The organism is Simplicispira piscis (assembly GCF_054783455.1).
This window is the reverse complement of sequence record NZ_BAAGQN010000007.1, coordinates 58,258-111,361: the sequence shown is the minus strand read 5'-3', so window position 1 is coordinate 111,361 and position 53,104 is coordinate 58,258. Positions and strand designations below refer to the sequence as shown.

Below are 53,104 nucleotides of genomic sequence, written 5' to 3'. Positions count from 1 at the left end.
CACTTACTCGACCCACACGAAATATTCGCGCTTGGGGTCACTTCGTTTGAGCCGCCAGCCAGGCGAATCAAACACCGATTGTTTTTGCTGAAAAGCGCAGGGCTTATTTGGCCTTGGGCTTCTTGGCGCCGTACTTGGAGCGCGACTGCTTGCGGTCTTTCACGCCTTGCAGGTCGAGCGAACCACGCACGATGTGGTAACGCACACCAGGCAAGTCCTTGACACGACCGCCGCGCACCAGCACAACGCTGTGCTCTTGCAGGTTGTGGCCTTCACCGCCGATGTAGGAGATGACCTCAAAACCGTTGGTCAGGCGCACCTTGGCAACCTTGCGCAGAGCGGAGTTGGGCTTCTTGGGCGTCGTGGTGTACACACGGGTGCACACACCACGGCGCTGCGGCGAGTTTTCCATCGCCGGACTCTTGGATTTGGTCTTCTCGACCTCACGCCCGTGACGCACGAGCTGGTTAATGGTTGGCATGAACTATCGTCCCTAAACGTAAAATACGAAAACGTGAATCCCTTCGGAAATTCCGAAAAGCCTTCAAATGTAGCAGATAGGCCAGCGCTCAGCAAGCCCCGACGAGCCGCTTCGCGGGCTCGCGCTTACTTGATCCAAAGGCGAATACCGTCCCAGGCCCGCCCCAGAAGACCCGCCTGCTCCACCGCCTCCAGCGCCACCAAGGGCACTTCGCGCAGTGTCTGCTCACCCAGCACCACCTTGAGGGTGCCGATTTCCTGCCCCTGGGTGAAGGGCGCGACCAGCGGATCAGGGCGAACGATCTGCGTGGTCAGCTTGCCAGCGCTCCCGGAGGGCACGGCCACCACGATGGCCTCGGGGCGGCCCAGCTTGAGCTGCGAGGCCTTGCCTTTCCATACTGCAGGGGTGTCCACGCTCTGGCCTACATCAAACAATTTGACGGCATCAAAGGCGGTGTAGCCCCAGTTCAGCAGCTTTTGGCTTTCGTTGGCCCGCGCGTTTTCGCTCGAAGCCCCCAGGACGATGGAGACCAGCCGGCGCGCGCCCACCTGGGGAAAATCGCGCTTGGCCGTGGACACCAGGCAGTAGCCTGCGGCTTCGGTGTGTCCCGTCTTGAGGCCGTCCACACTGGGGTCGCGGTAGAGCAGCAGGTTGCGGTTGTTGCTGTTGGATGCCGGGGTGCCCTCGTAGCGGTACTGCTTGGTGGCGTAGTAGTGCATGTACTCCGGGAAGTCGTGTATCAGCCGCGACGACAGCGTGGCGAGATCACGCGCCGTAGTGGTGTGCCCGGCCTCCGTCAGGCCTTCGGGGTTCTTGTAGGCCGTGTTCTTCATGCCCAGGGCGCGCGCCTGGTCGTTCATCAGCTTGACGAAGTTCTCCGCCGTACCACCCACGCCTTCGGCCAGGGCCATGGTGGCGTCGTTGCCGGACTGCACGATCATGCCCTTGAGCAAGTCGTCCACCGGCACCTGCATCTTGGGGTCGATGAACATGCGCGATCCAGGCATCTTCCAGGCGCGCACGCTCACAGGCAGTTTTTGCTGCAGGCTGATCTTCTTGGCCCGCAGCGCGTCAAAGACCAGATAACCGGTCATCAACTTGGTCAGGGACGCCTGCTCGACGGGCGCATCAATGTCTTTGCCCGCCAGGATCTGGCCTGCCGTCACATCCACCAGCATGTAGGCCCGGGCGGCGATTTCAGGGGGCTGAGGAGCCTGCGCCTGCGCCACCAGGGCGCAGGACAGCACACCGACGGACACAACCAAGGATCGCAACGTAGAGAAAATTCTGTTCATTCAAAAAACCATAGAGAAGAGTAAATAGGCGCACGCAAAAAAGCGCAGAGGGCGCAACGCGCCAAAGAAGGACGCTTCAGGCGCCCGATTGCAGGTGGCGAACCACCAGTTCTTTGAGGAGATTTAATTGTCCGTGAAAGAAATGCCCGCCTCCGGGGAGGACGGTGACAGGCAGTGTCTGGGGCCGCGCCCAGTCCATCACCGAAGACAGCGGCACGGTATCGTCCTGCTCGCCATGCAGCACCAAGGTGCGCAGATGCGCCGCAGGCGGCACCGGGGCTACCGTGAAGCGACTGGCCGCAGTGCCCACCAGCACGGCATGCGCCACCTGCCGCTTGTCCCACAGATCGGCCAGCACATGACTGGTGACAAAAGCGCCAAAAGAAAACCCGGCGAGGGCAATCGGACCCTCGGGTGCCACCTGGCGCACCACCGCCAGCATGTCTTGCTGTTCAGCACGCCCTTCGTCATGCACACCGGCACTGGCGCCCACGCCACGGAAATTGAAACGCACAGCGCTCCAACCGCACTGCACAAAGGCCCGCGCCAGCGTTTGCACCACTTTGTTATCCATGGTGCCGCCAAACAGCGGGTGCGGGTGGGCAATGACGACCACGCCACGGGGCGCTGCGCCTGCAGGGATATCGCGCTGCACCTCAATGGCACCCGCTTCGCCCTGGAGCCGCAATTTCTCGGTTTGTGCGTTCACTGAATACTATCTATTTGATAGCTTCCAGCGCTTGTAAATAGGGCGCTAGATGCCAAAAAGTTATATATTTAAAAACAGATAGAGGCCGGATCAGCGCCCAAGTTCCGGTGGCGTGCGCAAACGTTCCACCACGCGCCCGTTCTTGAGGTGCGATTCGACGATCTCATCAATGTCGGCCGTATCCACGTAGCTGTACCACACGCCCTCGGGATAAACCACGGCCACGGGCCCGGCCGCGCAGCGGTCCAGGCAGCCGGCCTTGTTCACACGCACCTGGCCCGGCCCGGCCAGGCCCGCTTGTTTGACCAGGGCCTTGCAACGATCGAACGCCGCTTGCGCGCCATGCTGGGCACAGCAGTTTTCACCATTGGCGCGCTCGTTCAGACAAAAGAAAATATGGCGCGCGAAGTAGGCGGGCGCGGGGGATGTGGAATCGCTCATACCTGCATTTTAGGAAGCACTGCTGCGCCGCGAGGCCCGCAGTAACACATACACCAGTGTGGCAAAAGGCCACAGCCATCCCAGCCACTGGCCCAGCCCATAAAAACGGATGAAACGCCCCTGCTCCCAGACCAGCAGGGTCTGGGCGAAATAGGCGCTGGTGGGCGCATCGTTGAGCAGCGCCAGGTGGATGGTGAGCACCACCAGCAGCAGCACCGCGCTGACCCGCTGCGGCAGCACGAGCGACAAGGCGGCCAGCACCAGCCCCAGCCAGAGACCGGCACGTACCGGCATACCCAACCAGGCCCAGGCATGGGATGGACCATAACTCAGTGCGGCCGACAAAGCCGTCGCGGCGACGCCCACCAGCGCAATGCCCAACACCAGCACCACACGGCGCCCCCGGTGGCGCACCATGCTGAAGGCCAGCAGACAGGGCACCAGCAAACCCAGCGCCACGCACAGCAGCTCAGCCGCAGGCGAGAGCGGCTGCAACTGCGCCTCGCGCACCGGCAACCAGGCCAAAAACGGGGTATCAGCCAGCAGCTCAGCCAAGGCAAGCTCCAGGCGCTCAAGCACCTGACCCAGGCCAAAAGGTTCAGCCGCCGGGAACAGCAGCGCCCACGGCCACAGTGCCAGCAGCACCAGGGCGCCCCGCGCATCATGGGCGAACCAGCGCGCACGAAAACGGCTCCAGCGGTCGATGGCCCCCAGGCGCTCCAGCAACGCGGCGCTCAGCGCTCCCAGCAGCGCACCGCCCGTGTTGAGGGCCAGATCCAGGTTGGAGGGCACGCGCTGGGGCAGGTAAATCTGCAGAAATTCCATCAGCAGCGACAGCGTGCCGCCCGCCAGCAGCGCCAGCGGCACCGCCACCCAACCCCGGCCTGTGCGCAGCATGGCCAGCGCCAGCAAAAAACCCAGCGGCGCATAGCCGGCCAGGTTGGTGACCACGTCAAACCCCGTCCAGTACGGCGGGGGCAACGGTGCCAGCAAAAAAACCCCGGGCGGAATGCCCTGGGCACGCCAACCCATGAACGGGAACAGGCTGGCAAAGACGATCAGTGCGACATAGACCAACGCCAGCGGCCAGGCAGAGGTTTTATGCACCGATCGCTCCCTTCGGCATGCCTCAGAACGGCTTCACCACCACCAGCACCACCGCCGCCAGCAGCATCAGCACCGGGGCCTCGTTAAACCAGCGAAACCAGCGATGGCTGCGGTGGTTCGTGCCGGCCACAAACTGGCGCAGTTGCACCCCGCAGGCATGGTGGTAGGCCAGCACCAGCGCCACGATGGCCAGCTTGGCGTGCATCCAGCCGTTGCCCGGCCCCCATCCGATGCCGTAGCCCAGCCAGAGCCACAAGCCCAGGCCCACGGCAGGCACCATCAGCAAGGTGGTAAAGCGCATGAGCTTGCGCGCCATCAGCAGCAAGCGGTCGCGCTCAGCGGCCGAACCGGGCGCCACCATGGCCAGGTTCACAAAGATGCGTGGCAGATAGAACAGCCCCGCAAACCAGCTGGCCACGAAGACGATATGGAAAGATTTGACCCAAAGCATGCCGCAAGTTTAGTGGGGCACAGGGCAGGCCGCCCAAAAAAAGCCCGGCAGGCTATGCCGGGCCAGGAAAGCCTGGGGGCGGTTTGCGCCTCCAGGCCCCGCTCAGGGAGGAAAAAGCGGGGGGTAGAAGTTCTACCCGGCGCTAATCTAGCACTGCAGGCGCCTGCGTTCAAGCAGCCGCAATCTTTGTGCAGCCAGATCAGGCACAATTTTCCCCATGCATCTCTCCAGCCCCACCCCCTTCCCCGCCAACCGCCCGCGCCGCCTGCGCCGCGATGCCTTCACCCGCAACCTGGTGCGCGAGCACGCCGTGACACCCCACGACCTGATCTACCCGGTGTTCGTGCACGAAGGCCAGAACCGGCGCGAAGCCGTCACGTCCATGCCCGGCGTGGATCGCCTGAGCCTGGATCTGCTGCTGCCCGTGGCCGAGGAATGCGTGCAGCTGGGCATCCCGGTGCTGGCACTGTTTCCATCGATCGATGCCGCACTCAAAACGCCCGACGGCATGGAAGCACTCAATCCCGAAGGACTGATCCCGCGCGTGGTGCGGGCGCTGAAAAAAGAATTCCCCGGCCTGGGCGTGATGACCGACGTGGCGCTCGACCCCTACACCAGCCACGGCCAGGACGGCCTGCTCGACGAGACCGGCTACATCCTCAACGACGACACCGTCGAAGTGCTGGTGGGCCAGGCGCTCACGCATGCGCAAGCGGGCGTGGACATCGTCGCGCCCAGCGACATGATGGACGGGCGCATTGGCGCCATTCGCGACGCGCTGGAAGCGCATGGCCACATCCACACGCGCATCATGGCCTACAGCGCCAAGTACGCCAGCGCGTTCTACGGCCCGTTCCGCGACGCCGTGGGCACGCGCGGCGCCTTGGGCAAGGCCGACAAGAACTGCTACCAGATGGACCCCGGCAACACCGACGAAGCCCTGCGCGAAGTGGCGCTCGATATCGCCGAGGGCGCTGACATGGTGATGGTCAAACCCGGCATGCCCTACCTGGACGTGGTGCGCCGCGTGAAGGACGAGTTCAAGGTGCCCACCTTCGCCTACCAAGTGTCCGGCGAATACGCCATGCTCAAGGCCGCAGCACAAAACGGCTGGCTCGATCACGACGCCGTGATGATGGAAAGCCTGCTGGCCTTCAAGCGCGCAGGCGCCGACGGCGTGCTCACCTACTTCGCCCGTGATGCCGCACGTTTGCTTCGAAAAACATAGCTTACAGCGCTTTATAGATAAGCGCTGGATGCCAATTTGACTACTATTTTCGTGCCGTGACCGAGCCCCGCACATCCCAGCAGCCATCGCTGCTGGCCTTGGCAGGCACGGTGCTGCTCTACATGGCGCTGGCCGATACCACGGCCATGCCGCTGCCCGGCCAGGGGCTGACACAACTGTTTCAGCCCACCTGTGGGCTCGCCTTGGCGCTGCTGATCGTTGGCGGGCTGCGCTGGGCGCCCACTCTGTTTATCGCCAGCCTGCTCAGCCGTTTGCTGACGGGCGATGCGCCACTTGCTGCACTGGCCCAAGCGCTGGGTACCACCACGGCAGCCTGGGTCTCGTGCGTGCTCCTGCTGCGGCAAGCCCACTTTGACAGGGATCACCCCACATTCAAGGTCGTTCAGCATGTGCTGCTGTGGGTGTGTGGCGTCGGGGCCGGGATTGGTGCGCTGACAACCAGCACGGGGCTGCTGCTGGCGGGCCAAATCGCCCCAGCCGCCTGGTCCGGGCACCTGCTGCAAGGGTGGCTGGGCTACGCGCTGGGCAGTCTGCTGATCGCGCCACTGGTCCTGTCATACCGTCGCACCCTGCGTTTTCCCGAATCCCTGCGCCGTGTGAATGAAGGTCTCCTGGTCTGGCTTCTGGCCACGGTGAGTGCTGCAGCCATTTTTGGCAGTGCGCAAAGCCCGCTGCTGGCGCCACTGGCCAATGCCTACTGGATGTTCCTCTTCGTGAGCTGGTCAGGCGCACGCTTGGGCCTGCTCTCCACCACCAGCTTGCTGTGCATGATCTCCTTGCAGGCCCTGTGGGGCACCTACCAGCGCACCGGTTTCTTTGCCCACGACATCGCCACCAGCCACGGCTTCGGGTACTGGTCGTACATGATGATTCTGTCCGTAGTGGGCCTATCGCTGGCGTCCCACATGGCCGAGCGCAGGCGCCAGAAGGCAGCACTTCGCGTAGCTGCCATCGCCTTCGAATGCCAGGAGGGCATGCTGATCACCGATGCCCAAGGCGCCATCCTGCAGGCCAACCAGTCCTTCCTCCACATGTCGGGCTATGAGGCGCGAGAGGTACTGGGGAAAACCCCGGATTTCCTGTGGGCGCCGACAGACGCGATTCCCGACGCACCCTCACAAAGGAGGACTCTGGAATTTTCCCCCCGCACATCCCTGCAGTGCCGTGACTGGCTGCGCCGCAAATCAGGCGAGGTCTACCCGGTCTGGCTCACACTCAGCCCGGTTCAGGATCCGCAGGCGCGCACCACGCACTACGTGGTGACCATGATCGACATCACCAGCCTGCACGAACAAGAGGCGCAGCGCCGCCAGAGGGAGCAAGCGCAGCGCGATGCGCTCGTGCAAGAGGTGCACCACCGCATCAAGAACAATCTGCAGGGCATCATGGGCATGCTGCGCACGCTGGATCACCAGCATCCGCAATTGCACCAGCCCATCAACCAGGTCATTGGGCAAATCCACAGCATTTCCGTCATCCACGGACTGCAGGGCCGTGCCGACGCCGACCGTGTGCGACTGTGTGAACTGACGTGCGCCGTGGCAGCGGGTATTGAATCGCTCTGGGACACCCCCATCCACGTGGATATTCCGACACCCTGGCAGGCATGCCGCATCAGTCCCACAGAGGCCGTGCCCGTGGCGCTGGTGCTCAACGAGCTGATACTCAACGCGGTCAAACATGGCGGGCAAGCACACCAGGATGTCCAGGTTGCACTGCGCAAGGGGATGCAGGCCGACCACATCCACATCACCATCGCCAACCCCGGACAATGGCCCGTGGCGCCCATACCACCGCGGGGCGGGCAAAGCCTGGTCTCTGCCCTCATGCCCCGCAGCGGCGCCACACTGATCCGCACCCAAGATGCTGATCGGGCGGTGCTGCGTCTGGAATTTACCCCGCCGGTCATCCACCTTGAATCACCGCCCTCGCCATGAACCTTGCCAGCACTGCCCCCACGCGCCCTCCAGCCCACCTGCTGCTGGTGGACGACGACCGCCTCATCCTTGCCACCCTGTCCAGCGGGCTGCAAGACATGGGCTACCAGGTCAGCACCGCCGAATCCGTGGACGACGCCGAAGCACTGCTGACCGGTGGCCTGCGGCCAGACCTGGCCATCGTGGATGTACGCATGCCCGGGCGCGATGGCCTGCAGCTGGCCGATCGCCTGCGCAATCTGGACCATATTCCTTTCCTCATGTTCAGCGCCTTCAGCGACACGCAGACCGTTGAACGCGCTTCGGGATTTGGCGCCTTGGGCTACCTGGTCAAACCCCTGGATGTGGTGCAAATGCGCCCCTCTATTGAGGCGGCACTGCAGCGCGCCCAGGAAATCGACAGCCTGCGCCAGGAGCGCGCCCACCTCCAAACAGCACTGAATGGTGACCGCAGCATCAATGTCGCCACGGGCATCACGATGATGCAATACCGGCTGCCGCGCGATGCGGCTTTTGAGTTGCTGCGCTCGGCCGCCCGCTCGCAACGGCGCAAGCTGGCCGAACTGGCGCAGGAAGCTATCGACACCTGCGACCGCCTGCACACACCGCCATTTCCTGACCCCGATCACAGGGTTTGACCTCATTGTCAGTAACAATCCCTCACTAAAAAATCAACCTCCCCGGTTCACGCCTGCCCCCACCCCGCAGCCAGAACCTCTGAGGCCCCGAACACGCCTCGCTCCACGCCACGGCCTTGTGCCCGCGGACAGATGCCAATGTTCGGTTCCAACACAAGTTTTTCAGCCCCCGCTGTGCTGTTGTCGGCGGCACCCACACCATGGTCCATGCCATGAGTGACTCCACGCTTGCACTGGAGGCGGCGCCTTGGCCGCCAACGGCGGGCACGCCACAAGGTATGGCGCACAGCCTGTTTTCGCGCTTTCGCATTGGCACGCGCCTGGCCGCCATGATGGTTTTGGCGGCCACAGTCAGCGCACTGCTGGCCGCCATGGGCATTCAGGGGCTGGCTGCATCCAACGAAAGCCTGCGCACGGTGTACGAGAAGCGCATGACCCCGGTGCGCAGCCTGGCGCAGATTGCGCAACTGATGCAGGGCAACCAGCTCCAACTGCAAAGGGCACTCGCCGAATCCACATGGGCAGGGGCCACCACAGGTGCGGCCCTGCAGCCCGAGGGGGCACGCCGTGCGGCGCAGGCCATAGAAGAAAACATGCGCGGCATCGACCAGCTGTGGACTTCCTATGCCGCTGCCGCCAAAGGGCCGCAGGAGACGCCACTGGCCGAGCGTTTTACGCAGCGGCGCACCGGCTACCGCGAAGACGCCGTGAAACCCGCCATCACGGCGCTGCGCGACCTGGACTACGCGGGCACCCAGCGACACGCGAACACCGCACGCCTGCTGTACGAGCGCGACAGCCCGCTCATCCAGGCCCTCATCGACCTGCAGTTCGAGCAGGCCCGCACTGCCTACGAAGCCGGTGTGCAGCGCCACGCACAGACACGCCAGTGGGCCGTGGGCGCGTTGCTGGCATCGATGGCCACGCTGGGATTTCTGGGCGCCATGCTGATCCGCTCTATCGTTCGCCCCTTGCGGCAAGCCAGCGCAGTGTTTCGCAACATAGCCGCGGGGCAACTGGATTCACCCATTGCCGTGCACGGCAAGGATGAAATCAGCACCCTGCTGTTCGACCTGCGCTCCATGCAGTCGCGGCTGGCCGCGAATAAGCATGCCATCCACCAGCTCGCCTATTTCGACCCTTTGACCCGTTTGCCCAACCGCCGCCTGCTGCGCGACAGCATCCAGAAGGCCCTGGACGCCAGTGGCCAGGATGCACAGCACCGGGCCTTGCTGCTGCTGGACCTGGACAACTTCAAGAACATCAACGACACACTGGGGCACGAGGTAGGCGACTTGTACCTGGTAGAGATCGCCCGGCGCCTGCGCCAGAACGTGCTGGCGCCCCACTCGGTCGCCCGCATTGGCGGCGATGAATTCGTCGTGCTGATGGACCACCTGAGCAACGCTGAAGGAGAGGCCCAGGCCCAGGCCGAAGCCTTGGCACGGCAGTTGCTGCTTACCGCCGCCAAACCCTGCGCCTTGCCGGGACAGATGCACCACGGCAGCGCAAGCATCGGCATCTGCCTGTTCCGGCGCGGTAACGCCAGCATCCATGAACTGCTCAAACGCGCCGACACGGCCATGTACCAGGCCAAGAACGCCGGGCGCAACAACTACCGCCTGTTCGACCCCGCCCTGCAGGCGGCGCTGGAAAACCGGGCCGCACTGGAAGCTGCGCTGCGTGATGCCATCCTCGCAGGCCAGCTCGCACTGCATTTCCAGGCGCAGGTGAACCAGGCCGGGCAAGTGCTGGGCGCCGAGGTGCTGCTGCGCTGGCAGCACCCGCTGCACGGCAACGTGACCCCCGCACAGTTCATTCCCATTGCCGAGACGTCCGGCCTCATCCTGCCCATCGGTGAGTGGGTACTGCAACAAGCCTGCGCACAACTGAGCGCCTGGGCCGAGCACCCCCGCACCCAGCACCTGGAGCTGGCGGTGAACGTCAGTGCGCGGCAGTTTCGGCATCCTGATTTCGTGCGCCAGGTCTGCGATGCACTGGCACGGTCGGGCGCATCGCCGACCCACCTGGTGCTGGAACTGACCGAAAGCCTGGTGCTCGACGATGTGGCCGATACCGTGGCCAAGATGCAGGCCCTGCGCCACCACGGGGTGCGTTTTGCGTTGGACGACTTTGGCACGGGCTACTCGTCCCTCGCGCAGCTCAAGCGCTTGCCGCTGCACCAGCTCAAGATCGACCGCAGCTTTGTGCAGGACATCGACAGTGAACCGGGCGATGCCGCCATCGTCCAGACCATTATTGGCATGGCCCGCAATCTGGGGCTGAGTGTCATTGCCGAGGGCGTGGAAACCCCCGCCCAACGCGATGCCCTGCAGCGCCTCGACTGCTCGATTTTCCAGGGTTTCCTGTTCGACCGGCCCCAGCCGATCGCCGCCTTTGAAGCCTGCCTCGCCCAGATCCCTGCCCCAGTTCCTCTTTCAACAACGGCCATTGCGGTGGCCCCCAACCCACGGGAGTTTTCATGAACCGCTTCAAAATCTCAACCCGCGTCGCGGCCCTGGCCGGACTGATGTCCTTGATGCTGCTGAGCATTGGAGGGCTGGGTCTATGGGGCATCGTTCAGTCCAACAACGCCGTGCATTCCATGTACGAAGACCGGCTCACCACGACGGCGGACATCGGCGCGATCCAGGCGCTGCTGCTGCGCCAGCGACTCATCCTGGCCGTGGCATTGGTGACACCGGATGAACCCACCATCAAAGCCACTACGGCAGAGGTGGAAGCCAATATCGGTGCCATTACCCGCCTGTGGGACGGTTACCTGGCCCGCCGCCACAACGCGCAAGAGGAACGCCTGGCCAAGGATTTCACCGAGAACCGCCGACGCTTTGTGCAGGAAGGCCTGTTGGCGACTGTGGCGGCGCTGCGTGCCAACGACATCCCCGCCGCCAACCGCATCGTGGTCGAAAAGGTGCGGCCCCTGTATGGGCCCGTCGGGGATGGCATCGACACCCTGGTCAAACTGCAATTCGAAGAAGGCAAGAAAGCCGCAGCAGCGGCCGACGCACGGTACTCGATGATCCGTGCGACCGTGATCGCGTCCATTCTTGCGGGCTTGCTGTTTGCGATGGTTTTCGCTGCCGCCCTGGTGCGCGGCATCTCCCGCTCACTGGGGCATGCCATCGACGTGGCTCAGACCATTGCCCAGGGCAACCTGACCCATGCGGTGACCGTGCAGGGCCAGGACGAAGCGGCCCAGGTACTGCATGCGCTGGGCGCCATGCAGCAGCAGTTGACCGGCATCGTCACCGAGATCCGCGCAGGCGGTGAAAGCCTGGCCAGCGCATCGGAGCAAATTTTCTCCGGCAACCACGACCTGGCCAGCCGCACGGAACAACAAGCCAGCGCACTGGAGCAGACAGCAGCCGCCATGGAGCAGCTCAACGCCACCGTGCACCAGAACGCCGACAACGCGCGCCAGGCACAGCAGTTGTCGGCCAGCGCCAGCGCGGTGGCGGTCAAGGGCGGCGAGGTGATGGGCCAGGTGGTCAGCACCATGCACGAGATTCACACCTCATCGGGCAAGATCGCCGACATCATCGGCGTGATCGACAGCATTGCCTTCCAGACCAACATCCTGGCCCTGAATGCGGCGGTAGAGGCCGCCAGGGCAGGCGACCAGGGCCGGGGCTTTGCCGTGGTGGCCAGCGAGGTACGGGCCCTGGCGGGGCGCTCTGCCGATGCTGCCAAGGAAATCAAGACGCTCATCACCTCCAGCGTGGAACGCGTGGGCAAGGGTACCGAGCTGGTCAACACTGCCGGCGCCACCATGCAGGAAGCCGTCACCGCCATCCAGCGCGTGACCACTCTCATGACCGACATCAGCGCGGCCACGGCGGAGCAAAGCAGCGGCATGGGGCAGATCGGTGAAGCGGTACAACACCTGGACCAGACCACCCAGCAAAATGCCGCGCTGGTGGAAGAACTGTCGGCCGCTGCGCGCAGCCTGCAGGACCAGGCACAAAGCCAGGTGGAAACCATCGCCATATTCACGCTGCCACGCGACGGCGGGCAAGCCAGCGCCCCTGTGGCCCATACACCCCACTCACCACGCCTGCCACGGCGCCCCGCCCAGCCGTTGCTAGCGTCCTGACGCCTACGCCCTGCCATGCCCGTCTCCCTGTGACGGCACGAAAAGCACCTGTACTTTTGCTGGCGGCTGCACACTGCACGCCGATCGCAGCGCTGCACTCTTCGAGCAGCACCTTCACGCAGTCAAACGCGGCAAACCCTTCTGTCCAGCCGCCTTCGCAGGTTTGGTGGCACGAGACGGAAGGAATGCTAAAGGAGCGCCCTGCAAACCTGCTGCAGGGCGCTCCTTTTCATCCCCCGTGCGGAACACATCCACCGTCCGGACCAAGTCCTGCGCTTGCCCGCGCAAACTGCTGGCCGCTGCCGCCATTTCCTCCACCAGCGCGGCATTTTGCTGCGTCACCTGATCCATCTGGGTGACGGCCTCGCCCACCTGGCCGACGCCTTGGCTTTGCTCATTGCTGGCGGCACTGATTTCACCCATCAGATCGGTCACCCGGCGAATAGCCGTTACCACCTCCTGCATCGTGGCACCGGCCTGATCCACCAGCGCAGAACCCGCATCAACGCGCTCCACACTCGCACCGATGAGTTGCTTGATCTCCTTGGCGGCATCGGCCGAGCGCCCCGCCAGGGCCCGCACCTCGCTGGCCACCACGGCAAAGCCCCGGCCCTGGTCGCCTGCCCTGGCGGCCTCTACCGCCGCATTCAGGGCCAGGATGTTGGTCTGGAAGGCAATGCTGTCGATCACCCCAATGATGTCGGCAATGCGCCGGGAGCTTTCGTTGATGCCCTTCATGGTGCCGACCACTTCACCCACCACCATCCCTCCACGTTCTGCCACGGTACTGGCGGACATTGCCAACTGGTTGGCCTGCCGCGCGTTGTCGGCGTTCTGGCGCACGGTGGAATTGAGCTGCTCCATCGACGCCGCTGTTTCTTCCAGCGCGCTGGCCTGCTGTTCGGTGCGCGCACTCAGATCATGGTTCGCCTGGGCGATCTGGGAGCTGGCCGATGCCACACCTTCGGAACCTGAGCGCACGTCTGTCACCACCTTGCGCAGGCTCTGGAGCATCTCTTGCAAAGCCTGGAGAAGCTGTGCGGTTTCGTTCCGTCCCTGGACATGAAGATCCATGCTCAGGTCGCCAGCAGCCACTGCACGCGACACTTCCACAGCCTTCTGCAAAGGCACGGTGATGGCACGAATGATCCAAAGGGCCAGGACGATCGCTCCCAGCAAGGCCGCCAGCACCGCAGCCCAGACCGTTTTCTGGATTGAGGCCACCGCCACGCTCACCGCATCGACCGCCTCGCCCAGCAGATCGGTCTGGAAAGCAATCAGGCCATCGACGGCTTCGAAATATGCATCGAACACCGGGCCCACGTCGGAATGAAGATAACTGCGCGCACCACCCAGGTTGCCATCGTTCATCATCGCGAGGTAGCGCTCCTGCGCCTGGACATAGCGCTCGCGCTGCACCCCGATCTTCCCGAGCAGTTCTTTGCCCTTGGGCGCCGTGATTTCCGCTTTGAGACGCCCCAGCACTTCTCCGATCTTCTGGCGCGATGCCAGCACCTGCTGCTGCTGGCGCTTGACTTCATCGCTTCCCTCCACCAGCACCATATTGCGCATCGCGATAGCAATTTTCCCCAGGTGTCCCTTGATGTCATTGAGCATCACCACCCGAGGCAGGCGCGCCTCGGTCACGACCTTGAATTCAGCCTGGATAGCATTGCTTTTCCAAAGCGACACCGCGCCCAAGGCCAAGATTAAAACCCCCATCACGGCAAAGCCCAGAATCAGCCTGGTCGAAATTTTCATGTCGCTGAAGTTCATCGGACACCTCCTCGCGGGTTCGCGGCGTTGAGTTGTAAAAAAATATTACACGGGCCCATTGCATACACCACAAGAACAGTTCGACGAAAGACTGACGGCGCGCAAGAATGTGTGCAATTCACGCACCATCGAAACGCGCAGTACACAATGCCGTTTCCCGCTAGGATCGGCACTCCCTCACCCGAAGAGACAAGATGGATCTCAAGCCCCTCATCACCTTGCTGGCCATCGTCAACCCGCTGGCCATCGTTCCGTTTTTCATCCACTACACACAGGGCTTTTCCGAGGCCCAGCGCAAGCGCACCATCCGCACGGCGGCGTTCAGTGCTTTTTGCGTGATCGCCGCCTGCGCGCTGCTGGGCCTGCAGATTCTGGATTTCTTCAATATCTCGTTGCAAAGCTTCCAGGTCGGCGGCGGCATGCTGCTGCTGATCAGTGCGATGAACATGCTCAACGCCCAGCCCGCCGAGGCCAAGACGAATACCCACGAGCTGGAAGAAGGCGCAGAAAAGGCGGCGGCGGGCGCCAGCATTGCGGTGGTGCCCCTCACCATTCCGCTGCTGACCGGCCCAGCCAGCATGTCCACCGTGGTGATTTATGCCGACCGCGCGCAGACCTTCTGGCAACACGCGGCGTTGGTGGGCTATGGCGTGGTGATCGCTGCCGCCACGTTTGCGTGCTTTTCGCTGGCCGACCCGATTGCGCGCGTGCTGGGCAAAACAGGCATCAATGTGATGACGCGCCTGATGGGCCTGATCCTGGCCGCCTTGGCGGTGGAGGTGATGGCCGAGGGGCTGGGCAAGCTGTTCCCGGCGCTGGCGCACTGAACCTGGCCATGGCACCCCTGCGCGTGCTGCTGCTGGAGGACGACCCGGCCATCGCCCGGACTGTCGCCTATGCGCTCGAGCGCGAAGGCCTGCACACCACGCACAGCCTGCTGCTGCGCGACGCCCGCAGCCAGTGGAGCAGCGGCGGCTTTGACCTGCTGGTACTCGATGTAGGCCTGCCCGACGGCAGCGGCCTGGACCTGTGCCGCGAAGTGCGCGCCGCAGGCAATACGCCCGTGTTGATGCTCAGCGCCCGGGGCGAGGAACTCGACCGCGTGCTGGGCCTGGAGCTGGGCGCCGACGACTACCTGGCCAAACCTTTCAGCACGCGCGAACTGGCCGCCCGCGCCCGCGCCCTGCTGCGCCGCGCCGGGACCCCGGTGGCGCGGGCGCCCGCACCCACCACGGCCTTCTGCGACGACCGCAGCGGCCAGCGCATTCTTCTGCACAACCAGCCACTGCCGCTCACGCGGCGCGAGTACCGCCTGCTGTCGTGCCTGCTGGCGGGCGCGGGCCGCATCCATGCGCGCGACGCCTTGCTGTCTGCCGCCTGGGGTGATGAGAGCGAAAGCACGGACCGCACGGTGGACACCCACATCAAGACGCTGCGCGCCAAGCTGCGCGAGGTAGACCCGGCGACGGACTACATCGTTACGCACCGGGGCATGGGTTACTGTCTTGAGGTTTAGTTTCATGCAAAAATAGGCCTCTAGCGCTTATGTATCAAGCGCAAGCAGCTCTATTTTTGATAGCAATCACCACAAACCGCTGACCTATGCGCCTGGGCATCCGCCTGCTGTTCGCCTTCTTTCTCATCAACGGCATTGCCGCGTTTTTCGTGCTGCGCGTGTTCGTGGCCGAGATCAAGCCCAGCGTGCGCGAGGTGATGGAAGACATGATGGTGGACACAGCCCATATCCTGGCCGAACTGGCCAGCGATAATCTGGCCTCGGGAAGCCTGCAAACGGGCGGCAGCGCCTTTGCCCGGCATGTGCAGCGCTACGCCAGCCGCCCCGTCGATGCGGCCATCTGGGGGTTTTCCAAGCAATCGCTCGACTACCGCATCTATGTGACCAATGGTGCCGGGCGCGTGGTCTTTGACTCGCAATCGCAGGCCGTCGGTCAGGATTTCTCGCAGTGGCGCGACGTGGCGCTCACCCTGCGCGGCGAGTACGGTGCGCGCATGAGCCGCGACACGCCGGGGGACGACACCAGCGGCGTGATGCACGTCTCGGCGCCCATTTTTGTGCAGAACCGCATCGCCGGGGTGCTGACCGTGGCCAAGCCCACACGCACCGTGCAGCGCTTCATCGACCGGGCCGAGCACAAGGTGCTGATGGGCGGGCTGCTGCTGCTGGCGCTGTCGGCCGCCGTGGGGGTGGCGGTGACGCTGTGGATGGTGTGGAACGTGCGGCGCCTGCGCGACTATGCCCTGAGCGTGCAGGGCCCGGAGGCGGGCACGCACACCGCCGCAGCCTCCCCGGTGCTGGCCGTGCCGCAGGTGCCGGGCGAGTTGGGCGACCTGGCGCGCGCCATGGACCGCATGCGCGCCCGGCTGGAGGGGCATGGCTACATTGAAAACTATGTGCGCGCCCTCACCCACGAACTCAAGAGCCCGGTGGCCGCCATCCGCGGCGCCGGCGAGCTGCTGCAGGAAGACCTGCCCGCAGGCGACCGCGCCCTGTTTGCCGCCCAGGTGGTGCAGCAAAGCGAGCGCCTGCAGCGCCTCATCGACCGCCTGCTGGAGCTGAGCAAACTCGAGCAGCGCCAGCACGCCGAAGCGCAGGGCCCGGTGGCGCTGCACGACTGCGCCCGCACCGCGCTGGCCCACACCCAGGCGCGGGCGGCGCAGCGCGGCGTGGCGCTCACCCTCACGGGCCAGGGTTCCAGCGGCCCGTGGGAGGCCGAACTCATCACCCTGGCGCTGTGCAACCTGATCGACAACGCCATTGATTTTTCGCCCGCCGGCAGCACCGTGGCGGTGGAGCTGCAAGGCAGCACGGTGGCCGTGCAGGACAGCGGCCCCGGCGTGCCCGACTACGCTTTGACCCGCCTGGGCGAGCGCTTTTTCACCACTGCCCGCCCGAGCGGCGAGCGCAGCGGCTCGGGCCTGGGGCTGGCCATTGTGCAGCGCGTGGTGGCGCTGCATGGCGGGCGCATGGCGGTACGCAACACCGCGCCGGGGCTGCGGGTCGAGCTGCACCTGCCCCACTGAAAGTTTCGCCCAGCGGCAGGACTTCACACTGCCCTCACAAACTTCACCGTGCCCTCACGGCAGCGCCACAGACTGCCCCCACATTCACTGTGGAGGACACCCTTGAAACACCCCTGGTTCACCAAACTGGCCGCGCTGGCCGCCGTCGTCTTGTTGCTGCTTTTCGGCCTGGGCCTGATCGAAGACGTGGTACGCGACCGCCAGCACTACCGCAGCATGACCGCCCAGAGCGTGGCCAGCAGCCTGGCCGGGCCGCAAACGCTGATGGGCCCACTGATCCACAGCGCCTGCGTGGAGAGCTGGGACGTGGAAACCGGCAAGGGCGACGAGCGCCGCATGGAGGAGCGGCGCCGCGAGTTCCTGCTGACCGCCATGCCCGAGACGCTCCAGCTGAAATCGGGCGCCACCATGGAAGAGCGTGCCCGGGGCCTGCACAAGGTCAACACCTACAAGCTCAAGACCTACATCCAGGCGCAGTGGGCGCCGCTGACCCGCTTGCAGCCGCAAACCACCGTCAAAGGCTCGCGCATGCAGTGCGGGGCTCCCATCCTGATGCTGGGCGTGGGCGATGCGCGCGGCATCCGCACGGCGCAGCTCACCCTGGGCGGGCAGACGCTGGCGCTCAAACCGGGCACCTTTCATCCCCAGTACAGCCGGGGCCTGCATGCCACGCTGCCCGAATCCGTGATCGGCGCCACCGAAGGCCTTGCCGCAACGCTAGCCCTCGAACTGGTGGGCACCGAGCGCCTGTCCATCGTGCCCCTGGGCAGCAACACCGAGGTACAGCTGGAAAGCGGCTGGCCGCACCCCTCGTTTACCGGCCGCTTTCTGCCGTCCGAACGGGCGGTACGGGACGACGGCTTCACGGCGCAATGGCGCCTGTCGTCCCTGGCCACCACAGCACAGCAGGATGTCGCCCAGGGCAAACCGGTGTGCCAGGCCAGCGGCGGCGACGACGAGCCTGCCGCAGCAGCCGCGCCCAGCGGCGGTTGCGCCGACAGCTTCAGTGTGGCCTTCATTGACCCGGTGAACCCGTATTCACTGGCCCAGCGCGCCATCAAGTACGGCGTTCTGTTCATCGCCCTCACCTTTGTGGGAGTGGGCCTCTTCGAACTGATGAAACGCCTGCGCGTGCACCCGGTGCAATACCTGCTGGTCGGCAGCGCGCTGTGCAGCTTCTTCTTGTTGCTGCTCAGCCTGTCAGAGCACCTGCCGTTCGGCGCCGCCTATGCGCTGGCAGCCACGGCCTGCGTGCTGCTGCTGGGCTACTACGCCAGCCACATGCTGGGCAGCGTGCGCCGGGGCCTGCCCTTTGGTGCGGGCATGGCGCTGCTCTACAGCCTGCTGTATGTGCTGCTGCAACTGGAGCAGACGGCACTGGTCGTGGGCGCACTGGCGTTGTTTGCCGTGCTGGCCCTGGTGATGGTGCTCACGCGCAAGGTGAACTGGTACGGGCTGACCGCCCCACGGAGCGCTGCTGCAGCGCCGCAAACGCCATGAACTGCGCCCACCCTTTCAACCAGGAAACCACCTGGGCACAGCACCTGATGGCCCCCGTCACTGCGCAGCAAACGGCCCTGCCCCCCGCCGAGGCGCTGCGCCTTGCGCGCCTGCACGACCGCCTGCTGTCCGCCCTGCAGGCGAATGACCGCGCAGCCCTGCGCTGCGCCAAGCAGGAGGTGCTGCAGGCCGCCTTCACACCGGCAGGCACCCCGGCGCTGCGCCGTGCATTGCGCGCATTGGTCTGGCGTATGGCGGCGCTACTGCCACTGGCACGGCGCTGAATACCGGGATATGAATGAAATCATCTGATGGGCGACATACCTCGGACAGGGACAACCGCCTCTGTACAAAGACCGGCGCTCGGGATTGGCCCCCTCGCCCCTTGCGGGAGAGGGAGCGAGAACCCTCTGAGATCTGCTCAATATCAGATGAAATAAGACTCTAGCGCTTTATGGACAAGCGATAGCAGCTATAAAAAAGAGAGTCGCAGTAGTGCCGCTCTCTTTTCATTTCTGGCGAAGTTGCATGGAGCATGCTGAACGATGGTCAATGCACCGGCTCGCCAAGCCGCTTGCTTGCCTTGGAGATCGCGTAGTTCACCAGGCAATACAGCAGCGCCACCACAAGGTACACCGGCACCAGCGCATGGTAGTTGGCGATGAGCACCCTGGCGTTCTGCATGAGTTCACCGTAGGTGACGACGTAGCCGAAGGTCGTGTCCTTGACCACGATGACCAGTTGCGCGACCAGCGCCGGGACAATGTAGCGAAGGGCCTGGGGGAAGACGATGACGAAGAACACCTGCATTTCGGTCATCCCCAGGCTTCGCGCAGCGTCGGTCTGGCCACGGGGAACGGCGAGCACGCCCGCGCGGTACACCTCGGCCACCACCGCGGCGGTGCTCAGGCCGACGGGCAAGGTCAGCATCCAGTAGGTGCTCAGCTTGATCCCGATCTGCGGAAGCACTAGAAAACACACATAGATGAGCAGCAGCGTCGGCGTGCCACGCAGGAACTCGATGACCGCGACGCTCGGCCAGCGCAGCAGCCGCGGCCGCGCCAGGCGCCCCAGCAACAGCACCAGCCCGAGGGACAACGCGATCGCGGCGGCCATGGCCGCCGAGGCCATGGTGCCGAGCAGGCCCTTGGCCAGGAAGGCCCAGGTGGTTGGCAAGGCGAAGAATTCCCAGTACCGCGCGCCCAGCTGCCCTGCGGCATGGAAGCGCAGCACGACCCCCGCAGCCAGCAGGAGCAGCACGGCGGCCGTGACCGCGCTCGCGGCGCGGCGGGCGACCCGGGCTTGCGGCCGGGGATCGCCAAACAGAATGTCTTCCAGAGAGCGGCTCATCCCAGTTATCTATAGCGCTGCGCGCCACCTGCAACCATGAAACTGGCGCTCTCCAAGCCAGCGCACCCGTGGAACTGGCTTTGCCAGGCCACCGGGTGCGTCCCCCTCCCGCGCAGCGAGAGAGGGGGAAGACGCAAAGCGACTCAGGGGGTGCTTCATTTCAGTATCCGCACCTTCTTTTCCAGGGTGGCGCCCGCCCAGGCAATGAGCAAGCCCGTCGCCACGTACATCGCAGCGGCGACCGCGAACGCGGCAATGCCAGCGGCGGAGTCTGTGGCGATCTTGGACACGAGCGCGGTCAGCTCCCGGCCCGGAAATGGCACCTGCGAGGCCAGCGAGGTCGACAGCATCAGCGCAATCAGCAGCGAGGTCAGCGGCTGCACCACCGCGCGCAGTGCCTGCGGCAGTACCACCGCCGTGATGACGCGCATCGGCCGCATGCCCAGGCTGAGCGCCGCCTCGGCCTGGCCGCCGCTCACGGTGTTGATGCCCGCGCGCAGGTAGTCCGCCGTGAACGCCGAGCAGACCAACGCCAAGGTCAGGACCACGCTGGGCTCATAGTCGATCAGGACGTTGAGATCGGGCAGCGCGAACACGATGAAGACCAGCAGCGCAACGCTGGGGATGTTGCGGAAGATCTCGACGTAGACGGTCAGCACGAAGCGCAGCAGCGGCAGCGGGAGGAGCCGGAGCACCGCCACCACCATGCCCAGCAAGAAGCCGGGCACGAACGACAGCACGGTGAGCTTCCAGGTCAGCAAAAGGGCCTGCCCGAAGGCAGGCCCGTAGTCGACCAGGAGCTTGGAAACCTCGCCCATCCGCTATGGAAACCCGCTATTGAAACGGGTTATGGCAGAGCGGGCGGCGTCGGAACGGCGGTGCTGCCGGTGCGCTGCCCGATGGAGATGGTCCAGAGTTTGGCCCAGGTGCCATCGGCTTCCACCTTCTTCAGAAAACCATTGATGAAGGCCACGCCGTCCGAGCCCTTGGGCAGCCCGATGCCGTAGGGGTCCTGCGCACCAAAGGGCGCGCCCGCCAGCTGCGCGTCGCCGGTGCCAAGGCTCAGGGCATTGAGCAGCAGCGTGTAGTCGGTAACGTAGGCGTCCACGCGCCCCTGGCGCAGTCCGTCAAGGGCTTCCTGGTGGGTCTGGAACTCTTGAACCACCGCCTTGGGCGCGAACTGCGCGAGGATCGCGGGCCCCGTGGAGCCCGCCTGCGTGGCAACCTTCTTGCCGCCCAGATCGTTGTACGACTGGATCGCCTTGTTGTTCGCCTTGACCAGCACCCCGGCCTGCGAGGTGTAGTAGGGGCCGGCGAACGAGATCTTCTCGGCGCGGGCGGGGGTGATGGAGTAGGTGGCGAGCACCATGTCCGCCTGGTCGTTGATAAGCACCTGTTCGCGCGTGGACGAGGTCACCTGCGTGAACTGGATCTTGGCCCCATCGCCCAGGATGTAGCGGGTGATGAGCTGGGCCAAACCTGCGTCGAAGCCGCGCATCTTGCCGTCTTTCTCGTTGAGCAGCGAGAACAGATTCGAGGTTTGCGTGCCGCCCAGGCGGAGCAGGCCGGCCTGCTTGATCTTGCTGGCCCAGGTGCTCGAAGCGATGGTGGCCGCGTCGGCGACAGGGCCCTGCGCGACCAGCGCGTCAAACGCCGCTGCATTGATGGGCGTGCCCTGTGCGAAAAGCGGCCCAGTGGCCCCAATGGCCAGGGCCACCACGGTGGATTTCAGAGCGGATTGGATCGACATGGATTCCTCTTGGAGGGTGTGGGACGTAAACCAATATATAGCAGTTATGGAATACGCGGAGTGCTCGTCCGGTTTGTCCACCGGTGTGCACCCGATGCAGCCATCTTGCCCTTCATGGGCGCCCTGCATCCCCGGCTCGGCGTTTTGGAGCGGCTCCTCGCCCTTCCCCTATCAGATCGGTCGGAGCAGTTCCAGCGGCCACGCTTTCCTGTTGATCCAACTTGCGCTCCAAAGAACCACTGACCAAGTCATGGTGATACTTCACGGTGAGTGCTCATTGAATAGCAGCGCCGACTTCGAGACGAAACGCTTTTTACCGCTCACCGCTACCAAAAGCATAGCTATTCACGCCTATCCACCGATTGATTGAGATTGGAAAATACCTGCACTGCTTATCCATCAAGCGCTAGTAGCTACATTTTCAATAGCTATTCAATGCGCATGCACGCCCTGCCCACCCAGCTGCGCCACCAGCCCGGCGTCGACATCGGCATAGGCCAGCACCTTGCCGCCGCGCTGCGCGGCAAACTCGCGCGCTTTCTCTTGTGATGCAAAGGCGGGCAGGTTGCCTGCGCGCATGGGGCCTTTGGCGGTGGAGCCAGTGACATAGAAGGCGCTGCGCGCATCGACCCAGCTGCGGCTGGAGACGTCGGTGACGTAGTGCGCCACGATCTCGCCCGCGCTGCGCCCGGGGCTGTAGCGGGCGACGTCGCCCAGGTACATGAACAGGCTCAAGGGCGAGTCGAAAAATTGCGCATCGCCGTTGGCAAAAATGACCTGCGCCGCCCAATCGGGCGAGCGCGACGGGTACATGCCGCACACCGGGCAGCGCACATCGGCAGGAACCGGACGGGCCGCCTGCAAAGGCAGGCCCGAGGCGGGGTTGTAGGGCGTGGGGGGTGCGACAACGCAGACGTCGGCTTCGATCTCGGGGGCCGCCCCAGGCCCCTGGGCTGTACGGACCATGGGCAGACTCCACAGCACCAGGGCCAACAGTACCAATGCAAGGCCCGCGCCCACCCACAGGCGCAGGGCCTGCGCGGGCATGGGGGGCTGCCAGGGCTGGTGCATGGTGCGATTACATCCGCGTGTCGTGCAGGGCACCGCCGCTCAGGTCGACCATGTCGGCCTTGATATCGGCAAAGTGCAGCACCTTGCCGCCATATTCGGCGGCGAATTTCACCGCGTCGGCCTCTTGCGCAAAGCTGGCAATGGTCGGCCCCATGGAGCCGTGGCGCTTGCTGCCCAGCACGTAGATTGCGGTCTTGGCGTCGATCCAGTGGCCCACCGGCTGTTCCCACTGCGCCTGGCCCATGTCCTGCACGTACACCGCCTTGATGGCGCGCACCTGCTCGCCGGCCAGCAGCGTGTTGAACAGCTCGACCGTGTCGCAGAAAAAGCTGGGGGCCGCCTGGCCGGCGTAGTGCACTTGCGCCTTGGGGCCGGGGTAGTCGGACAGCAGCATGCCGTCGAGCTCGCAGCTGGTGGAGCGGTCGATCTCGACCGGCGCCAGGGTCTGGGCACTGCCGCCTCGCTCGCCGCAGCCGACCAGGCCGCCCAGTGCGCCCAAGGCAGTGATGGCCGCCAGCCCGCCGAGCAGGTGGCGGCGGCAAGAACAGGGTGTGTTTTTCATTTGAATCTCCAACGTGCCAGCGCGAGCGGCAACACAATCCAGGCCAGCATGACGCCGCCCATCACGGTAGGACTGCCCAGCGACGGCGGCACGATGCTGGCCAGGCCATAGAGCGTGCGCACGTCATCGAGCGAAAAGACGTTCAGGATACGGAACACGTCGGCCGGGTTGAGCAGCAGCAGCCAGGCAAAGGCATCGCCGCCAAAGCTGCCGCCAGTGCCCACCAGCACGCCCAGCAGCAACAGGTCAAACACCAGCACGAAGAAGAACCACATGGCAATGGCCAGGCCCGAGGCGCGGGTGCGGTCGCGGGCAATCACCGACACCAGCACGGCCAGGCTCAAGAAGGCCAGCCCCAGCAGCACCGAGCTAATCATGAAGCCGATGTAGTGGTACAGCCCGGCCCAGCTGACGTGCTGGTACAGCAGCACCGCGACCAGGCCGAAACCGACCAGCGTGGACAAGGTGAGTGCTGCCGCCAGGCCCAGGTATTTGCCCAGCAGCAGTTCGAGCCGCGTGATGGGCAGCGACAGCAGCAGGTCGAGCGAGCCGCGCTCGCGTTCGCCGACGATGGCGTCGAAGCCGAGCAGCAGCGCGATCAGCGGGATCAGGTAGATCACCAGGCTGACCAGGCTGGCAATGGTGAACTCGATCGAGCGAAAGCCCACCGCGCCCTGCTGCGCACCGCCAAAGTAGGCAATGACGAGCGAGAACACGGCGAACACCAGCGCCACGGCCAGCACCCAGCGGTTGCGGATACGGTCGCGAAATTCCTTGGCGGCAACGGTGAAAATTTGTGTCAGTTCCATGGCCTGTCCTTTCAGTCCGAAAAGCCGAAGAACACGTCTTCCAGCGAGGGCTCGTGCATCTTGATGTCGAGCACGCGTGTGCCAAAGGGCGCCAGCGCGGCCAGCACGGCCATCTTGCGTTCGCGCGGGCAGGCCAGGCGCAAGCCCAGGGTGGTCGGCTCGGGGATGGCCGTCGTGGCGTGCACCAGCGCCTGCGCCACGGCGGGGGTGTCACCCGCTTCGATTTGTAGCTCAAACACCAGCGGCATGTCGGTTTGCTCGCGCAGCGCCTGCACGCTGCCCACGGCCTGCACCTTACCGGCCGACAAAATCGCCAGGCGCCCGACGCGCTCTTGCAGCTCGGCCAGGATGTGCGAGGTGATGATGATGGTCACGCCCTCGGCCTGCAGGCCGCGCAGCGTGGCATAAAAGTCGCGGATGGCCTGCGGGTCCAGGCCGCTGGTGGGCTCGTCCAGAAACAGCACCTGGGGCGCGCCCAGCAGCGCCTGCGCAAAGCCCAGGCGCTGGCGCATGCCCTTGGAGTATTCGCGCACCGGGCGCTTGCCGGCATGGGCCAGGCCCACGCGCTCCAGGGCCGGCTGGCACTGCGCCAGGGGCGCGCCCTTGAGCTTGGCAAAAAAACGCAGGGTTTCGAGGCCGTTCAGGTTGTCGTACAGCACCACGTTCTCGGGCAGGTAACCCAGGTGGCGGCGCGCGGCGCGAAAACCACGCCCGCGCACCGAAGCACCACCGACCAAAATCTCGCCGCTGGTGGTCGGCACCAGGCCGAGCATCATTTTGAACAGCGTGCTTTTGCCCGCGCCGTTGTGGCCGATGAGGCCAAAAATCTCGCCACGCGCGATGTCCAGATCGACGCCGTCGACCGCATGCAAGGCGCCGTAATGTTTGGTCACGCCACGCAGCGAAACCGCCATGCCGTTACTGACCGGGGAAATGCTTGCCACGCCACTCACTCCAATTCTTGTGTGTCGGAACCATGCGCGGCTTGGGGTCAACGACCGAAGGCACGCGCAAGACCGGAAATTGCTGGCCCACCAGGCGCAGCGCCTGCACCGCGGGGCTGGCCAGCAACAATTTCATGCTCGGGTAGCGCCAGCTGAGCCGGTCCACCATGTCGTTGGCCTCGTAGCGCACGTCGCCCACGCCGTCGCCGTTGCGGTCCCAGCCCAGGTAGTTGCTCCAGTGGTTGCCGCTTTCGACGCCCCAGGGCTCATCGCGGGCGCCCACATAGCGCACCTGTTCGCGGTTGCCGATGAAGTCGTTGCCCTCGACCACGTTGCGCGTGGAACCGGCCGAGAGGTGCACGCCGACGACGTTGTCCACCACCAGGTTGTTTTTCAACACGGCGTATTCGACGTCGTAGATGAAAAACCCCCGGTTGTTGCCGGCCACCACGTTGCCCTCGACCACCGCGTCCTGCACCGAGCGCAGCATGATGCCGTGGTCGGAGTTGCCCCAGGCGCGGTTGTTGCGCACGGTCTGCTCGCGCACCTCCATCAGCGCCAGGCCGCCCCGGTTGTAGTAGGTCTCGTTGTCTTCCCAGACGTTGTAGTACGAGGTCATGTAGTGCGTGCCGTACCGGCTGTGGTGCAGCTTGTTGCCACGGAAGACGGCGTGGTGCGACACGTCCACATACAGCGCATCGCGCACGAAGCCGATGTTGTTGTGCAGGATCTGCGCACGCTGGGTGTTGTAGAGCTGGATGCCGTTGCCGCGCTGGGCCGAATCGAACTCGCGCTTGCCGGTAATGAGGTTGCCCTCGATGCGCACGTCGTTGGCCTTTTCGATCCACAGGCCAAACAGGTTGTAGGTCAGGTCGCAGTTTTGCACCACGGCGCGGTGCGCGCCGGGATAGAGGTAGATGCCGGCGTTCTGCTCCTTGAGGCTGCTGCCCGAGTCGCGCACGATCAGGCCCTCGATCACCACGTCGGGCGCCGTCACGCGGATGGTGTCGCCGGTCAGCCCGCCACTGAGCGTGGGGCGGTCGATGCCGCGCAGCGTGAGCGGCTTGTCGATCAGCAGGTTGGCGCGGTACATGCCGCGCTGCACCTCGACCACGTCGCCGGGCGCCGCCGACTGGACGGCAGCCGCCAGATCCTGGCCGGGTTGCACCTGGATGGTGGCTGCCCAAGATAGGCATGCCGCGCTCAGACCCAGCAGCGCAACAAGGGAGGCGCGCACCAAACCATGCGTCATGGGATCAGCCAGCCCATCGACTTGAGCACTAGGAACAGCGCTGCGCCGATCAGCAGGTTCTTGAAACCCACGTAGCTCATCATGTCCATCACTCCTGCCGCACGGTAGTTGCCGCGCCACCATGGGCCGTCCTTGACGTAGCGGCGGCCCGACAGGCGGATCAGCACTTCGTACACGCTCCAGCCAAACCACCAGCCAATGATGGCACCGGACGACAGCGTGCCCATGGCCGTCATGACCCACGCCACCGTGGCGGCCACAGCCAGGGAGAACCCTGCAATCTGCAGCGCGCGCTGGCTGTGCCAGCCCTCGGTGCTCCAGGGCCAGAGATGGTCACGCACTTCCATGATGACCCATTTCAGGCTCGATTCGCCTGCCTTGTGCCAGGGCGCCACAGGTTCGGTAGGCATGCGGGGGTCGGGGCCATTGGCCGCCTTGGCGCTGATCTGCTCGGTGAAACTTGCCGCCGGATGGATAGGAATGAAATAGCCATTCGCGCCAATGGGCGTGATCTCCAGGCCGTCTTTTTCGCGGCGCTTGCGCTCTTTGGCGAGCGGCGGGCAGCCCTTGGTGTCGGTGTAAAGAATCATGCAATCGAGGCAGTGCAGGCACTCGCGGTGGTCGATGCGGCCATCGGCGTCGATGGCCTGCGCGCCGCAGCCCACGGCGCAGGCCTTGCAGCTGTTGCAGTCCTGCTTGCGCTTGAGACCAAACCAGCGGAAAGTGCTGGGCATGGCCAGCGACGCGCCCAACGGGCAGATGTACTTACAGTACGGGCGCTCGATGAAGATGGATACGCCCAGAATCGCGGCCACAAACAAGCTATAGGGCCAGGCCCGGTTCATTACGCCAACCAGGAAGGTGGTCTTGAAAGGCTCAACTTCAGACAGCTTTTCTGCCAGACCCATGGAGAACATGGACACGGTGAGCAGGAAAAAGAAAATGGCGTACTTGAGCCATTTCAGGCGGTCATGCCACTTCTGCGGCAGCTGGGTCTGGAAGCGCTTCAAACCGACCGCCCTGGCGATCTTGTAGATGCCTTCCTGCAGCGACCCGAACGGGCACATCCAGCCACAGAACAGGCCACGTCCGAACAGGAACACGGTCACGATGATGAAGATCCAGAACAGGAAAATGAACGGATCGGACAGGAACAGCGACCAGGTCCACTGGAACAGCAGCGCATGGAACCAAGTCAGCACCTGCGTGATGGAGGGCTGTGCCATGTAGCCAAAACCGATCCAGAAGATGCTGATGGCCCAGAACGTGTACTTGAAACCGTTGACAGGCCATTTGTTCTTGTGCGTGGACAGGCGCGTGAGCCGCTCGCGCAGCGCGTAGATCACCGTGACGGCGACCAGCAGTAGACCAAACAGACTGATAGGCAGGGCCTGAGACTTCCAGATCCGCACCCAGGGCGCATCCGGTTCCACAACTTTGGGGCGTCCACCCTCGAGCAGGTTGGCAGGCAACCAGTATTTGGATTCGAAGACAGCAAAGCTGCGGTGCCCGGTGGCCCGGTCCACACGGTTGCCCAGAAAGGCAAACTTCCAGGGATAGGCGGCCGAGAACGCACTGGATCGAATGACAAAGATGGCCGACTCGTTGTAGCGCGGTGCGCCTTCGGCGGAGAGGCCATAGAGGTTGTAGGAATCGAGGTCGCGGAAGGTAAACGCATCAGCCCCCTGTTTGACCTGCACGCGGTCGTAGATACCGCCACGCACAAAACCCGATCCCTTGAAGGATTCGCCACCGCCGGTGCGGATAACGAAGAGAGCGTTCTCGCCTTCCTTGAGGCGCGATCGCAGGCTTTCATAACCCCCATCGCCCAGCAGGCTGCGGCCGATATCTGGATGGTTAAGGTCACCAAACCACAATTCAATGAACGGCTCCGGGCCGCGCGGCAACCCGACCTGCTCAGGCTTGACAAGCAAGGGCTGCACCGCACCCATGGCCACCAATTGCGCCCAGTCGTAGCGCTGGCCAGTGGCGACAAAGCGCGCAGGGTCGCGCACTGTGGGCGCAATGATGCCCGTTTGGCGCGCCACCGCAGCGCCCGACAGCATCATTACCTGGTTCTGCGCAATCACTGTGACAGTAGCGCCGGAGATGGCATCAAGGCCTAGTACGTTTTCTTCCGGCCGGGAAGGGCCCACCTCGATCTGGTCGGTTACCGACTTGCCCAGGTACTGGTTGTTGAAATTCACGAGGGCCGACTCAGGAATGCCCAGCAACAAGATCGGCTCGGAGTGCTTGAGCACCTGGACGCCGACGAAGCGCCCTTGCAAGTCCATGCCAATGAGCGTAACCACCGGCTTACCGGAATAAGCCGGCGTGTCGGTGATGTCCGTGGACAACATCACATAGCCCAGCAGTTTCTTCTGGGCCCCATCGTTGTCGTAGGCCTCCACGTACGGCGGCTGGCCTTTGCGTTCAGAAAAATGCTGGGCCCCGGGGAATACGTCCTTGCATGGCAGCAACGCGCACATGTCCTTGGCGGTAGCAAGTTCCGCAGGCAACTCGGCTTCATAAGCGCCCGCATGGGCGCGCGGAGCAAGCAACGACAACGCCAGAAAAAAAGCGACCCCAAGGATCGCGAACCGTTGGCCAAGCAAATACATCACGCTTTCCTATAGTGAAGGCGCCGCACCCCCTAGTGCTGCGCGCCTCCGGTGAACGACCTATCAGCCTTCAACAATCATGCGCGTACGCATCTCAAGGTGAAGAGCATGGCAGAAATGGGTGCAATAACACCAGAACACGCCGGGCTTGTCAGCAATGAAGGTCACCGACTTCGTCTCCAGCGGGTTAACGATGAAGTTGACGTTGTGGTTCGGAATGGCAAAACCGTGCGTCAAATCTTCGATCTTGTCGAGGTTGGTCAGGATCAAGGTGACTTCATCACCCTTCTTCACCGTAAATTCACGCAGGCTGAACGCAGGCGCCTGGGACGTGATCTTGACAGTGACCTTCTTACCGTTGCGGAACACGCCCGATTCCTTGGGATCCTTGATGGCCAGTGGGAAATCGTCGTGCGAGTAAACCTGCTTGGGCTTGACCAGATCGCGCTTGAAAATGATGAAATCATGCGGTTCGCCACGAACCGGATGGTCCGCCAGCAGCACCATCTTCTCGCCAGAAATGTCGATGAGCTGTTCATTCTCGGGGTGCAGAGGCCCCACGGGTAGGAAGCGATCCTTGGAGAACTTGCAACCCACAGCGAGGTACTTGCCGTCGGCGGCAATGGTCTCGGACTGCGTGGCGTTGATGTGGCCGGGCTGGTAGTGCACATCGAGACGATCCACCACATACTTGGCGCTCTTGTCGCCGGCATGGAACTTGATGGCTGATTCCACGTTCCACTTCACTACCTGGCTGTCCAGGAACAGCGTGGTGTAGGCGTTGCCACGGCCGTCGAAGGCGGTGTGCAGCGGGCCCAGGCCGATTTCCACCTCGGCAACGATGGCGTCATCGAGCTTTTCCATCTTGCCGTCAAACCAGTCGAGCACCTTGGCCAACTCGATCACGGTAGCGGTGGGCGAGAGTTTGCCGGCGCAGATGAAGTACTTCTGGTCAGGGCTGGCGTTCACGCCGTGCGGGTTCTTGGGCACGCTGACGTAGGCGGTCAGAGCGGTCTTGGGATCCTTGTTGCTTTCATGCGTGCCGTCCACCACGGGCACCTTGGAGGTTCCGATGGTCTTGAACTTGCCGGCCTTGACGGCTTCCTCGATGCGCGCCACGTTGAAGAACAGGCAGGCGTCGCGCTCGGCGGACATCATGTCCTCATAGTGCGCACCCATCTCGACGTTGTACTGGTTGGTGGCGGCGAGCTTGCCATCAAACGAGGTGGCCACCAGGTCGCAGTTGCCGTCGATCATCACCTGCCAGCGCACTTCCATGGTCTCGGCGTCCACGCACGAGAACAGCGAGCGGTACTTGGTGTGATCCGCGGTGCCGATGTTGTTGGGCATGGGAATGGCGAATTCGCCGCCGCAGAACACGCGGGTGGTGTAGTTGATGGCCGGATCAACAGGGTCACGCTTGTCCGGGAAGATGCCGTGAAAGCCCTGCACATTGGGCAGCTGAGTGATCTTGTCGCAGACGAAATAATCGAGACGAACGCGGGCGATACGGCTGTTGATCTTGTCATTGATCCAGGCGTAACGGCCATCGTAGTTGCCGTCCTTGTAGGAGGCGTGCGTGTGGTGGGTGTCAGCCACCGTGTAGTTCAGGCTGCCATCGGGCTTGGTGCCAATGACGGCCTTGGATTCGTTGGTGATGCCCCAGCCTACGAGTGCATCAGGTACAAAGCAGGGGATACGGTGGATTTCGCGGCCGGACGGCAGGCCCAGAATGCGCATATCTCCAGTGTGTCCACCACTCCAGATGCCGTAGTAGGTGTCGAGTTCACCAGGCTTGAGGTGGGTACTGGCGCTGGCATGGGATGCCGCGGGCGCAGCAGCAGGGCTGGACGCCGCTGGCGCCGCCGGGCTGGCAGCCGGCTTATCGTTACAGGCAGCGACCCCAACGGTCAACCCAGCCAGTGCGGCGGTGTTGATGAACCGGCGGCGTCCAATGCCAGCGGTTGCTACGTTCAGGTCTTCTTTCTTTTGGCTCATGGTGAATTACCTCTTTAGGATGGGCTCAGGAAAAACGGGGAGGAGCCCGCGCAGGCGGCGGCGCCGCCATGGTGGCTACAGCAAAAACGCGGATACGAAAAGAAGGGTGATCGGCTTGCGGCGCGAAAGTGGGCCAGCGGGCGTGCGCCGCAGCAGGGGGCGCACCTTCAAGCAAGCACAGGGGACAGTCCATACCGACAGCGCCCAGCGCTTCGCTACCATCGGTGGAATGCGCAACGATCTTGACGACTCCAGCACTGGAGCAGACGAGCTCCAGCGCTTTTGGCTGGATAATCGGCGAAGCCATGGCGGCACCCAGGTAAAGGGCAAACCACGCCAATAACCACCAGCGCAGTCGGGTCATGGATCTCAGGGTTTTCATGGTTGACAAGTATAGGCAGGTAATCAGACGTGTCCTTGACATTTGTCAAGATTGCTCGTAGGGGTAACCCCGAAAATGCTCTGTAAACGGCTTACATTACAGGCTGTGCTTTCGGTGCTGTAGTGGCTCTGTGCAGAAATGCCAGACCCGTGCGGGCTGCCTTCTGGTGTTGCCCTCCCAGTGGCGCCGCCATGCCGTCCGCAGCGAGCCGGCTTGCACGCAAGTAGGCCACGCATTTTTTCGATTTACGATACAGAGACACCCCATGCAAAACCGCACCCCCGTTTTCGCCATTGCCGCCCTGGCACTTTTTTTGACCGCTTGCGGCGACAAGAAGCCCGCTGAAACAACGGCTCCGGCGCCAGCCCCAGTCGTGGCACCCGCAGCAGCACCTGCGCCCGTCGAGGCACCGGCCGCCGCTGCTGCCCCCGAAGCAGCTCCTGCTGCAGCACCCGCTCCTGTGGCTGACGCAGCCCTGGGCAAGAGCGCTTACAACAAAACTTGCGCCTTGTGCCATGCGGCAGGCGTAGCCGGCGCTCCCAAGCCCGGCGACAAGGACGACTGGGGCCCACGTATCGCCCAAGGCAAAGAGACTCTGTACAAACACGCTCTGGAAGGCTTCACCGGCGCCAAGGGCATGATGCCGGCCCGTGGCGGCAACAGCAAAATGGCAGACGACGACGTCAAGGCCGCTGTTGACTACATGGTTGGCTTGTCCAGCTAATCCGGGAGACGGCCATGCACAGCATGCATCTGCCCCGTGGGCTGACCAGGCGGCGCATGGCCATGGCGCTGCCTTTGCTGGGCAGCGCTGCCTGGCTTCCTTCTGCCATGGCCACAACAGATGCCACGGTGGAACGCAGCACCCGTAGCCTCATGGGCACGCAGGTGGATATCGTTGCCCATGGCGCGCACCAGCCCACCCTGCAGACTGCCGTGGCGCAGGCCTGGCAGGAAATGGCGCGCCTGGCGTCCCTGATGACCCGCTACAGCCCGGACAGCATTGTCAGCCGCATCAACCGTGCGGCCGGCGTGCATGCCGTCAGCGTGCCAGCCGAGGTGATGCCGGTACTGCAGGCGGGACAAAAGCTGGCCGTACAAACGCAGGGCGCCTTTGACATTACGGTGGGGTCGCTCAAGGCTTGGCACTTTGGCGAAGGCCAGGCCAGCCTGCCCACACCCCAGGAAATCGAGGCACAACGCCGCCTGGTGGGTTACCGCAATCTGGTGCTAAACGAACGCACGGGTACCGCTTTCCTGCGCCAGCCCGGTATGGCGCTGGATCTCGGCGGCGTGGCCAAACTGCCCATCCTCGAAGCCGGCATGAAAATGCTCCAGCGCCATGGCGTGGAACATGCATTGCTCAACGGTGGCGGCGATGTGCTCATCGCGGGCCAGCTCCACGGACGCGCCTGGCGCGTGGGCCTGCGCGACCCGCATGCGCCCGAACGCATGCTGGGCATGCTGGAATTGCAAGGCCAGGCCATCGTGGCGTCTTCGGGCGACTATGAACGCTTTTTCATGGTGCGAGGCGAACGCCAGCACCACATTTTGAACCCCGCCACAGGCCGACCGACCCATGGCCCGCACGGCGTAAGCCTGCTGGCGCGCGATGCCGCCAGCGTCAATGGCCTGGGCACGGCCATCATGGTGATGGGCAGCGCGGGCGCAGCCAAGCTACTCCAAAACCGGCCCGAAATCCAGGCCGCGCTGGTGGCGGAACGGGACCAAAGTGTCTGGCAGACGCCGGGCATGGCCGCCTTGCTACGCCCCGTGGTCTAAGAACGTTTTCATGATCTAAGACAGAGCAACGGCGCTCGCGCTCCCTCTACTCGGGTGGGCGCCTTTTTTTTACAGGCTAGCGGCCAGCGCCACGAATTCGTGCACGGGCACTTCCTCGGCGCGGCGCTGCACATTGAAGGTCCCGGCAAAGGCGCGTGCTTCGAGCCAGCGCCCGAGGGTGTGGCGCAGCAGTTTGCGCCGCTGGCTGAAGGCCACCTGCACCAACTCCTCCAGCAAACGTGCATCGAGCGCCACGGGAGCCTCGCGCGGCACCATGCGTACCACGGCGCTGTCCACACGGGGCGGTGGATCAAAGCTCTCCGGCGGCACGAACAGCACGTTCTCCATGGCGTAGCGCCACTGCAGCAGGACCGACAGGCGCCCGTAGTCGCTGGTAGCGGGCGAAGCCACCATGCGGTCGATCACTTCCTTTTGCAGCATGAAGTGCTGGTCGGTGATCACATCCACATACTTGAACAAGTGGAACAGGATGGGCGTGGAGATGTTGTACGGCAGATTGCCGACAACTCTTATTTTTGTAGCATGTAGCGCTTGTGCCACCTGCGAAAAATCCACTTTTAATACATCAGACTCGATGACATCGAGCTGCCCATGCAAGCGCAGGCGCAGCGCCAGATCCCGATCGAGCTCAATCACCGTCAAGCGCCCCAGGCGCTCGACCAGGGGCTGGGTCAGCGCCGCCAGACCAGGCCCGATCTCGACCATGGGCTGACCGGGCTGCGGTGCAATCGCCATCACGATGGCGTCAATGATTCCGCCATCGGCCAGAAAGTGCTGGCCAAAGCGCTTGCGGGGAATGTGCTTCATCGTCCGGCTCCAGCGTTCAACGGGGAACGATGCCGTTCAGAAAATGCGGAAAAAACGGCCCTCATTGCGGCGGATCGCGGTATTCAACATAGGCACGCCCCCGCAGTTCCTGCGCCCAGACGGCATAGGCGTCCTCGATTTTTTTCTGGCGAACCATCTGGCGCACCACTTCGCGCTGCTCGCGCGGATTGAGCTTGGTCTCGCGCCGCTCGATGAGTTGTATCAGGTGTACGCCAAAACGCGACACCAGGGGCGCGCTGATTTCGCCGGGCTTGAGCGCGTTCATGACTTCCTCGAATTCGGGTACGTAGCTGCCGGGATTGGACCAACCGAGATCGCCGCCCTGCTTGGCGCTGCTGTCCTGAGAATGCTCTTTGGCCAGCTCTGCAAAGTCGGCCTGACCCGCTTGAACGCGGCGGCGGTAGTCGGCCAGCCGGTCGGCGGCGGCCGTCTCGCTCAGCTGGGCACTGGTGCGCAGCAGGATATGGCGGGCGTGGCTTTGCATGACCGTAGCGGGCATGCCGCTGCGGGTTTTGTCGATCACCTTGAGCACATGGAAACCGGCCCCCGAACGCACGGGCCCCGCCACGCCGCCCACAGGCAGTGCCTGTGTGGCTTGCACGAAAAGTTCTGGATAGCGGTCGGCCGGGCGCAAGCCCATCAGCCCTCCGGTGCGCGCATCGGCGGCGTCAGAAAATTCGCTCGCCAGAGCGGCAAAATCTCCGCCTGCACGGGCTTTGTCGGCTGCGGTCTGGGCGCGTGCCTGGCGCTCGGCCACCTGGGCGGGACTGGCACCTTCGGGCACCGCGACAAGGATATGGCCCAGATTCAGATCCATCTGGGCCTGTTCGGCACCTGCACCTTGCTCGCGCTGGTACTGGTCGATTTCATGGTCGCTCACGCGCACACGGGCATCCACCTCGCGCTCGCGCAAGCGCTGCTGCGTCAACTGGCGGCGCAACTCCTGGCGAAATTGCTCACGGCTGATGCCGTCGGCCGCCAGACGCTTGTGCATTTCTGGCAAGGACACCTCGTTCTGCCGTGCCACGCTTTGCTCGGCCTGATTGACGGCCAGGTCATCGACCACGATACCGGACTCACGGGCCAGCTGGAGCTGCGCGCGTTCGAGAATGATCTGCTCCAGGGCTTCACGTGCCAGCAACTCCTGCGGCGGCTGCGCGCCGCCTTGGCCGGCCACCTGCCGCTGCAGGCGCGCCAGGCGCAGGCGTACCTCGTGGTTGGTCACCGGCTCGGAGTTGACCACGGCGACGATGAAATCAGCCTGCCGGGGCTCCAAGGGTGCGGCCGCTGTTTTGGTTTGCGGCGCCGGCACGGAGGGCGGCGGCTTGCGCCCCACACCCACGCCTGCTGCGCCGGGGGTGCGCACCCCTTGGGCTCCGGCACCCAGTGAAACAAGAGAGGCCAGGCACACCAGGCCAAGAGCCAGGGCACGTGATTTCATGGTGTAGGGCTGTGCGTTAGTCATAGTTGCTGAAGCGGCTGGGGATGCTGACCTGGTCGCGCAGATACCGGTAGCCAGGAATGTTTTGCTTGAGGCTGCTGAGCGGGTTGGAGCCCAGACTCAGACGCGAGAAACCCACGAATTCGATCTGGAACAACAGACGGGTGTTGCTATTGTTCAGGCCATTTTGCAGGCGCTCAAGCACCACGCGGCCAATCCAGCAGCAACTGTCGTATTCAATGCCGACGACGGCATCCACCAGCTTGCGATCTTGCAGACTGTAGTTCAATCGGCCCACGCTGTACCAGCGCGCGCCCCCATCCGGCGCACCGCGCCCACCAGCCTTGCCACCTGGGGCACCCTTGTCGCCCCACAGGTCGTTCAAGGGCCACTGCCAACCGATATCGACCTGCTCGCTGGTACCGCGCTGCAGGCGGTAGGCCGCGCTGACGACGCGGTAGTCGCCCGGCTGGTAGCGCGCACCGATGGTCGAGCGGATCGAGCGCCCGGTCTTGCGGTTGAACTGCACCGTGGAATCCACGCTCCACTGCGGCACCCAGTTCACGGCCGCGCCCACCAGCACGTCAGACAGCCGCTCGCTTACGGCGGGTGTGCCAGGAAGGCTGACCTGTTGGTCAGAGAAGCGAAAGCGCTGCGCCACACCGAAACGCGCGGTTTCGGCACCGGTGGCGGGGTCGAGCAGGCGACTGGTCACGCCCAGGGTGAGCAGATTGTTGTCGGCAATGCGATCGTTCCCGCCAAAGGCGTTCTCGGTATAGATGGTGGCAAAGTTGAAGTCGTTGGCCGCCGTGTCGTACACCGGCAGCAGGTGCTGGTCGCGGTAGGGTGTGTAGGTATAAAAGGCGCGCGGCTCCAGCGTCTGCATGAAAGCGCGCCCGAAGAAGCCTGCATCGCGCTCGAACACCAGTCCACTGTCGACGCTGAAGGTGGGCAGCGCACGGCTGGCTGAGCGTGCGCCGTTCGCCAGTGGGCTGTCAAACTGGTACTGGCTGGCATGCCATTGCAGGCGCGGCGTGACAAAACCTTCAGGTGCCAGGAAAGGGCGGCTGATTTGCGCCAGTGCAAAGCTGCGCTGCGCATTGGGCTGGCCCGTCCGACTACGGTCTGCATGAAAGCGCGTGCTGTCCAGCTCCAGACTGGCATCCAACCCGGCGCCCAGGCGCGACGGGGCATAGCGCCACTGCAGCTGCGGCAGGCGATCGTAGGGCGGCACGATGGGTGCGGACACATCCTGCAGCGTCTGCCATTTCAGCGTGCGCAAGCGCAGCGTCGTCTCCGCGCCGGCCCAGGACAGCTGGGCGTCGCCGGGCAGCAGTCGCTGCGTCAATTGCTGGGTGCCCCGCGGGAAGTCGCGCCAGTAGTTGTCGTCGCTGGCGCGGTTGAGGTTGAGGTTCACCCCCAGACCGCCCACGCTCGTATCGATGGTGCCCGTGTGCTGCAGCGAATAGCTCCAGCGGTTTTGATCGCGCAAACGGTCGCCTGGCAATACGTCGGCGCGCACCTGGCCCTGGTAAGAGGGCTCGAGGTAACGGAATTCGCCACCCAGCTGGATGCCCCGTTTGGCCATGATGGCCGCTTGCAGGGTAGCGTCGCGGTTGGGCGCGATGTTCCAATAGTAGGGCTGGGCGTATTCGAATCCGTTGACGCTGTTCAGCCCCAGGGTGGGCGGCAGCAGCCCGGACTTGCGCTTGTCCGACAGCGGAAAACTGATATGCGGAATGGGCAGCAGCGGTACGCCCTTGAATTCCAGCACGGCGTTGTCGGCTGTGCCCACTTCTTCGGCCTGGTCGATATGGATGCGGTCAGCGCGCAGCACCCAGTCGGGCCGCCAGCTTTGCCCTTCCTCGCGCGTGCAGGTGGTGTAAGTGGCGCTGTGCACATCGGCACGGTCGCGGTCGATGAAATCCACACGCACCGCCTCGCCGTGGGCGCCGTTGCGCAAGAACTGGTAGCGCGCGTCGGTGAAAAAACCTTCGAAGGCATCCACGCGCAACTCCAGCGCTGTGCCTTCGTACACATTGCCTGCGCGGTTGATGCGCACCGGCCCGGTGGCGCGGACGGTGTCGTCGGGGGCGGTATATTCCATGCGTTGTGCACGGACCACGGTGTCGCCCCGGCGCAGCATGGCATTGCCTTCGATCTCGGTGCGGATGTCGGGTTGGCCCGTAATGCGATCGCCCGACACAAATACCGGCAACTGCGAGCGCACCGCTTCCGGAATGGTCTCGCCCAGCATCGGGCTGGCCCGCAGCGTGGTGGGCGCATCCCAGGCGCTGGCCTGCGCCGAAGCCGCCAAGGGCAGACCGCACAGCACGCCCGCCACCAGTGCGGCGACCGCCGTGCGCGGGTGGACTGGTACCGGCCCTGAGGAGGCGGACAGCAGGAAAGAGGTGCGATGCAAATCGTGCAAGAAATCAGTCCATGGAATCAGCCGCGCACGGCGCGCACCATGCGCCCGCCCGCCACCCGCGCCGGACAGGCCGGGTTTGTAGAATCCGATTATCCATGAGCCACCCTACTCCCTCCGCTTTCGCAGCCTCCCCCCCTCGCACAACGGCCACCGTGGCCTGGCCTGACGCCGCGCGCCATGCCGCCTTCGACGCCTGGCTGGCACCCCTGGCCGCTGCGCAGGGGCTGCAGCCCGACACCCTGCGCCCCGCCTCGGCCGATGCCAGTTTTCGGCGCTACCTGCGCATCGACACGGGCACGCCCGGCCAGAGCTGCGTGGTGATGGACGCGCCGCCGGACAAAGAAAACTGCCGCCCCTTCGTGCAGGTGCAGGCCCTTCTGCAGCAAGCGGGCCTGCATGTACCGCAGATCCTGGCCTGGGACGAGGCGAACGGCTTCATGCTGCTGTCCGACCTGGGCCAGCACACCGTGATCGAGAAACTCGACCCCGCAGCGCCGCAAGACGCCTACGCCTGGTACCAGCAAGCCACCGACACGCTGCTGCAGTGGCAGCTGGCCTCACGCCCCGGCGTGCTGCCGCCCTACGACGAAGCCCTGCTACGGCGTGAGCTGGCCTTGTTTCCTGACTGGTACATCGCCCAGCACCGCGGCATGGTGCTGGACGCAGCGCAGCAGGCCGTGCTCGACCACGCCTTCAACCGCATCGTTGCGCACAACCTGGAGGCGCCCAGCGTGTTTGTGCACCGCGACTTCATGATGCGCAACCTGATGGTGCCCACCACACCTGGCGGGCCGCTCGGCGTGCTGGATTTTCAGGACGCGGTGTACGGCCCCATCACCTACGACATCGCCAGCCTGCTGCGCGACGCCTTCATCAGCTGGGACGAAAATTTTGTCATCGACATTACCGTGCGTTACTGGGAGAAGGCGCGCAAGGCGGGTTTGCTGGGCGCGGGCAGCCCCAGCGGCTGGGGGGCCGACTTTGGCGAGTTCTACCGCAGTGTCGAATGGATGGGCCTGCAGCGCCACCTGAAGGTGGCCGGCATCTTTGCGCGCCTGACGCTGCGCGACGGCAAACCCAAGTACCTGCAGGACGCGCCCCGCTTTTTGCATTACATCCGCAGCACCGCCGACCGCTACCGCGAGCTGGGCCCGCTGTGCAAGCTCATCGACCAGATCGAAGGCACAGAAGCGGCTATGGGCTATGCCTTTGGACGCGTTTAAAAATATATAACAAATTAGCCTCTAGCGCTTATCCATCAAGCGCAAACAGCTACAAAAATCACAGTAAATGCCGCGCTTTCACTGCCCCGCAGACCTGGCCCCCGGGCTGGAACTCGCCCTGCCTGCGGGCGCTGCGCGCCATGTGCAGGTGCTGCGCATGCAGCCGGGTGATTCGATCACGCTGTTCCACGGCGGCCTGCAAGACCCCGGAGCGCCGGGCGGCGAGTTCGACGCCACCATTACCCACATGGGCCGCAGCGAGGTGCGCGTGCAGGTGGGCGCCCACCACGCCATCGAGCGCGAAGCCGCACGCACGGTGCACCTGCTGGCCGGCATCACCGCCAACGAGCGCATGGACTGGCTGGTTGAAAAAGCCACCGAACTGGGCGTGGCCAGCATCACCCCGCTGCTGGCCGAGCGCAGCGTGCTCAAGCTCAAGGGCGAGCGCGCCGACAAGAAACTCGCCCACTGGCAGGCCGTGGCCGTGGCCGCCTGCGAGCAGTGCGGGCGCAACCGCGTGCCGACCATTCACCCGGCCATGGATCTGGCGGGATGGCTGCGCAGCCCACTCGCCGACGCACAGGGCGCGCGCCTGTTGCTGTCGCTGCGCGCCGAAACGCAGCCGCTGCACACCAAGGTGCCCGGCAGCAGCGCCCTGGTTTTTCTCTCTGGCCCGGAAGGGGGCCTGAGCCCCACGGAAGAAGACCTGGCCCTGCAGCACGGTTTCGCTCCGGTCACCCTGGGCACGCGGGTGCTGCGCGCAGAAACCGCGCCGCTGGCGGCGTTGGCAGCATTCACGCTCGATTGAAGATCACAGACCGTAGTCGCGCTCCACGCGGGCAATACGGATCTTGAAGCCTGCGTACCACTTCTCGCGCCCCTGGCGCTGGGCCTCCAGATGCTCGGCATCTGCCTTCCAGGCGGCGATGGATGCGAGATCGGCCCAGTACGACACCGTGATGCCCAGGCCATCGCGCACCGATTCCACCCCCAGAAACCCCGGCTGCTGCGCTGCCAGCTCCACCATGCGCTGCGCCATGGCACCGTAGCCATCGTCCCCCTCGGTACGCAGGCTGGTGAAGATGACCGCGTAGTAAGGCGGCGCGGGCGTGTGGGCAAAGCCTGTCATCTCAGCGCCCAGTGGGCATGGGTTTGATGGTGCCGCAGCTGTCCGATATCCAGCGGCCCTTCTGCGCCATGTCGATCTGCTCGGGCTTGCCCTGCTGGACGGTTTTGAACTTGAATTGCCCGGAATAGGCCTTGGGGCCCTGAAACGTGACCGTGCCCTCGCCACTGGACGGCGGCTCATCCTGCCCGCCCTTGCAGCTGAAAGCCACCTTCATGGTGTTGGCGTCCACGCGCTGCACCTGCTGTGTACAGCCCTCCTGCTGGGGAATGTTGTCGAGATCGGCCTGCTCCTTGGTGACGCAGACCTTGACGCTCTGGCCCGTGGCCCCCAGCCCCACGCCTTGCTGGGCCATCATCTGTTCCATCTGCTTGCGCTGTGCAGGCGGCATGCTGGCCAGGGATTTCTGCATCTCGGCCATGGCCGCTTCCATCTGGCCGCTCTGGGTCTTGAAGCTGACGTTGTGCTCCCACAGGCCGGGGCGCATTTTCTGCTGCGCTGCCGCCGTGAACGATACGCCTGCCAGCAGCGCCAGTACGGCGGTGGAAACGATGAAACGCGATGTCTGCATGGTCTTGCCTTTCCTGAAATGGGCGCCCCGCGCGAACCTGGGGGACGGCCTTGCCGCGCCACTGTAACGTCCTGAACCCTTTTTGGACACCCGTGCACCTGCGCACCACAGCGGCAGAACGTGACCGATTGGGCGCTTTTGCTAGCCGTGTAGCGTGCGGCGGTACTGCATGGCCTCGGCCACATGCGCCACCTGGGTGTGCTGTGCGCCCGCCAGGTCGGCGATGGTGCGGGCCACCTTGAGGGCGCGGTGCGTGGCGCGGGCCGACCACCCCAGCCGGGCGGAAGCCGTCTGCAAAAACTGCAGCGCTGCGGGCTCCAGCAGGGCATGGACATCGATCGCCTGCCCCTGCAAGGCCTGGTTGGCATACCCCTGGCGCGCCGTGGCCCGCTGGCGGGCCTGCACCACGCGCACGCGGATGGCCGCGCTGCATTCACCCGGGGGTGCATTCAGCAAATCTTGTGCAGGCAGGGCTGGCACCTCGACATGCAGGTCGATGCGGTCGAGCAATGGGCCGCTGAGCCGCGCCTGGTAGCGCGCCACCTGGTCGGGCGTGCAGCGGCAGGCGCGCTGCGTGGCGCCCCGGTAGCCGCAGGGGCAAGGGTTCATGGCGGCAATCATCTGAAAACGTGCGGGGAATTGAGCCCGCTGCGCAGCCCGCGAGATAGTGATATGGCCCGTCTCCAGCGGCTCGCGCAGGGCTTCGAGGGCGGCGCGGGGAAACTCTGGCAACTCGTCCAAAAAGAGTACGCCATGGTGCGCCAGCGAGATCTCGCCCGGGCGCGGCGGTGAGCCACCACCCACCAGAGCCACCGCACTCGCCGTATGGTGCGGGCTGCCGGTGGGGCGCAGGGCCCAGCGCTCCAGTGCAAACCGGCCGCACAGACTGGCCACGGCGGCGCTCTCCAGCGCCTCGTCCACCGTCATATCCGGCAGCACCCCGGCAAAGCGCTGGGCCAGCATGGATTTTCCCGAGCCAGGCGGCCCCATCAACAAAAGACTGTGGCCGCCGGCGGCTGCGATCTCCAGGGCGCGCTTGGCCAGGGCCTGGCCTTTGACATCGGCCAGGTCGGCATAGACACCCGTGGTCTGCAGGGGCGTAGCCTGCATGCGCGTCCAGCCACTGTCCTCGGGCGCCGGGCCTTCACCCGTGCTGCCGGGCGGCAAAAACTGCTGTACCACGTCCAGCAGATGCCGTGCACGCCAGACCTGGGCGTCGGGCACCAGCGCGGCCTCTTCGGCGCTGCCCGGCGGCAGCACCAACCGCACCCCGGCGGGCAGCGCACGCAGCGCCAGGCTGGTGGCCAGCGCTCCGCGCACGGGGCGCAGCTCGCCCGAGAGCGACAACTCCCCCGCAAACTCATAGCCTGCAAGACGGGCGGCATCGATCTGACCGCTGGCCGCCAGGATGCCCAGGGCGATGGGCAGATCGAAGCGCCCCGAGTCCTTGGGCAAATCGGCCGGAGCCAAATTGACGGTGATGCGCTTGTTGTGCGGGAACTCCAGCCCGGCGTTTTGCAACGCCGAGCGCACGCGCTCACGCGCCTCCTTGACCTCGACCTCGGCCAGTCCCACCAGCGTGAAGCTGGGCAAGCCATTGGCCAGGTGCACCTCGACAGTGACAGGCGGCGCCTGCAACCCCAGCAGGGCGCGGCTTTGCACCAAAGCAAGACTCATGCGTGTATTTCTCCCCAGACGAGTGCGGTTTGCGGGCGGCGGGCGCAATGGCCGGCGGCCATGCACCAGTCCGGTGCAAAGGCCATGTACCGCCCTGCGAATGTAGCGGTGAAAGGCCTGGCACGGTCTGTGCGTAGACAGGCTATCGCTTGTTTTTTTCTGACCGGAGGACCCATGAACCACACATCTCTCAAGACCCTCGGTATCGCCCTTGTGGCGGCCATGCCTCTGATGGCCAGCGCGCAGCTCAGCGGCAACCTGGGCCTGGCCTCCAACTACAAGTACCGTGGCCAGGACCAGGACACCAGCAAAACCCGGGCCGTCAAGCCTGCGCTGCAGGGCGGTTTTGACTACGCCTTTGGCGAATCCGGCTGGTATGTGGGCAACTGGAACTCCAGCGTGCACTGGCTGCCCGGCAACTCCATCGAGATGGACCTGTACGGCGGCTACAAATTCAAGGCCGGTGCGCTGGACTGGGACCTGGGCGCCCTCACCTACCTCTATCCCGGCAACACCACAGGCAACACCACCGAGCTGTACGCCGCGACCACCTGGGGGCCGCTGACGGCCAAGTACTCGCACACGGTGTCGAAGGACTATTTCGGCTGGGCTGGTGCCAAGGCAGGCTCGGGCCTCAAGGGCACCAACACGGGCTACCTGGCGTTCTCGGTGGCGCAGGAAGTGGCGCCCTCGGTCACGCTCAAGGCTTCGGTCGGGTTCACGCGCTTTGCCAGCGATATCAAGGACATGGGCGTGCCCAACTACATGGATTACAGCCTCGGCGCGGCCTACGACTTTGGCGGCGGTCTCTCGCTCGGCGCAGCCGTGGCGGGCGCCAACAAGAAGGCTTATTTCGGACCCGCCAACCAGTCGCGCCTGCTCGTCACCCTGACCAAAACTCTGTAAGGAGGAACTGAAAATGAAAATGGTGACTGCCATCATCAAGCCGTTCAAACTCGACGAAGTGCGCGAGGCCCTCTCCGACATCGGGGTGCAGGGCATCACGGTGACCGAAGTAAAGGGCTTTGGCCGCCAGAAGGGCCATACCGAGCTCTACCGCGGCGCCGAGTACGTGGTGGACTTCCTGCCCAAGGTGAAGATCGAGGCCGCCGTTGCCGACGACCTGGTCGAGCGCGTCATCGAGGCCATCGAAGGCGCGGCGCGCACCGGCAAGATCGGCGACGGCAAGATTTTTGTCTCCGCCCTCGAACAGGTGGTACGCATCCGCACCGGCGAGACCGGCCAGGACGCCCTGTAAGCCACCCCTTCCACCCAACGCGAGAAACTGCCATGAAAAAACTGCTTGCCTCCCTCCTGCTAGGGCTGGGCCTGCTGGCCACCGGACCGCTCGCCCTGGCCCAGGCACCTGCCACTCCCGAACCCGCCGCCATGGCGGCCCCGGCCGAACCGGCTGCAGCTACCGACACGGCGACAGCGCCAGCCCCGGCTGCGCCTGTGGCCGCGGCTGCAGTGGCCCCGGCCGCACCGGCCGCCGCACCCAAGCTCGACTCGGGCGATACCGCCTGGATGCTCACTTCCACGCTGCTGGTCATCCTGATGACCCTCCCCGGCCTGGCGCTGTTCTACGGCGGCCTGGCCCGCTCGAAGAACATGCTGTCGGTGCTGGTGCAGGTGTTCGTGGTCTTTGCCATCATCAGCGTGCTGTGGGCGCTGTACGGCTACAGCCTGGCATTCACCGGTGAGGGCCGGTTCTTCGGCGGGCTGGACAAGCTGTTCCTCAAGGGCATCGCACCCGACACGCTCTCGGGTCTGCTGCCCACCATTCCGGAATATGTGTTCGTGGCCTTCCAGTCCACCTTTGCCGCCATCACCGTGGCGCTGATCGTGGGCTCGTTCGCTGAACGCATCCGCTTCTCGGCCGTGCTGATTTTCTCGCTGCTGTGGTTCACCTTCAGCTACATCCCCATGGCCCACATGGTGTGGGGCGGCGGCCTGCTGGCCAAGGACGGTGCGCTCGACTTTGCCGGGGGCACGGTGGTGCACATCAACGCCGGTGTGGCCGCGCTGGTGGGCGCCTACCTGGTGGGCAAGCGCATTGGTTACGGAAAGGAAGCGCTGACCCCGCACAGCCTGACGCTGACCATGGTGGGCGCCTCGCTCCTATGGGTGGGCTGGTTCGGTTTCAACGCAGGTTCGGCCGGTGCCGCCAACGGCGTGGCGGGCCTGGCTTTCATCAACACCGTGCTGGCCACGGCCGCGGCCACCCTGTCGTGGCTGGCGGGTGAATCGCTGCACAAGGGCAAGGCCTCCATGCTGGGCGCGGCCTCGGGCGCTGTGGCCGGGCTGGTGGCCGTGACCCCGGCAGCAGGCTTCGTGGGCCCCATGGGTTCCATCGTGATGGGCCTGATCGCGGGTATCGTCTGCCTGTGGGGCGTGGGTGGTCTCAAGCGCATGCTGGGTGCGGACGATGCATTTGACGTGTTTGGCGTGCACGGCGTGGGCGGCATTCTGGGCGCCATCCTGACCGGCGTGTTCGCCTCGCAAAGCCTGGGCGGCACAGGCGGCCTCACCCCCGACACCTATGCCATGGGCGCCCAGGTCTGGGTCCAGACCAAGAGCGTGCTGGTCACCATCGTGTGGTCCGGCGTGGTGGCCTTGGTGGCCTACAAGGTGGCCGACATGCTGGTGGGCCTGCGCGTGAGCGAAGAAGCCGAACGCGAAGGCCTGGACATCACCTCGCACGGCGAAACGGCTTACAGCCGCTGAAGCGTCCCTGCCGTGGTGTCTGGTGGGGCCACGGCAGGACAGCGCGGAAAACTCCAAGGTGCTTGTAGCCCGCCCGCACGGCGGGCTTTTTTTGCGCTGAAAATTTGAACAAAATATGCTTCCAGCGCAATCCAATCAAGCGCAGATAGCTATTAAATTAGTAGCAAACACAAGAAATACAGCGTGACTGTGGGCGAAAACGCTCACATGGCCCGTGCAGAAAATTCACACAGCCCAGGGCCGCGCTGCCGCGCACAGGCAGACCCCAAGGCTTACCATCCAAGCCTATGGAAAGCGCCCTTCACCACATGATTGAACAGGTGCGCGCCGCAGGCGCGCGCCAGGCACCACTGCACATCCGTGGCGGCGGCAGCAAGGATTTTCACGGCACCCTGCCCCCAGGTGAGCTGCTGGACACCCGGGACTGGCGAGGCATCGTCAGCCACGAGCCCACCGAGCTGGTGGTGACCGTGCGTGCGGGCACGCCGCTGGCCGAGCTGGAAGCAGTCCTGTCCGAAAAAAACCAGTGCCTGCCCTTTGAGCCACCGCATTTCGGCCCGGGTGCCACCGTGGGCGGCATGGTGGCAGCGGGCCTGTCGGGCCCGGCCCGCGCCAGCGTGGGCGCGGTGCGCGACTATGTGCTGGGTCTGCAACTGATCAATGGCCGCGCCGAGCACCTGGTGTTTGGCGGCCAGGTGATGAAGAACGTGGCCGGGTACGACATTTCGCGCCTCATGGTGGGCGCCTGGGGCACGCTGGGGGTGATCACCGAGGTCAGCCTCAAGGTACTGCCCGTGGCTCCGGCCGAGGCCACGCTGCGCTTTGAACTGGGCCAGGCCGAAGCCCTGCGCCGCCTGCACGCCTGGGGCGGCCAGCCACTGCCGCTCAACGCCAGCTGCTGGGTGCACGACGCGGGCATGGACACGCTTTACGTGCGCCTGCGCGGCGCCGTGGCCGCCGTCGAGGCAGCCTGCCGCAGCATGGGCGGCGAGCGCCAGGACAACGCCCGCGTGGCCGCCGACTGGGCCGCCTGCCGCGACCAGGCCTTGCCCTGGTTCACCGCAGGGCCCAGCGCCGGACTGGATCTGTGGCGCCTGTCACTGCCCGCCACCGCGCCAGTGCTGGCGCTGCCCGGCGGCGTGGCGCCGCCGCTGGTCGAGTGGCACGGCGCGCTGCGCTGGGTGCAGGCCGCCCCCGGTCACGCACAGGCATTGCACGACGCCGCCCGCCAGGCAGGCGGCAGCGCTTCACTTTTCAGAGCGCATAGCGCTGATGGAACAAGCGCTGCAGCCTTTTTTGATCCTTTACCCGCCGGACTGCAAGCCATCCACGAACGCTTGCGCCAGAGCTTTGACCCGGCCGGCATCTTCAACCCAGGCCGCATGGCCTGGCAGCGCTAGCCCGTGCGGCGATTTCGCCACCTCACCGGCCAGCACCGCACGGTGGCCAGCAACCGGCGGCTGGGCTTGCTGCTCGCCTTCAACGCGGGCGCGGTCAACGCCGGGGGCTTTCTGGTGGTGCGGCTCTACACCTCGCACATGACGGGTTTTGTGTCCCTGCTGGCCGACAACCTGGTGCTGGGCAACATGGTGCTGGTGCTCAGCGCCGTGGGGGCCTTGCTGGCTTTTGTCAGCGGCGCGGCGCTCACTGCCATTTTGGTGAACTGGGCACGCCAGCACCGGCTGCACAGCAGCTACGCACTGCCGCTGCTCATCGTGGCGCTGCTGATGCTGGTGTTCGGGCTGGTGGGCGCGGTCACGCTTAACTGGCATACGCCGTTTGCCGTGCCCGTCACGGTACTGCTGCTGTCTTTCATCATGGGCTTGCAGAACGCCACGGTGACCAAGATGTCCTCGGCCCAGATCCGCACCACGCACATGACCGGCGTCATCACCGACCTGGGGATTGAGCTGGGCAAGATGCTCTACTGGAACAGCAGCGCCAGCCCGCCCGACCAGCAGGTGCGCGCCAACCGCCAGCGCCTGCGCCTGTTTGCCGGGCTGCTGGCCATGTTTCTGGTGGGCGGCATCGCCGGTGCCGCCGGGTTCAAACATGTGGGCTTTGTGTTTGTGGTGCCGCTGGCGCTGGTGCTATTTGCGCTGGCCCTGCCGCCCCTGTGGATCGACCGCGCCCGCCTGCGCCCGAACAGCCGCCGCGCGCACGGCACCCCCGCCGCCGGGCAGAACCCACCGCCCGCCCCCTGATTTGTTGCAGCCCCTGAGCCCCACCATGCAAACCCAACTGGCCCCCGAATTCCAAGGCACCCCCGAAGGCATCGAAGCCGAAGCCATCCTGCGCAAATGCGTGCACTGTGGCTTTTGCACCGCCACCTGCCCCACCTACCAGTTGCTGGGCGACGAGCTGGACGGCCCGCGGGGCCGCATCTACCTCATCAAACAGGTGCTCGAAGGCGCGCAGCCCACACGCGCCACGCAACTGCACCTGGACCGGTGCCTGACCTGCCGCAACTGCGAAAGTACCTGCCCCAGCGGCGTGCAGTACGGCCACCTGGTGGACATCGGCCGCAAGATCGTGGACGAGAAGGTGCCACGCCCGCTGGTGCAGCGAGGCCTGCGCTGGGCACTGAAGGAAGGCCTGCCCTCACCCCTGTTCGCCCCCGCCATGAAGATGGGCCAGGCCGTGCGCGGCCTGCTGCCCGCCAGCCTGCGCGCCAAGGTGCCCGCACCCGAACCCGCCGGTGCCTGGCCCACGCGCGAGCACGCACGCAAGGTGCTGATGCTGGTGGGCTGCGTGCAGCCCGCCATGATGCCGGGCATCAACAGCGCCACGGCGCGTGTGCTGGACGCGGCCGGTATCCAGACCCTGGTGGCACCCGAGGCCGGTTGCTGCGGTGCCGTCAAGTTCCACCTGAACGACCAGGACGGCGGCCTGGCACAAATGCGCGCCAACATCGATGCCTGGTGGCCGCACATCGAGAGCGGCGCGGTCGAAGCCATCGTCATGAATGCCTCGGGCTGCGGCGTCACCGTGAAGGAATACGGCCACCTGCTGCGCCACGACCCGCAGTACGCCGACAAGGCCGCGCGCACCAGCGCGCTGACACGCGACCTCTCGGAACTGCTGCCCGACATTGCCCCAGCGCTACAAGGCCGCCTGCGCAACATCCCGCAGGGCGTGGTGGCCTTCCACCCGCCTTGCACGCTGCAGCACGGCCAGCAACTGCGCGGCGGGGTAGAGCAACACCTGCGCACGCTGGGCTTCGATGTGCGCCTGACCCTCAACGAATCGCACCTGTGCTGTGGCTCGGCTGGCACCTATTCGGTGCTGCAGGCCCAGCTCTCGCACCAGTTGCTTGAACGCAAGATCGGCCACCTGTCCGCCCTGGAACCGGTCGTCATCACCTCGGCCAACATTGGCTGCATCACCCACCTGCAAAGCGGCACCGGGACACCGGTGCGCCACTGGGTGCAGGTGCTGGACGACGCGTTGGCTGCATGATTTCACCCTCGGCGCGAGCCCGCCGCACAGCGTGGTGCGCCAAGGCTGGCATGATTGAGGGTTTTGTTGCCCCCTCTCCTGCTCTGCCATGACCGATTCCGCGCCCGCACCTGACCAGACCCCCGCTACCGCCGCAGCCCCAGGCACGGCCGCGAACGAGGGGCCTGTGAACGCTCCCGCCAGCGCGCAGGGCACGCCCCCGCCCGCCAACGCCACGCGCAGCAACGCCCGCGGCCGCCGTAAAGGTGCAGGTCCCGCAGCCGGTGCCGGTGCACCGCAGGCCGATGGCCAGGCCAAGACGCCCCGCGCGCCACGGCCCGTGCCGCCCGTGCTGGAAAAGCTGGCCGAGCTGTACCCGCAACTCTTTGGCGCAGTGTTTTTGCCACTCAAGCGCGGCATCTTCCAGGACCTGCTGGCCGCACACCCCGAGCTGTTTGAGCGCGAAGCGCTGAAACTGGCCCTGGGCATCCATACACGCTCCACCCGCTACCTGCACAGCGTTGCCGAAGGGCGCCAGCGCCACGACCTGCAGGGCCAGCCGGTAGAAGCCATGGCCCCCGAGCACATCCACCAGGCACTGCTGGAGGTGCACCGCCGCCGCCAGGGCCGGGGCGGCGAGGATCTGCGGCCCAAACTGGTGGCGCGCATCGTGCGCAATATCCAGGCCAGCGGCCTGACGCGCGAGGAATACACCGAACGCATGCACTCCCGCGACGAAGCCGCCAACGCCGTGCTGGCCGAGGCCCTGACCGAACTGGCTGCCCTGCAGGCACGCGAAGAAGCCCTGCTGCGCGCCTACGAAGCCAGCGGCAAGACCGTGGCGGAATTTGCCGACATGTATGGCATGGACCCGCGCACCGCAGAGCGCAGCCTGCACAACGCCCGCCAGCGCGCCACTGCACCTGCGCCTGCACCGGACGCAGCGGCCTGAGGCAGAACGCCATCAGCTGCAAAAAAAGTAGCTGATGGCGCTTGTCCAGCATGCCTTGAAGGCATTTTTGACCGGTAACTTCTACAGCCAGCCGGTCTTGCGAAAACGCCAGTACAAGACGGCGCCGGAACAAAAGATTACCGCCAGCGCCGCCGGGTAGCCAAAGGCCCATTTCAGCTCGGGCATGTGCTCGAAGTTCATGCCCCAGATGCCGGCCAGGGCCGTGGACACGGCAAAGATGGCTGCCCAGGCCGCCAGGCGTTTGGTGGTCTCGGACTCTTCGATGGTCACCATCGACAGATTCACCTGGATGGCCGTGCCGATGGTGTCGCGGATGGTGTCGATGGCCCCGTTGATGCGCGAGAGGTGGTCGTGCACGTCGCGGAAATACTCCTGCGAGCCCGTGCACACCTCGGGCACTCGCCCGCCGTGCAGCTTGCCTGCCACTTCCAGCAGCGGTCCTGCGGCATGGCGCAACACGGTGGTGCGGCGTTTGAGGGCATACAGCCGCTCGATGTTGCCGCGCGCCGCGCCCCGATCGAAGATGTGCTCCTCGATGGTCTCCAGCTCCGACTCAAAGTCATCGATCATCGGGAAATAGCGGTCCACCACCTCGTCCATCAGGGCATACAGCACAAAGCCTGAGCCATGGCGCAGCAGCAGCGGCTCGCGCTCGCAGCGCTCGCGCACATCCTGAAAACCCTTCTGGCTGCGCCGCCGCACCGAAAGCACGTAGTTGTGCCCGACAAAAATGGCGACCTCGCCCACGTCCTCGGCGTCGTAACCGGACTCGGGCAGGTGGAGCACGACGAACACCATCTCGCCATACTCTTCAATTTTGGGCCGCTGATGGCCTTTGCGGGCGTCTTCAACGGCGAGTTCATGCAGACCGAACTCCTGTTGCATCTGCTCGAGTTCTTCGTCCGACGGGTCCAGCAGCGCTACCCAGACGAAGGAGTCGGGCTTGTGCAGCCAGTCGCTGATGTCGTCCACACTGATGTCAGCGCGCTTGCGACCGTTTTCGTAGACAACGCAGTTGATGAGCATGGGAACGGCGTCCGGAAAATTCAGGCCAGGGCCGCTTCAATATCGCCCGCCAGCTTGGACGGCGTGTCCTGCGGTGCATAGCGGCGAATCACCTGGCCGTCCTTGCCCACCAGGAACTTGGTGAAATTCCACTTGATGGCCTTGCTGCCCAGCAGGCCCGGGGCCTCGGCGGCCAGCCAGCGGTACAGCGGGGCGGCATCCGCTCCATTGACGTCGATCTTGGCCATCATCGGAAAGCTCACGCCGTAGTTGAGCTGGCAGAAGCTGGCGATGTCCTCATTGCTACCCGGGTCCTGGTGCGCGAACTGGTTGCATGGAAAGCCCAGCACCACCAGCCCCTTGCTGCCGTACTGCTGGTGCAGCTCCTCCAGCCCGCCAAACTGCGGCGTGAAGCCACAGGCGCTGGCCGTGTTGACGATGAGCAGCACCTTGCCCTCGTACTGGCGTAGCGGCACCATCTCACCATGGATGTTCTGGGCGTCAAAGTCGTAAATGGTTGGCATGGGGGCTCCGGTGCAAAGGCAATGGCGGCGCGGCAGGCGCGTGGGCCGGTCATCGTAGCGCCTTTGAAGGGCCGCTGCCGGGTGCGGGCACATGGCCTTTTCAGCCGTCGCGGATCGCAATCGCGGCATCCAGAGCAGAAAATCGCACCCACCGCGTGGTAACTTTGGGCATCCATCCACCTGTTGCGGGAATCGGGGGCCTGCGCCCTCGCCCAGTCCATCACCATGCCAATCCATGTCGCAGCCGTCAGGCAACTCCTGGTGGGCCAGGCCCTCATGATCGAGGGGGCCGCGCCCACGGGGCATTTCAGTGCCGTCTTTGAAGACGATGGCGAAACCGGCTACTTCTACGCCATCGACCGCGCCGCCAAGGGCCAGTCGATCCAGGATGCCTTGCACATCTACAACGTGGCCAGCGTGACCGACAAGGACAAGGCGTCCACGGTGCGCATCGGCTGGACCGCCGACGGCAGCAAGGTGGCGCTGCTCATCAACGACTACCCCCACGCGGTGTTCGATTTTGAAGCGCAGCAGGGCTACTGCCGCTCGGGCTTTCCGCCGCCGGGCGTGGGGCCCTGGTCGCAGCAGGGGCATGAATGGAACGAGGCCTGCGTCAGCCTTTTCATGTAAGGCGCCTGCGGGCAGGCACAACGGCCAGCAAGGCCGCCAGCATGATGCAGACCCCGCCCACCAGCGTACGCTCCTGCAGCGCAGCGGCGTCCAGCAGCCATGAAGAGGCGCTGGCAAACACCACCTCGGTCAGCATGACCAGGGCCGTAGTGCCTGCTGCCAGCCGCGCCGCACCGTATTGCAGCGCGTAGTTGCCCACCAAAAACGCCAGCGCCAGCCCCAGTGCCACCAGCACCCAGCCCATGGCCACCGGGGGCACCGGCGTGACGATACCCACAGCCATGCCCGTTGCCGCCACCAGCGCAGCCATGAGCGCGCCCCCACCAAACATGGCCAGCATGCGCGCCTGCTCGGGCACCTGGTGCAGTCGGCGCAACATGACATTGGTCAGCGCAAAGGTAAAACCACCCGCCACGGCCAGCAAATCGACCGCCGACAGGCCCTGCGCCAACTGGCTGAGCGGCACACCCGGCGGCAGCACCACCAGCACCACGCCCGCAAAAGCCAGTGCCAGGCGCAGCAGCGCCAGCGGCGTGGGCACTTCGCCTAAAAATCGCCAGGCCAGCAGCACCGACCAGGCGGGCATGAGATAGAACAGCAGCACCACGCGCACGACATCGCCCACCGTCACGGCCCAGTTGAAACACACATTGGTCAGCCCTGCGCTGACCGCCAGCAACCACAGGCCCGGGTAGCGCAGCACCTGGCGCCAGGCGCCGGGCAGCAGCACCAGCAGCGTGACCAGCGCCAGCAGGTACATCAGCGCCGTGGCCCACAGCGGGTGCAAGCCCGCACCGTGCAGCAACCGAAAAGGCCACCAGGAAACGCCCCAGACAAAAGCATTGAACAGCAGCGCGAAAACGGGCAAGGATTTTTTCATCAAAATGGCCTCCAGCGCTTTACTGGAAAGCGCTGCAAGCTATCAAAAACGGAGTTTTAGTGGAGCGTATCCTGCCGGGCGATGCGCAGCAGGTGGTCCATCTCTTCAGGATATTTGGCACAGTTGTGGGCATGCCAGCGCTGGATCACCCACATGATGCCAGCCACCACCACGCCAAAGGCGGTGATCGCGCCAAAGGCCGACAGTCCCAACTTGGTGGACAGGCTGTAGAACGCCCCCAGGCCGAGGATGCAGGCCTGCTCGTTGAAGTTCTGCACGGCAATAGACCGGCCCGACCCCATGAGATTGTGGCCCCGGTGCTGCAGCAAAGCATTCATGGGAACCACC

General features: G+C 64.7%; 49 protein-coding genes and 1 pseudogene. 22 read left to right on the top strand and 28 right to left on the bottom strand.

Going from position 1 to position 53,104, the window contains the following annotated elements; genetic code table 11:
- Positions 1-103: 103 nt before the first annotated feature.
- The 6 genes from rpsL to ACYVOC_RS03780 all read right to left on the bottom strand — a co-directional run bounded on the left by rpsL (position 104) and on the right by ACYVOC_RS03780 (position 4,484).
- On the bottom strand, positions 104-481 hold the full coding sequence (gene rpsL / locus ACYVOC_RS03805; protein ID WP_056266875.1) for a 30S ribosomal protein S12: 378 nt from the start codon (positions 479-481) through the stop codon (positions 104-106).
- A 125-nt stretch (positions 482-606) separates the two neighbouring features.
- Positions 607-1,776, bottom strand: a complete 1,170-nt coding sequence (locus tag ACYVOC_RS03800; protein WP_116005765.1) for a D-alanyl-D-alanine carboxypeptidase family protein — start codon at positions 1,774-1,776, stop codon at positions 607-609.
- A 76-nt stretch (positions 1,777-1,852) separates the two neighbouring features.
- Positions 1,853-2,485, bottom strand: coding sequence for an alpha/beta hydrolase (locus ACYVOC_RS03795; RefSeq protein WP_116005764.1), 633 nt, complete (start codon positions 2,483-2,485; stop codon positions 1,853-1,855).
- Between the two features lie 90 nt (positions 2,486-2,575).
- Complete coding sequence (locus ACYVOC_RS03790) at positions 2,576-2,926, bottom strand: (2Fe-2S) ferredoxin domain-containing protein (protein WP_116005763.1); 351 nt, start codon at positions 2,924-2,926, stop codon at positions 2,576-2,578.
- 9 nt (positions 2,927-2,935) lie between these two features.
- Positions 2,936-4,033, bottom strand: coding sequence for a VanZ family protein (locus tag ACYVOC_RS03785; RefSeq protein ID WP_461160940.1), 1,098 nt, complete (start codon positions 4,031-4,033; stop codon positions 2,936-2,938).
- 22 nt (positions 4,034-4,055) lie between these two features.
- Positions 4,056-4,484, bottom strand: a complete 429-nt coding sequence (locus ACYVOC_RS03780) for a CopD family protein (protein WP_116005761.1) — start codon at positions 4,482-4,484, stop codon at positions 4,056-4,058.
- A 217-nt stretch (positions 4,485-4,701) separates the two neighbouring features.
- Here ACYVOC_RS03780 and hemB point away from each other — a divergent pair, with 217 nt between their 5' ends.
- The 5 genes from hemB to ACYVOC_RS03755 all read left to right on the top strand — a co-directional run bounded on the left by hemB (position 4,702) and on the right by ACYVOC_RS03755 (position 12,422).
- Complete coding sequence (hemB, locus tag ACYVOC_RS03775) at positions 4,702-5,712, top strand: porphobilinogen synthase (RefSeq protein ID WP_116005760.1); 1,011 nt, start codon at positions 4,702-4,704, stop codon at positions 5,710-5,712.
- 56 nt (positions 5,713-5,768) lie between these two features.
- On the top strand, positions 5,769-7,670 hold the full coding sequence (locus ACYVOC_RS03770; protein ID WP_461160939.1) for a PAS domain S-box protein: 1,902 nt from the start codon (positions 5,769-5,771) through the stop codon (positions 7,668-7,670).
- Positions 7,667-8,308: an ANTAR domain-containing response regulator gene (locus ACYVOC_RS03765; RefSeq protein WP_116005758.1), complete on the top strand. Its 642-nt coding sequence runs from the start codon at positions 7,667-7,669 to the stop codon at positions 8,306-8,308. The genes ACYVOC_RS03770 and ACYVOC_RS03765 overlap by 4 nt, the downstream gene beginning before the upstream one ends.
- A 212-nt stretch (positions 8,309-8,520) precedes the next feature.
- Complete coding sequence (locus ACYVOC_RS03760; RefSeq protein ID WP_461160938.1) at positions 8,521-10,794, top strand: putative bifunctional diguanylate cyclase/phosphodiesterase; 2,274 nt, start codon at positions 8,521-8,523, stop codon at positions 10,792-10,794.
- Positions 10,791-12,422, top strand: a complete 1,632-nt coding sequence (locus ACYVOC_RS03755; protein WP_116005757.1) for a methyl-accepting chemotaxis protein — start codon at positions 10,791-10,793, stop codon at positions 12,420-12,422. The genes ACYVOC_RS03760 and ACYVOC_RS03755 overlap by 4 nt, the downstream gene beginning before the upstream one ends.
- Positions 12,423-12,536: 114 nt before the next feature.
- Here the strand turns inward: ACYVOC_RS03755 and ACYVOC_RS03750 are convergent, their stop codons facing one another.
- Positions 12,537-14,198, bottom strand: coding sequence for a methyl-accepting chemotaxis protein (locus ACYVOC_RS03750; RefSeq protein ID WP_461160937.1), 1,662 nt, complete (start codon positions 14,196-14,198; stop codon positions 12,537-12,539).
- Positions 14,199-14,392: 194 nt separating this feature from the next.
- On the opposite strand from ACYVOC_RS03750, the gene ACYVOC_RS03745 reads away from it, so the two are divergent.
- The 5 genes from ACYVOC_RS03745 to ACYVOC_RS03725 all read left to right on the top strand — a co-directional run bounded on the left by ACYVOC_RS03745 (position 14,393) and on the right by ACYVOC_RS03725 (position 19,024).
- The gene (locus ACYVOC_RS03745) at positions 14,393-15,025 is read left to right on the top strand and encodes a MarC family protein (protein ID WP_116005755.1); all 633 of its coding nucleotides are present in this window, start codon (positions 14,393-14,395) and stop codon (positions 15,023-15,025) included.
- Between the two features lie 8 nt (positions 15,026-15,033).
- Positions 15,034-15,714, top strand: coding sequence for a winged helix-turn-helix domain-containing protein (locus ACYVOC_RS03740; RefSeq protein ID WP_116005754.1), 681 nt, complete (start codon positions 15,034-15,036; stop codon positions 15,712-15,714).
- An 86-nt stretch (positions 15,715-15,800) separates the two neighbouring features.
- Positions 15,801-17,240: a two-component system sensor histidine kinase CreC gene (gene creC, locus ACYVOC_RS03735; protein ID WP_461160936.1), complete on the top strand. Its 1,440-nt coding sequence runs from the start codon at positions 15,801-15,803 to the stop codon at positions 17,238-17,240.
- Between the two features lie 102 nt (positions 17,241-17,342).
- Positions 17,343-18,740: a cell envelope integrity protein CreD gene (gene creD / locus ACYVOC_RS03730; RefSeq protein ID WP_461160935.1), complete on the top strand. Its 1,398-nt coding sequence runs from the start codon at positions 17,343-17,345 to the stop codon at positions 18,738-18,740.
- Positions 18,737-19,024 (top strand): hypothetical protein, encoded by a 288-nt coding sequence (locus ACYVOC_RS03725; RefSeq protein ID WP_461160934.1) that lies wholly within the window; start codon positions 18,737-18,739, stop codon positions 19,022-19,024. Before creD ends, ACYVOC_RS03725 begins: the two co-directional genes overlap by 4 nt.
- A 265-nt stretch (positions 19,025-19,289) precedes the next feature.
- On the opposite strand, the gene ACYVOC_RS03720 is transcribed toward ACYVOC_RS03725, so the two are convergent.
- The 11 genes from ACYVOC_RS03720 to ACYVOC_RS03670 all read right to left on the bottom strand — a co-directional run bounded on the left by ACYVOC_RS03720 (position 19,290) and on the right by ACYVOC_RS03670 (position 31,461).
- Positions 19,290-20,090: an amino acid ABC transporter permease gene (locus tag ACYVOC_RS03720; RefSeq protein WP_461160933.1), complete on the bottom strand. Its 801-nt coding sequence runs from the start codon at positions 20,088-20,090 to the stop codon at positions 19,290-19,292.
- A 155-nt stretch (positions 20,091-20,245) separates the two neighbouring features.
- Positions 20,246-20,908: an amino acid ABC transporter permease gene (locus ACYVOC_RS03715; protein WP_461160932.1), complete on the bottom strand. Its 663-nt coding sequence runs from the start codon at positions 20,906-20,908 to the stop codon at positions 20,246-20,248.
- 29 nt (positions 20,909-20,937) lie between these two features.
- A complete protein-coding gene (locus tag ACYVOC_RS03710; protein WP_461160931.1) occupies positions 20,938-21,840 on the bottom strand; it encodes a glutamate ABC transporter substrate-binding protein in 903 nt (300 codons plus the stop codon).
- 432 nt (positions 21,841-22,272) lie between these two features.
- Positions 22,273-22,911, bottom strand: a complete 639-nt coding sequence (locus tag ACYVOC_RS03705) for a nitrous oxide reductase accessory protein NosL (protein WP_461160930.1) — start codon at positions 22,909-22,911, stop codon at positions 22,273-22,275.
- A gap of 7 nt (positions 22,912-22,918) precedes the next feature.
- On the bottom strand, positions 22,919-23,473 hold the full coding sequence (locus ACYVOC_RS03700) for a nitrous oxide reductase accessory protein NosL (RefSeq protein WP_461160929.1): 555 nt from the start codon (positions 23,471-23,473) through the stop codon (positions 22,919-22,921).
- Entirely contained in the window at positions 23,470-24,282 is an 813-nt protein-coding gene (locus ACYVOC_RS03695; protein ID WP_461160928.1) for an ABC transporter permease, read from the bottom strand. The genes ACYVOC_RS03700 and ACYVOC_RS03695 overlap by 4 nt, the downstream gene beginning before the upstream one ends.
- Positions 24,283-24,293: 11 nt before the next feature.
- Positions 24,294-25,196: an ABC transporter ATP-binding protein gene (locus ACYVOC_RS03690; protein WP_461161169.1), complete on the bottom strand. Its 903-nt coding sequence runs from the start codon at positions 25,194-25,196 to the stop codon at positions 24,294-24,296.
- A gap of 4 nt (positions 25,197-25,200) precedes the next feature.
- The gene (locus ACYVOC_RS03685; protein WP_461160927.1) at positions 25,201-26,478 is read right to left on the bottom strand and encodes a nitrous oxide reductase family maturation protein NosD; all 1,278 of its coding nucleotides are present in this window, start codon (positions 26,476-26,478) and stop codon (positions 25,201-25,203) included.
- The gene (locus ACYVOC_RS03680; protein ID WP_461160926.1) at positions 26,475-29,099 is read right to left on the bottom strand and encodes a 4Fe-4S binding protein; all 2,625 of its coding nucleotides are present in this window, start codon (positions 29,097-29,099) and stop codon (positions 26,475-26,477) included. Before ACYVOC_RS03680 ends, ACYVOC_RS03685 begins: the two co-directional genes overlap by 4 nt.
- Positions 29,100-29,162: 63 nt before the next feature.
- Complete coding sequence (nosZ, locus tag ACYVOC_RS03675) at positions 29,163-31,097, bottom strand: TAT-dependent nitrous-oxide reductase (RefSeq protein ID WP_461160925.1); 1,935 nt, start codon at positions 31,095-31,097, stop codon at positions 29,163-29,165.
- Between the two features lie 25 nt (positions 31,098-31,122).
- Positions 31,123-31,461, bottom strand: coding sequence for a DUF2946 family protein (locus tag ACYVOC_RS03670; protein ID WP_461161168.1), 339 nt, complete (start codon positions 31,459-31,461; stop codon positions 31,123-31,125).
- A 283-nt stretch (positions 31,462-31,744) separates the two neighbouring features.
- Between ACYVOC_RS03670 and ACYVOC_RS03665 the strand changes: the two genes are divergently transcribed.
- Entirely contained in the window at positions 31,745-32,203 is a 459-nt protein-coding gene (locus tag ACYVOC_RS03665; RefSeq protein ID WP_461160924.1) for a c-type cytochrome, read from the top strand.
- A 14-nt stretch (positions 32,204-32,217) separates the two neighbouring features.
- A complete protein-coding gene (locus ACYVOC_RS03660; protein ID WP_461160923.1) occupies positions 32,218-33,261 on the top strand; it encodes an FAD:protein FMN transferase in 1,044 nt (347 codons plus the stop codon).
- Between the two features lie 69 nt (positions 33,262-33,330).
- On the opposite strand, the gene rsmA is transcribed toward ACYVOC_RS03660, so the two are convergent.
- The 3 genes from rsmA to ACYVOC_RS03645 all read right to left on the bottom strand — a co-directional run bounded on the left by rsmA (position 33,331) and on the right by ACYVOC_RS03645 (position 37,952).
- Positions 33,331-34,089: a 16S rRNA (adenine(1518)-N(6)/adenine(1519)-N(6))-dimethyltransferase RsmA gene (rsmA, locus tag ACYVOC_RS03655; RefSeq protein WP_461160922.1), complete on the bottom strand. Its 759-nt coding sequence runs from the start codon at positions 34,087-34,089 to the stop codon at positions 33,331-33,333.
- 61 nt (positions 34,090-34,150) lie between these two features.
- Positions 34,151-35,551, bottom strand: a complete 1,401-nt coding sequence (locus tag ACYVOC_RS03650) for a peptidylprolyl isomerase (RefSeq protein WP_461160921.1) — start codon at positions 35,549-35,551, stop codon at positions 34,151-34,153.
- 16 nt (positions 35,552-35,567) lie between these two features.
- A complete protein-coding gene (locus ACYVOC_RS03645) occupies positions 35,568-37,952 on the bottom strand; it encodes an LPS-assembly protein LptD (protein WP_461161167.1) in 2,385 nt (794 codons plus the stop codon).
- Positions 37,953-38,077: 125 nt separating this feature from the next.
- On the opposite strand from ACYVOC_RS03645, the gene ACYVOC_RS03640 reads away from it, so the two are divergent.
- Together ACYVOC_RS03640 and ACYVOC_RS03635 are read left to right on the top strand one after the other, a co-directional pair.
- A complete protein-coding gene (locus tag ACYVOC_RS03640; RefSeq protein ID WP_461160920.1) occupies positions 38,078-39,205 on the top strand; it encodes an aminoglycoside phosphotransferase family protein in 1,128 nt (375 codons plus the stop codon).
- A 67-nt stretch (positions 39,206-39,272) separates the two neighbouring features.
- A complete protein-coding gene (locus tag ACYVOC_RS03635; protein ID WP_461160919.1) occupies positions 39,273-40,013 on the top strand; it encodes a 16S rRNA (uracil(1498)-N(3))-methyltransferase in 741 nt (246 codons plus the stop codon).
- Between the two features lie 3 nt (positions 40,014-40,016).
- Here ACYVOC_RS03635 and ACYVOC_RS03630 read toward each other — a convergent pair whose 3' ends face one another.
- The 3 genes from ACYVOC_RS03630 to ACYVOC_RS03620 all read right to left on the bottom strand — a co-directional run bounded on the left by ACYVOC_RS03630 (position 40,017) and on the right by ACYVOC_RS03620 (position 42,579).
- A complete protein-coding gene (locus ACYVOC_RS03630; protein ID WP_461160918.1) occupies positions 40,017-40,334 on the bottom strand; it encodes an antibiotic biosynthesis monooxygenase family protein in 318 nt (105 codons plus the stop codon).
- Position 40,335: 1 nt separating this feature from the next.
- Entirely contained in the window at positions 40,336-40,902 is a 567-nt protein-coding gene (locus ACYVOC_RS03625) for a DUF3617 domain-containing protein (protein WP_461160917.1), read from the bottom strand.
- Positions 40,903-41,043: 141 nt separating this feature from the next.
- Complete coding sequence (locus tag ACYVOC_RS03620) at positions 41,044-42,579, bottom strand: YifB family Mg chelatase-like AAA ATPase (RefSeq protein ID WP_461160916.1); 1,536 nt, start codon at positions 42,577-42,579, stop codon at positions 41,044-41,046.
- Between the two features lie 174 nt (positions 42,580-42,753).
- On the opposite strand from ACYVOC_RS03620, the gene ACYVOC_RS03615 reads away from it, so the two are divergent.
- From ACYVOC_RS03615 to ACYVOC_RS03585, 7 genes are all read left to right on the top strand, one after another.
- Positions 42,754-43,485, top strand: coding sequence for a TorF family putative porin (locus ACYVOC_RS03615; RefSeq protein ID WP_461160915.1), 732 nt, complete (start codon positions 42,754-42,756; stop codon positions 43,483-43,485).
- Between the two features lie 13 nt (positions 43,486-43,498).
- Positions 43,499-43,837 (top strand): P-II family nitrogen regulator, encoded by a 339-nt coding sequence (gene glnK, locus ACYVOC_RS03610; protein ID WP_461160914.1) that lies wholly within the window; start codon positions 43,499-43,501, stop codon positions 43,835-43,837.
- A 32-nt stretch (positions 43,838-43,869) separates the two neighbouring features.
- Entirely contained in the window at positions 43,870-45,306 is a 1,437-nt protein-coding gene (gene amt, locus ACYVOC_RS03605; protein ID WP_116005684.1) for an ammonium transporter, read from the top strand.
- A 287-nt stretch (positions 45,307-45,593) separates the two neighbouring features.
- Positions 45,594-46,706 (top strand): glycolate oxidase subunit GlcE, encoded by a 1,113-nt coding sequence (gene glcE, locus ACYVOC_RS03600; RefSeq protein ID WP_461160913.1) that lies wholly within the window; start codon positions 45,594-45,596, stop codon positions 46,704-46,706.
- Positions 46,707-46,709: 3 nt separating this feature from the next.
- Positions 46,710-47,510, top strand: coding sequence for a YoaK family protein (locus tag ACYVOC_RS03595; protein WP_461160912.1), 801 nt, complete (start codon positions 46,710-46,712; stop codon positions 47,508-47,510).
- A gap of 25 nt (positions 47,511-47,535) precedes the next feature.
- Positions 47,536-48,765, top strand: coding sequence for a glycolate oxidase subunit GlcF (gene glcF, locus ACYVOC_RS03590; RefSeq protein WP_461160911.1), 1,230 nt, complete (start codon positions 47,536-47,538; stop codon positions 48,763-48,765).
- Between the two features lie 88 nt (positions 48,766-48,853).
- Positions 48,854-49,696 carry a ProQ/FINO family protein gene (locus tag ACYVOC_RS03585; protein WP_461160910.1) on the top strand — a complete coding sequence of 281 codons (843 nt, stop codon included), beginning with the start codon at positions 48,854-48,856 and terminating at the stop codon, positions 49,694-49,696.
- 81 nt (positions 49,697-49,777) lie between these two features.
- Here the strand turns inward: ACYVOC_RS03585 and corA are convergent, their stop codons facing one another.
- Both corA and ACYVOC_RS03575 read right to left on the bottom strand, forming a co-directional pair.
- A complete protein-coding gene (gene corA / locus ACYVOC_RS03580; RefSeq protein ID WP_116005679.1) occupies positions 49,778-50,743 on the bottom strand; it encodes a magnesium/cobalt transporter CorA in 966 nt (321 codons plus the stop codon).
- A gap of 20 nt (positions 50,744-50,763) precedes the next feature.
- Positions 50,764-51,246 carry a glutathione peroxidase gene (locus ACYVOC_RS03575; protein ID WP_116005678.1) on the bottom strand — a complete coding sequence of 161 codons (483 nt, stop codon included), beginning with the start codon at positions 51,244-51,246 and terminating at the stop codon, positions 50,764-50,766.
- 225 nt (positions 51,247-51,471) lie between these two features.
- On the opposite strand from ACYVOC_RS03575, the gene ACYVOC_RS03570 reads away from it, so the two are divergent.
- Positions 51,472-51,876 carry a DUF2251 domain-containing protein gene (locus tag ACYVOC_RS03570; protein ID WP_461160909.1) on the top strand — a complete coding sequence of 135 codons (405 nt, stop codon included), beginning with the start codon at positions 51,472-51,474 and terminating at the stop codon, positions 51,874-51,876.
- On the opposite strand, the gene ACYVOC_RS03565 is transcribed toward ACYVOC_RS03570, so the two are convergent.
- Both ACYVOC_RS03565 and ACYVOC_RS03560 read right to left on the bottom strand, forming a co-directional pair.
- Positions 51,869-52,756 (bottom strand): DMT family transporter, encoded by an 888-nt coding sequence (locus ACYVOC_RS03565; RefSeq protein WP_116005677.1) that lies wholly within the window; start codon positions 52,754-52,756, stop codon positions 51,869-51,871. The genes ACYVOC_RS03570 and ACYVOC_RS03565 overlap by 8 nt on opposite strands.
- A gap of 56 nt (positions 52,757-52,812) precedes the next feature.
- A pseudogene (locus ACYVOC_RS03560) lies at positions 52,813-53,104 on the bottom strand (lysophospholipid transporter LplT); the annotation flags it as partial.

Bases quoted from the DNA above. Each gene is read 5' to 3' on its own strand.
- ACYVOC_RS03570 (WP_461160909.1), top strand. From the start codon at position 51,472: ATGCCAATCCATGTCGCAGCCGTCAGGCAACTCCTGGTGGGCCAGGCC.
- ACYVOC_RS03750 (WP_461160937.1), bottom strand. From the start codon at position 14,198: ATGAACTTCAGCGACATGAAAATTTCGACCAGGCTGATTCTGGGCTTT.
- ACYVOC_RS03670 (WP_461161168.1), bottom strand. From the start codon at position 31,461: ATGACCCGACTGCGCTGGTGGTTATTGGCGTGGTTTGCCCTTTACCTG.
- ACYVOC_RS03790 (WP_116005763.1), bottom strand. From the start codon at position 2,926: ATGAGCGATTCCACATCCCCCGCGCCCGCCTACTTCGCGCGCCATATT.
- ACYVOC_RS03620 (WP_461160916.1), bottom strand. From the start codon at position 42,579: ATGAGTCTTGCTTTGGTGCAAAGCCGCGCCCTGCTGGGGTTGCAGGCG.
- ACYVOC_RS03720 (WP_461160933.1), bottom strand. From the start codon at position 20,090: ATGAGCCGCTCTCTGGAAGACATTCTGTTTGGCGATCCCCGGCCGCAA.
- ACYVOC_RS03800 (WP_116005765.1), bottom strand. From the start codon at position 1,776: ATGAACAGAATTTTCTCTACGTTGCGATCCTTGGTTGTGTCCGTCGGT.
- glnK (WP_461160914.1), top strand. From the start codon at position 43,499: ATGAAAATGGTGACTGCCATCATCAAGCCGTTCAAACTCGACGAAGTG.
- ACYVOC_RS03630 (WP_461160918.1), bottom strand. From the start codon at position 40,334: ATGACAGGCTTTGCCCACACGCCCGCGCCGCCTTACTACGCGGTCATC.
- ACYVOC_RS03745 (WP_116005755.1), top strand. From the start codon at position 14,393: ATGGATCTCAAGCCCCTCATCACCTTGCTGGCCATCGTCAACCCGCTG.
- corA (WP_116005679.1), bottom strand. From the start codon at position 50,743: ATGCTCATCAACTGCGTTGTCTACGAAAACGGTCGCAAGCGCGCTGAC.
- ACYVOC_RS03685 (WP_461160927.1), bottom strand. From the start codon at position 26,478: ATGACGCATGGTTTGGTGCGCGCCTCCCTTGTTGCGCTGCTGGGTCTG.
- rpsL (WP_056266875.1), bottom strand. From the start codon at position 481: ATGCCAACCATTAACCAGCTCGTGCGTCACGGGCGTGAGGTCGAGAAG.
- ACYVOC_RS03575 (WP_116005678.1), bottom strand. From the start codon at position 51,246: ATGCCAACCATTTACGACTTTGACGCCCAGAACATCCATGGTGAGATG.
- ACYVOC_RS03650 (WP_461160921.1), bottom strand. From the start codon at position 35,551: ATGAAATCACGTGCCCTGGCTCTTGGCCTGGTGTGCCTGGCCTCTCTT.
- amt (WP_116005684.1), top strand. From the start codon at position 43,870: ATGAAAAAACTGCTTGCCTCCCTCCTGCTAGGGCTGGGCCTGCTGGCC.
- ACYVOC_RS03740 (WP_116005754.1), top strand. From the start codon at position 15,034: ATGGCACCCCTGCGCGTGCTGCTGCTGGAGGACGACCCGGCCATCGCC.
- rsmA (WP_461160922.1), bottom strand. From the start codon at position 34,089: ATGAAGCACATTCCCCGCAAGCGCTTTGGCCAGCACTTTCTGGCCGAT.
- ACYVOC_RS03680 (WP_461160926.1), bottom strand. From the start codon at position 29,099: ATGTATTTGCTTGGCCAACGGTTCGCGATCCTTGGGGTCGCTTTTTTT.
- ACYVOC_RS03585 (WP_461160910.1), top strand. From the start codon at position 48,854: ATGACCGATTCCGCGCCCGCACCTGACCAGACCCCCGCTACCGCCGCA.
- ACYVOC_RS03640 (WP_461160920.1), top strand. From the start codon at position 38,078: ATGAGCCACCCTACTCCCTCCGCTTTCGCAGCCTCCCCCCCTCGCACA.
- ACYVOC_RS03755 (WP_116005757.1), top strand. From the start codon at position 10,791: ATGAACCGCTTCAAAATCTCAACCCGCGTCGCGGCCCTGGCCGGACTG.
- ACYVOC_RS03700 (WP_461160929.1), bottom strand. From the start codon at position 23,473: ATGAAAAACACACCCTGTTCTTGCCGCCGCCACCTGCTCGGCGGGCTG.
- ACYVOC_RS03710 (WP_461160931.1), bottom strand. From the start codon at position 21,840: ATGTCGATCCAATCCGCTCTGAAATCCACCGTGGTGGCCCTGGCCATT.
- creC (WP_461160936.1), top strand. From the start codon at position 15,801: ATGCGCCTGGGCATCCGCCTGCTGTTCGCCTTCTTTCTCATCAACGGC.
- ACYVOC_RS03780 (WP_116005761.1), bottom strand. From the start codon at position 4,484: ATGCTTTGGGTCAAATCTTTCCATATCGTCTTCGTGGCCAGCTGGTTT.
- ACYVOC_RS03565 (WP_116005677.1), bottom strand. From the start codon at position 52,756: ATGAAAAAATCCTTGCCCGTTTTCGCGCTGCTGTTCAATGCTTTTGTC.
- ACYVOC_RS03715 (WP_461160932.1), bottom strand. From the start codon at position 20,908: ATGGGCGAGGTTTCCAAGCTCCTGGTCGACTACGGGCCTGCCTTCGGG.
- ACYVOC_RS03615 (WP_461160915.1), top strand. From the start codon at position 42,754: ATGAACCACACATCTCTCAAGACCCTCGGTATCGCCCTTGTGGCGGCC.
- ACYVOC_RS03725 (WP_461160934.1), top strand. From the start codon at position 18,737: ATGAACTGCGCCCACCCTTTCAACCAGGAAACCACCTGGGCACAGCAC.
- ACYVOC_RS03765 (WP_116005758.1), top strand. From the start codon at position 7,667: ATGAACCTTGCCAGCACTGCCCCCACGCGCCCTCCAGCCCACCTGCTG.
- nosZ (WP_461160925.1), bottom strand. From the start codon at position 31,097: ATGAGCCAAAAGAAAGAAGACCTGAACGTAGCAACCGCTGGCATTGGA.
- ACYVOC_RS03695 (WP_461160928.1), bottom strand. From the start codon at position 24,282: ATGGAACTGACACAAATTTTCACCGTTGCCGCCAAGGAATTTCGCGAC.
- ACYVOC_RS03660 (WP_461160923.1), top strand. From the start codon at position 32,218: ATGCACAGCATGCATCTGCCCCGTGGGCTGACCAGGCGGCGCATGGCC.
- glcF (WP_461160911.1), top strand. From the start codon at position 47,536: ATGCAAACCCAACTGGCCCCCGAATTCCAAGGCACCCCCGAAGGCATC.
- ACYVOC_RS03635 (WP_461160919.1), top strand. From the start codon at position 39,273: ATGCCGCGCTTTCACTGCCCCGCAGACCTGGCCCCCGGGCTGGAACTC.
- ACYVOC_RS03690 (WP_461161169.1), bottom strand. From the start codon at position 25,196: ATGGCGGTTTCGCTGCGTGGCGTGACCAAACATTACGGCGCCTTGCAT.
- hemB (WP_116005760.1), top strand. From the start codon at position 4,702: ATGCATCTCTCCAGCCCCACCCCCTTCCCCGCCAACCGCCCGCGCCGC.
- ACYVOC_RS03665 (WP_461160924.1), top strand. From the start codon at position 31,745: ATGCAAAACCGCACCCCCGTTTTCGCCATTGCCGCCCTGGCACTTTTT.
- ACYVOC_RS03705 (WP_461160930.1), bottom strand. From the start codon at position 22,911: ATGCACCAGCCCTGGCAGCCCCCCATGCCCGCGCAGGCCCTGCGCCTG.
- ACYVOC_RS03625 (WP_461160917.1), bottom strand. From the start codon at position 40,902: ATGCAGACATCGCGTTTCATCGTTTCCACCGCCGTACTGGCGCTGCTG.
- ACYVOC_RS03760 (WP_461160938.1), top strand. From the start codon at position 8,521: ATGAGTGACTCCACGCTTGCACTGGAGGCGGCGCCTTGGCCGCCAACG.
- glcE (WP_461160913.1), top strand. From the start codon at position 45,594: ATGGAAAGCGCCCTTCACCACATGATTGAACAGGTGCGCGCCGCAGGC.